This window comes from Comamonas sp. JNW, assembly GCF_003105075.1.
Classification (GTDB): domain Bacteria; phylum Pseudomonadota; class Gammaproteobacteria; order Burkholderiales; family Burkholderiaceae_C; genus Comamonas; species Comamonas squillarum.
On sequence record NZ_QETI01000002.1, the window covers coordinates 229588 to 287258 of the forward strand.

Sequence of the window (57671 nt, forward strand, 5' to 3'; positions counted from 1 at the left end):
CAGGCCCCCGAGTCGCTGCAGCCCCATGACAGCGCGCTGGACTTTGTCTCGATGGATGCCGGCCTGGAGTTTGTGGCCGAGGACGAGGCAGCCAAGCTCGATCCCGCACCGACCCGCTTGCCGCTGGAGCTGCCTTCGCTGGATTTGACGGAGCTGCCCCTTGCCCCTGAGTCATCTGCGCCCTCCGCGCAGCCTGCCGCCACCGCTTTCGACTCCATAGAGTTTGCAGACACCATGCTGCCCGAGCTGGAAGCGCTGCCCGAAGAACCTGTGGCCGAGCCCCAGACCTGGCTGGAAGTGCCCGCCGACCTGGTGCTGCCTGCAGTGGCCACGGGCGCGGTGGAAACCCCGCTCGTTGCACAGCCCGAGCAAGCGCAGCACGTGGACACCGCGGCAGAAAGCCTGGGCGAAGCGCTGGCCCCTGCCGCTGTGCCGGAGCCTGAGGCGGTGCTGCAGCCCGAAGCCGTCGCCGAGCTGGAAGCACCCGCCGAACCGGAAGCCCCTGCCGAAGTGCCTGCAGCGCAGGAAGCACCCGAAGTGCCTGTGCAGCCAGAGGCTTTGGTAGAAGCGCTGGCGCCGGATGCCGCTCCGACAGCCCCGGCCGTGGCGGACAACGAGGAGCCTGCCGAGGTGGCCAATGTGCTGGGTGTCAGTACCGCGCTCTTCAATGTCTACCTGGCAGAGGCGGAGAACTGGTCGCACAACCTGGAGAAGGTGCTGTACGCCTGGGCCCAGGCGCCCAACCGCAACTTCCCCGAAGATGCGATTGCCTATGCCCATTCGCTGGCGGGCAGCTCGTCCACGGTGGGCTTTGGCTCGCTGTCCGAGCTGGCACGCGCGCTCGAGCATGCGCTCTCCCATATCCACAACTTCTCCAACCCGGAGGTCTCCTGGCTCAATACCTGTCAGGCGGCGGGCTCGGAGATTCGCAAGCTGCTGCACCAACTGGCAGCCGGTTTTGTCAAACCTGCCAGCGAGATCGTCGTGCAGGACCTGGTCGATATCGCCAACCAGGAAGTCAACTCGCAGCTGCATCCTCCTTACGGCATGGCCGAGTTCGACGCCGAGCCCTCGGGCCTGGCCGAGCTGCGCGAGCACGCACCTGCGGCGGCCGAGCCGGTGCGCACGTTTGCGCCTGCAGCGGTATCCTCAGCCGCCTTGCCCGATATGCTGGAGCTGCGCAACGACGATGCGATCGAAGTGGTCGACGTCATCGACCCGGACCTGTTCCTGATCTTCGAGGAAGAAGCGCAGGAGTTGCTGCCCAAGCTAGGCGCGGCCTTGCGGGAATGGTCGGCCGACGCGCAGTACCTGCCCCCGCGCGGCGAAGTGCTGCGTCATCTGCACACCCTCAAGGGCAGTGCACGGCTGGCGGGCGCGATGCGCCTGGGCGAGATGTCGCACCGCATGGAGTCCGAGGTCGAGGACATTGGCACGGAAAACCTGACCAGCCAGGACATCGAGATTCTGTTGGCGCGCTATGACGGCCTGCAGCACGAGTTTGTCGGCCTGCAAGAGCGTGGCAACCAGGTGCTGGCAGAAGGCGCCTTGCCCCAGCAGGTACCACCCGCGACCGAGATGGGCGAAGTGGTGGCCGAAGTGGCCGCCAGCACGCCAGCCGCCCAGGAAAGCGCTGGTGCCGAGCAGGCTGCGCACGCGGCAGATACGGCCGACGCAGGCGCTGGTGTCCAGCACAAGCCGCTGATGCTGCGCATGGCGCCGGTGCGCGCCGCGGCCGGCCAGTCGGTGCGTGTGCGCTCGCAGCTGCTCGACCGCCTGGTCAACGAGGCAGGCGAGGTGCTGATTGCACGCTCGCGCCTCGATATGCGCCTGAGCAACATCCGCTCGTCCATCAAGGACATGTCGAGCAACCTGGAGCGCTTGCGCACCTTGCTGCGCGATGTGGAGATGCAGGCCGAGTCGCAGATGCAGTCGCGCATGGCGCTGGCAAAGGATTCGGACTCGGGCTTTGACCCGCTGGAGTTCGACCGCTTCACCCGCGTGCAGGAACTCACCCGCATGATGGCCGAGTCGGTCAACGACGTGGGCACCGTGCAGCGCAATCTGCAGCGTACGGCCGAAGGCGCCGAAGACGATCTGATTGCCCAGGGCCGCCAAGCCCGTGAGCTGCAGCGCGACCTGCTGCGCACGCGCATGGTGGAGTTCGACTCCATCTCCGAGCGCCTGTATGCGATCGTGCGCCAGATCTCCAAGGAGCTGGGCAAGCAGGTCAAGCTCGACATCACCGGCGCCTCGATCGAGATCGACCGGGGCGTTCTGGACCGGGTGACCCCGGCGTTCGAGCACTTGCTGCGCAACAGCGTGGCGCACGGTATTGAGTCGCCCGAGGAGCGCAAGGCCCAGGGCAAGCAGCCGGTGGGCACCATCGCCATCGATGTGCGCCAGGAAGGCAACGATATCGCCGTGTCCATCCACGACGACGGCGCCGGCCTGCAGCTCGATGCCATTCGCCGCAAGGCGGTGCAGTCGGGCCTGATCACGGCCGACGAGCCGCTCGATGTGGACCAGGCCGCGCAGCTGATTTTTGCGCCCGGCTTCTCCACCGCCTCCGAGGTGTCCGAGCTGTCGGGCCGGGGTATCGGCATGGACGTGGTGCGCACCGAGATCCAGTCGCTGGGTGGCCACATCGTGACCACCTCGGAGACGGGCAAGGGCACGCGCTTCCAGATGGTGATGCCGCTGACCACCGCCGTCACCCAGGTGGTGATGATGCGAGCGGGCGACATCAAGTTCGGCGTGCCGGCCAACCTGGTGGAGTATGTGCGACGCGTGCCCAAGGCCCTGATCGAGCAGGCCCATGCCAACAGTATCTACACCGACAACGAGCAGGAGCTGCCGTTCTACTTTGCCGGCGCGCTGCTGCAGGGCAACCTGCGCAGCAACGAGGAGCCGGAGAAGACCAGTGCGGTGGTGATCCTGCGCTCAGCGACCAAGCGGGTGGCGGTCCACGTCGATGAAGTGCTGGGCAACCAGGAAGTCGTGGTCAAGAACCTGGGCCCGCAGCTTGCGCGTTTGCCAGGCCTGGCAGGCATGTCGGTGCTGGCATCGGGCGCGATTGTGCTGATCTACAACCCGGTGGCTTTGTACACCGTCTATGGCGATCAGATCGCCGAGCGCATTGCCCAGGCGGCCGTGCACCCCGAGGTGGCCAAGGCACCGGTGCGCGAGCTGGCCGAGCAAGTGGTGCAGACGCCGTTGGTGCTGGTGGTCGACGACTCCATCACCGTGCGCCGCGTGACGCAGCGCCTGCTGCAGCGCGAAGGCTACCGGGTGGCACTGGCTGCCGATGGCCTGCAGGCACTGGACCGTCTGCGCGAAGAGCGCCCGGTCATGGTGCTGTCGGACATCGAGATGCCGCGCATGGACGGCTTCGAGCTGGTGCGCGAGATCCGTGCCGATGCGGCGATGAAGGACCTGCCGGTGGTGATGATCACCTCGCGCATTGCCGACAAGCACCGCGAGCATGCCGCCAGCCTGGGCGTGGACCACTACCTGGGCAAGCCCTATGCCGATGAGGTGCTGCTGTCGCTGGTACGCCAGTGCGTGCTGGACGATGAGATCAAGGCGGCCGACGCCGGTTCGCTGCACTGATCGGTTGCATGGCTCCGGCCAAAAGGGCTGCCTGCGGGCAGCCCTTTTTTATGGCACGTCCCGCAGCCCATGCAGACAGCCGTGCCGGTAAAAGGTCGGCAGCCTGCCCGTACAATGGTTCCCATGAGCGCTGAGATCGACACTTCCGGGACCATGAACCTCACCCACCACTTTCTGATTGCGATGCCTGGCATGCAAGACGAGATGTTTGGCCGCAGCGTGGTCTATGTGTGTGAGCACAGCGAAAAAGGCGCGCTGGGCATCATCATCAACAAGCCCTCGGACATCACGATGGGCAAGCTGTTTGACAAGGTCGACCTGCCGCTGCGCCGTGAGGACCTGGAGCTCGAGCCCGTGTTCCAGGGCGGCCCGGTGCACACCGAGCGCGGCTTTGTGCTGCACGACCGGATCGTGATCGAGTCGGGCGCCGCCGATGAGTCGGCGTACTCGGCCACCCTGACCATTCCTGGCGGGCTGGAGATGACCACCTCGCGCGATGTGCTCGAAGCGCTGTCCACCGGCGCCGGCCCGCACCGGGTGCTGGTCTCGCTGGGCTATTCGACCTGGGGCGAAGGCCAGCTGGAGTCGGAGATCACCGAAAACGCCTGGCTCACGGTGCATGCCGATGCCGGCGTGATTTTTGACACGCCCGTGGCCGAGCGCTATGACACCGCGCTGGCGCTTTTGGGCGTGCAGCCCTGGGCGCTGTCTGCCGCCGCAGGCCGCGCATGACGGACGCGGCCACCAAGCCTTTGCTCGCCGAGGCGGCGCGCATGCAAAGCTTTATCGCCTTTGACTTTGGCATGAAGCGCACCGGCGCTGCCTTTGGCACCCGCATGCTGGGCACGGCCCGGCCGCTACCGACGATCCATGCCGAAGGAAAAGCCCGCTTCACCCCGATGGAGAGCCTGATTGCGCAGTGGCAGCCCGATGCGCTGGTGGTCGGCATTCCCTTTCACCCCGATGGCGCCGCCCATGAGAACACGGCGCTGGCGCTGCGTTTTGCGCGCCAGCTGCGGGGGCGCTTTGGCCTGCTGGTGTTCGAGGTGGACGAGCGCTACAGCACCACCGAAGCGCTGGCCAACGGCGCGCGCGACGCCGATGCGGCCTCGGCCTGCATCATTCTTGAACAGTTCATGCGCAGTCTGGATGTGCCTGACGTGGGCCACCCGAACTGAGCCGCTATAGACCCTCCATGCCCGTACTGACTCGCTCCCTCATCGGCCTGTGGCGTCTTGCGCGCATGGGCGGGCATATCACCACCGGGGTCATCACGATCTGGCTGAAATTTGGCCGCATGGGCCATGAGGAGCGCAACCGCGCGGTGGAGCGCTGGGCCGGCAAGCTCATGCAGCTTTGCGGCATCGAGCTGCGCGTGCTGGGCGCCGTGCCCCAGCAGGGCCCCTTGCTGATTGTTGCCAACCACCTGTCCTGGCTCGATATTCCGGCCATCCATGCGGCCCGGCACTGCCGCTTTGTCTCCAAGTCCGACGTCAAGGCCTGGCCGGTGATTGGCGGGCTCGCCAGCGCTGCGGGCACCTTGTTCATCGAGCGCAACTCCCGGCGCGATGCGATGCGCACCGTCAGCCGCATGGAAGAGACCATGCGCAACGGCGATATGGTCGCCGTGTTTCCCGAAGGCACGACCGGTGATGGCCAGCAGCTGCTACCCTTCCATGCGAACCTGCTGCAATCGGCGATTGCGGCCGAAGCTCCAGTGCTGCCCTTGGGCCTGTGCTTTTACGACAAGCACAGCGGCCGCATGAGCAGCGCCCCCAGCTATGTCGGCGATGAGAGCCTGCTGGGCTCCATCTGGCGCACGGTGACGGCCCCGCCGTTGGTGGCCCAGCTCAACTATGGCGAGCCGCAAAGCAGCGCAGGCCGTAACCGGCGCGACTGGTCGGCCGAGCTGCAGGAGGCGGTGGACCAGTTGCGCCAGGTGCAGCGCTGATACGGACGAGATTTGTTGGGCTTGAGACCCGCGCGTAACGGGGCTTGAGTCATTGAACAGGTTCTCAGTGCTCGGGCGCAAAGCAGACCAGGTGCTCGGGCTGGGCGCGCAGGCCAATGCTCTCGCCCACTTTGTGCTGCAGCTGGCTGGAGACCTGGGCGTAGACCAGCTGCTGGCTGGGCAACTGCAAGGTGTACAAAAACTGTGATCCCCGAAACGACTTGCGCAGCAGGGTTGCCCGGTAGGGCGACGCCGCGTCAAACACCACCTCGCTGGCGCGCAGCAGCACATCGCAGGCCTCTGGGGCCCCAGGCGTGGCAATGGCACCGAGGGGGGTGTCCAGCTGCCAGCCCTGTGCAGAAGGCAGCGGGCTGGCCGGCAGCAGGCTGCCATGGCCAATAAAGTTGGCCACAAAGCGGCTCGCCGGCTTTTGGAACAGGGTCGTGGCATCGGCCCATTGGTGCAGATGGCCGCTTTCCATCACGCCGATCTGGTCGCCAATGGCAAAGGCTTCGAGCTGGTCATGGGTGACGAAGAGGGCGGTCGCCCGTGCGGCCTTGAGGATGTCGCGCAGCTCATGGGCCAGGCGCTCGCGCAGATCCACATCGAGGTTGGAGAAGGGTTCATCGAGCAGCATCAGCTGCGGCTCGGGTGCCAGCGCCCGGGCCAGCGCCACGCGTTGCTGCTGGCCGCCCGAGAGCTCATGCGGGTAGCGCGCAGCGCTGTTCTCCAGCCCCACCAGGCGCAGCACCTCTTGCACGCGCGCTTGTTGCTCGGCCTTGGGCCGCTGGTGGATGCCAAAGGCCACATTCTTGCCGACGCTCAAATGCGGGAAGAGGGCGTAGTCCTGGAACACCATGCCGATGCGGCGCTTCTCAGGCGGCAGGCTGGTGCTGGTGCTGCTGACCACCTGGCCTTGCAGCCGGATCTCGCCGCCGCTGATGGGCTCCAGCCCGGCCACGGCGCGCAGCAAGGTGGTCTTGCCGCAGCCCGAGGGACCAATCAGCACCCCGATATCGCCAGCTTGCAGCTGCAAGGACACCTGCGCCACGGCAGGCTGGGGGCGCCCGGCGTAGCGCACATTCAGTTGGGAGACCTCAAGAAACATGGCGGCATTGTAGAGGGCCGCCCAATGGCAAGGGCATAAGGATGCTTTGCATAACCCTCGCCCGATGGAATGGACGCGGATCGGGATGAGCCGCAAGGCGTCTTTCGCAGTGAATAGCCGTAGATATTGACAAGGGAGACAACGCAGCGGATCGCCCGAGACCGCGTTCAGGCCATGGCAGGGATTTATGCAGAGGATCCTTCGCAAGGGCGCAGGTAGAATCGCCAGCTTTTGGCCCGTCAGTGATTCGCATTTGCAAAACCTTGCCCGCTTCCGTCGTCAGCTGCTGCTCGTAGCCATTGCCCTGGTGTTGGTGTTGCCAGTGCTCACGGTCTTTAGCGCCTGGCTGCCCGGGGCGGGCAATGACGCCGATGCCTTTGCCGTGGTGCGGGAGATGTTTGCCACGGTGCTGCCCGGCTATATCCGCACAACGGTGGCGCTGGGCCTGATGGTGGCGCTGGGCGCGGCGGTGCTGGGCAGCTTGTGCGCGGCGGCTGTGACCTTGTTCGATTTTCGCGGCCGCAAGACCCTGGAGTGGCTGCTGCTGCTGCCGCTGGCGATGCCGGCCTACGTGACGGCCTATGCCTATACCGACTTTCTGCAGTTCAGCGGGCCGCTGCAGGTGTGGATGCGTGCCAGCTTTGGCTGGGAAGGGCGCTTGCTGCCGGAGGTGCGGTCGCTGGGCGGCGCCGTGCTGGTGTTTGTGGTCTCGCTCTACCCCTATGTCTACCTGCTGGCGCGCACGGCGCTGAGCGAGCGCGCCGCGCACCTGATGGAGGCCGCGCGCCTGCTGGGCGCGTCGATGCCGCGCCGCATCTGGACGGTGGCCTTGCCGATGGCGCGACCTGCCGTGGTGGCCGGGGTGGCGCTGGTGATGATGGAGACCCTGGCCGATTTTGGCGTGGTGAGCTACTTTGGCATCCAGACCTTTACCACCGGCATCTACAAGGCCTGGTTGGCGATGGAAAACCGCAGTGCTGCCGCCCAGCTGGCCACGATGCTGCTGGTCCTGGTGCTGGTGGTGCTGCAGCTGGAGCTGCGCGCGCAGCGGCGCATGCGCTTTGTCACCAGCGGGGTGGGGCGCGCCTCATCGGCCGAGGCCCAGCCCTACCGCCTGCAAGGCGCGCGCTGCCTGGCTGCCTGGCTGGTCTGTGGTCTGCCGGTGCTGCTGGGCTTTGTGCTGCCGGTCCTGTTCATGCTGCGGCCTCTGGCGGCCGATTGGTCGGTGATTCCGCTGGACCGCTTTGTGCAGTGGGCGGGCAACAGCATCCGCTTTGGCGCCATCACCGCCGTGCTGGCGGTGGCCATTGCGATGCTGGCCGCCTACGCTGCACGCCGCAGCCAGGACTGGGTCACACGCAGCACCGTGGGCCTTATCAGCCTGGGCTATGCGGTGCCTGGCGCGGTGATTGTGGTGGGCTTGCTGCTGCCCGTTGGCTGGGTGCAGCAGGCGTTTCCGCAATGGGGCTTTCCGGCGCTGATCACCGCCACCTCGACCGGCATCATCTGGGCCTACCTGGTGCGCTTTACCGCCATTGCGCTGCAGGCCTTGCAAAGCGGCTACACCCGCATTCCCAAGAGCCTCGATGAATCGGCGCGCATGCTGGGCGTGGGCAGCGCCGGCCTGCTGGCCCGCGTGCATGGTCCGCTGCTGCGCCGCTCGGCCTTGACCGCTGCCTTGCTGGTGTTTGTCGATGTGATGAAGGAGCTGCCCGCGACGATGGTGCTGCGGCCCTTCAACAGCGACACCTTGGCCGTCGTCGCCTACCAGCTGGCACGCGATGAGCGCCTGGGAGAGGCGGCGCTGCCATCGCTGGCACTGGTGCTGGTGGGGCTGGTGCCGGTCATCTTGCTGATCCGCACCATGCGCAGCTCGGCTGCGCGCTGAGAGTCCTCGGCTCCTGGGTCTTTGCCTGTCTGTTGACGCAGCGGGCAGGTCCGGCTATACGCTTGCCATGTGCTGTCGACCCACAGCGCGCTGTGGCCGCAATAATTGGCAATTCTGTGGTGTTCTCGCCGGATCCATAGCGGACCTATATCGCATTTGATCTGGATCAAACAATCACTTCGGGTTTCCCCCTAAACTGCATTTTTGAAACATTAATTGACTATTGGTGTTTCGTTTTTTGAATCACCGGGATGGTCACCATCCGCTCGGTCGGATGGCAGGCGCGCTGAGGTCGTGCCCGGCTTGGCTCCCTGTCCACCTCCCACTGCCGCCCAGCGGCTCCCATCGCGTGCAAACACCAACACCCGTTCTGGAAACAGACAACTGGGGCGTGGCCTATGGCGACAAGGTCATCCTCTCCGGCTTGCAACTGCAGATTGCGCCCTGCGCCGTGACAGCCCTTATGGGGCCGGTGGGCGGGGGCAAGTCCACCGCGCTGCGCAGCCTGGCCGGTCTCAATGACGAGAACCCGCGCTTTGTGCAATGGGGGCAGCTGCGCTATGCCGGCCAGCCGCTGGCAGGCACGCACCGGCCCCAGCTGGTGCGCCAGCATGTGCGCCTGATGCAATCGAGCGTGCTCGATTCGCTGACCGAACTGCTGCAACACAGCCATCCGCGCTCCGGCCTGGACCGGCGTGCCTGGTGCGAGGCCTATCTGGAGCGCATGGGCTTTGCCGATATCCAGCCGCTGCTGGCGCGCACGACGATCGAGCTGTCGGCAATGCACCAGCGCGCCATTGCCATCTTGCGCGAGGCCGCGGCCGAGCCTGCGCTGCTGATGTGTGACGAGCCCACCGCCGACCTGCAGGACTACGACAGCTACCTGCTGCTGGAGCTGCTCAAGCGCATTTCCCAGGAGCGCGCCGTGCTGCTGGTGACCCACAACCAGCGCCACGCCCAGCGCGTGGCCGACCATGTGCTGCTGCTGGCCGGCGGCGCGGTGCAGGAGACGAGCCGCGCCGAGCGCTTTTTCTCTGCGCCTTATTCACCCGCCGGCCAGCAGTTTGTGCGCAGCGGCAGCTGCGCGGTGGTGGCCCCGCAGCGAACGGTGCAAGAGGCCATGCAGGCCGAGCCAGCCCCTGTCACTGTTGCCGCGCCGGCGCCCACCGCTGCGCAGGCCGCACGCCAAAGCCAGCGCGCGGTATTGCCCGATCTGGTGCTGGCCAATCCGGTGCTGGCGGCCGAACATTTTGTGCCTGGCGCACGCGGGCCGCGCGGCTTTGCCTGGCTGGTGCCCGGCAAACTGGCGGGCACGCCGCTGCCAGGGGTGGTCAACGACACCGATGTGGACATGCAGGCCTTGAAGCGCTGCGGCATCACCGTGCTGGTGTCGCTCACCGAAAACGACATCGACCAGGCGGCGCTGGCGCGCAACGGCCTGCGCAATGTGCATCTGCCCGTGCATGACCGCGAGCCGCCCTCGGTGTCGCAGCTGCAGATGCTGATGCTCAAGATGAAACGCCTGCTGCTGGCCGGTGACGTGCTGGCCGTGCACTGCCTGGCAGGCCTGGGCCGCACCGGCACCGTGCTGGCCGCCTGGCTGGTATTTGAAGGCGTCACCGCCGAAGAAGCGCTGCGCCGTGTGCGCGAGATCGAGCCGCAGTACGTGCAGTCCGAGCAGCAGGAGAGAGCGCTGCTGGCGTACGAGGAAATGCTGCTGGAAAAAATGGGCTGATCGCCGTTTGGCGTCGGCCCTTGACCTACCCACTTTGAAGGAACACAACTCATGTCCATGGATACCGTTTTACAGAAAGTCGCCACCTTTGTGCCCGAATGCCTGGCTGCCGGCTATGTCGACGTGGCCACCGGCATGCTGCTGGCCATTCGCACGGTGGATTCGCACCCGCGCGAGGTGATCGACCTGGTGGCCGCTGCAACGGCCGACCTTTTCAACGGCCCCAATGTCTCGATGATCGAGCGCATGTTCAAGAAGTCGCGTGGCCTGCAGGACGACGGCCACCACTACTTCCAGGAGATCATCGTCAACAGCGACAACCTGATCCACATCTTCATGCGCGGCAAGACCAACCCCGAGTATGTGGCCGTGCTGGTCTGCCGACGCACTGCCAATCTGGGCATGGCGCTGACCAAGGCGCGCATCATCATGCCCGAGCTCGAAGCCTCTCTGTAATAAGATCGGGGCCATGGCCCCAGAAGACACGATCACCATCTACCACAACCCGCGCTGCAGCAATTCGCGCGGCGCGCTGGCGCTGATTGAGGCGCGCGGCATCCAGCCCCGGGTTGTTGACTACCTCCATGCCCAGCTCGATGCCGCCCATCTGGCGGCGCTGATCGCCCAACTGGGTTTGCCAGTGCGCGAGGTGATGCGTAGCAAGGAAGCCATTTACCAGGAACTGGACCTGGGCCTCGAAGGCCTGAGCGATGCCGAGCTGATCGCGCAGATTGCCGCCCACCCCGAGCTCCTCAACCGGCCGATTGTGGTGAGCGCCAAGGGCGCCCGTTTGTGCCGCCCGCCCGAGCGGGTGCTCGATCTGCTCTGATGGGCCCGGCCACCTGCCTGCCAAGCCGCAGCCCTGCACCAGCAGACGGGGGCTAGCAGATGCTGCGCGTGACCGTCCTGTCCGGCCTGGGCCACACGATTGCGGTGATGGTGGCGCTTTTGGTCTACACGCTGGTCACACGCGCCGGCCACCAGCGCCGCCACCCGGCATCGGCCATTGGCTGGGTGCTGGGCATGGTCACCTTTCCCTATCTCTTTTTGCCGCTGTTTCTGGTGTTCGGGCCGCGCAAGGCGGTGCGGCCCCCGGCGCATGCGGTCATCCCCAACAGCGGGCAGCGCCGCAGCAGCGTGCCCAAGCAGGTGCCGGCCTGGGCCGGCCAGCTGCTGGCGAGCATGGAGCTCGATGCCGCCCAGCCCAATGCCAAGGTGGTGTTTCACCAGGATGGTTTGCAGGCCCTGCAGCAGTTGCTGCGGCTGATCGAGCATGCCCAGCGCAATCTGGACCTGTGCACCTATGTGTTTGCCGACGATGTGGTGGGGCGCCAGATTGGCACGGCGCTGCAGCAGGCAGCGGCGCGCGGCGTCAAGGTGCGCTTGCTGCTCGATGGCGTGGGCTGCTGGCGCCTGCTGCCGTCGCGGCTGCGCCAGTTGCGGCGCTCGGGCGTGCTGGTGCGCCGTTTCATGGTGCCGATGCTCCAGCCCATTCGCGGCGGCAGCAACCTGCGCAACCACCGCAAGCTGGCCGTGGCCGATGGCGTGCATGTCTGGAGCGGTGGGCGCAATCTGGCCGATGAGTATTTTTTGCCCAGCAGCGCCGGGCACCCGGCCTGGGTGGACCTGAGCTTCAACGTGCAAGGGGCCTTGGCCGGTGTGGTGACGGCGCAGTTCGAGGCGGACTGGCGTGCAGCCCGAGGGCGGCGCCGCCCGGTGTGGCTGTCGCCGGCGATGGCGCTGGGTGGCGGGGACCAGGCCTGGGCGCAGTGGCTGCCCAGCGGGCCCGACCATGCCGACGACACCTTGCATGCGCTCTACCTGGCCAGCGCCTTCCATGCGCAGACCTCCATCACCTTGGTGAGCCCGTATTTTGTGCCCGATGACGCGCTGCTCGAAGCCTGGTGCCTGGCCTGCCGGCGCGGCGTGCACCTGCGCGTGGTGGTGCCCCAGCGCTCCAACCACCGCCTGGCCGACTGGGCGCGCGAGCGCGCGTTGCGCGCCTTGGTGCTGGCGGGGGCCGAGGTATTTTGCTCCCCCCACATGGTGCATGCCAAGGTGGTGGTGGTGGACGACCGCATGGGGCTGTGCGGATCGGCCAACCTCGACGGGCGCAGCCTGTTCTTGAACTACGAGGCGATGACCGCCTTCTACAGCGCCCCCGACATCGCCTGGCTGCAGCAGTGGTCTGAGCAGCAGATGGCGCAAAGCTCCCCCTACGCCTACCGCGCCCCTGGCTGGTGGCGCGATGTAGGGGAGGGGCTGGTGCGCGCAGTCGCCTTTCAGCTCTGAGGCGCAACGCAGCGCCAGCGCCACCACAAAGCCACCCGCAGGTGGCTGGCATCAGGCCTGCGGTCGTTTGCGTGCACGCGCCAGGCCCCATCCGGCAACCAGGCCCGACAGACCGAGCAAGGCCCAGATATCGAGCAGCGGAACTGCCTTGGGCGTGGCCGGTTGCGGCGGCGTCGTGGTCTTGATCGGCCCAAAGGCGGCACTGCAGACCTCGGCACCCACCAGGGTGCCACGCTGGGCCACGGGGGTGACGCAGTAGTACAGATAGGCCTTGTCGTCGGCCGCTTGCGTGGTGTAGGTCACCGTGCCCGATGCGCCCATCGTGTTGCCTGACTGCAGCACCGTACCCTGGGCCGCCTGGGTCAGGTCGGCATTGGCACTGCGCACCCATTGGTAGCGCGTACCTGCCGTGCTGCCATCTTCAGGGTCGGTTTCGGTGTCGGCATAGCTGTAGCTGCCGGTCAGCGTCTGGCCGACCTCGGGCTGGCCATTGACGGCAGGGATGGCGCTGGGCGCCTCATTGGCGGTACAGGCATTGGCCCCTGCGATGGCGGCGGCAAAGCCCATGGCGGGGTTGCCACTTTTGACATAGACCGTGATGGTGTTGGCCCCTGCCTGCCAATCGGGCGAGGCCATCGCAATGGTGAGCCAGCGAGAGCTGCCAAAGCCGTTGTAGCCAAACTGGTTGGCGCTGCCCGCTTGGGGCAGACCCCAGGTTCCCGCACCGCGTGCCAGCTGCGATTGGCCGTTGATGAAGATATCCACCACCGAGTTGTCGGCGCTGTAGGTCATCGAGGGCTGAAAGCTACCCAGAGACACGCTGGGGTCGAGGTTGAACTGCACCTGGAACAGCCCATCGATATTGCCAAAGTTGGCGCCATCGATGTAGGGCTGGCCGCCCCAGGCATTGAGGCCAATCCACTGCGCGGTGCTGCTGTTGGCTGGCGTGCTGGTCCAGCTCGCGTTGCGGCTGGTGACGATGGCTGCATCACCAAAACTGCCCCAGTTGGCAGGCGAGCTGCCCGCGTAGGCCGCCAGGTACTGGAAGCGCCAACGTCCGTCGATGGCTGGGTTGGATGCACTGGGCTGGCCGGTGTTGAGCTGCGCCAGCGAGTTGGGGCTGCAGTCGATGGTGACGGGGCTCTGGGCTTGCGCCGGCAGGGCACAGACGGCCATGGCTGTCGCCAGCAGCGAGCTGGCAAGCCAGGCTTGGGGCTGTGGTGTGGACCGGAAAAACATCGTAAATGGCATCCAAGAATTCAATTGATTTTTTATTATTCCAAATCGAATTGTCCGCGTCTGTTACCAACGCTGCCCAGGGATGCCTTTTGATAATTGTCCACAGAGTTGTGGCATTTTGCTGCTGCTCCGGTGCGGGCAGGCTGCCTGCAGTGGCCTTGTCAACGGTGGAGGGTGGGGTGGGCGTGGCTTGCGGCTGCACCGAAGGTGTGGTCTGCGATGCAGGCAGCCATTGACAAGTAAACCTGACATTTGCTAAAGTCAGGTTTACTTTACATCTCGCTTTATCCTGACCATGCATAACGCTCTTCCTCCCCCTTACCCCAGCCCCAGCATGCGCGCCTACTTCCTCCGCACAGCGCTGTGGATGGGCCTGTACTGCGCCCTCCATGCGCTGGTCATCGTGGGCGTTTTTGATGCCATCCTTGGCACGCCCGCGGCCTGGCTGCTGGCGCTGGCCGTTGCGCTGCCGATTGCCGCGCAGCTGCGTGCGTCCTTGCAGTGGATACAGGCAGCGGACGAGTACCAGCGCGCGCAGGCCGTCCGCAGCGTGGTGATCGCCTGCGGCCTGGTGCTGATACTGTGCAGCGTCTGGGGCTTTGGCGAGAGCTATGCCGCAGCGCCCCATGCACCGGCCTGGCTGGTGGTGCCGCTGTTCTGGCTGGTCTGGGGGCTCGTCACTGGCGTGATGCGGCTGCGCAGCTGAGATGGACAACCATCTGCGTACGCTGCGCGCCCAGGCCCAATGGACCCAGGCCGATCTGGCGCAGCGCCTGGGGGTATCGCGCCAGGCCGTCAACGCGCTGGAGACGGGCAAGCACGACCCGTCGCTGGACCTGGCCTACCGCATCAGCGTGGTGTTTGAGCTGCCGGTCGAGGCGATCTTTCAGAACCCTTACCGCAGCGCGCCGGGCTTCGATCGCTGATCTGTGTCAAGCATGGGCGTGCATAGCCCCCTATCGTCGGCATTGGCTGACAGGGTTTTCTCTGCTTTGGTATGAAGCTAGTGGCTCTCTGAATAAGAGAGCTGAACAACATGCGCGCCGCCATCTGGCTGCCATCATCGGGCCAGATACTGGCCGCTGGCGCCACTCGCTCTCGCTTCGTTTGTCTTCAATGCTTGTTTGAAAGGTACACCATGGCCAAATCTGAACGCAGCACGAAAACGGATATTAAAGCCCGCCGCAAGGCCCCGCTGGCAACGCCCAGCGATCTGGATGCCGGGGCCACCAAGGACATCAGCGCGGCCCTCAACGGCATCCTGGCCGATGTGTTTGCGCTCTACCTGAAGACCAAGAATTTCCACTGGCACATGAGCGGCCCGCACTTCCGTGACTACCACCTGCTGCTCGATGAACAGGCCGACCAGCTCTATGCGATGACCGACGCGATTGCCGAGCGCATCCGCAAAGTGGGCGGCACGACCTTGCGCTCCATTGGCCACATCGCGCGACTGCAGCGCATCAGCGACAACGATGCCGACTATGTCGATCCGCTCGATATGCTGGCCGAGCTGCGTGAGGACAACCAGCAGCTCGCCGCCCGCCTGCGCGAAGCCCACAACGTGACCGACGCGCACCGCGACATTGCCTCGTCCAGCCTGCTGGAAAACTGGATTGACGAGACCGAGCGCCGCACCTGGTTCCTGTTTGAATCCAGCCGCAACGCCGGCTAAGCGCCCCAGGCTATCCCCGTTGCAGTAGCCGGGGACCGTGCCTGGCTCAGCGCCGCGCTGGCTTTGCCACTGCGCGTTGGCGGCGTTGCTGCATCCAGGCGATGGGTGCCAGCACCAGCGACAGCAAGGCCAGGCTCCATGGGGCCAGGGTGGGCACCGGGGTGGGAGCCACGGCAGGCACTACCACCGCACGACCGACCACCTCACCCGAGGCGATAAATCGCATGGCGCCTGGGCCTGAACAGGTGGCATCGGGGCAGAAGGTGGAAAAGGCCTTGTTCCGTAGTGCCACCGTGACTGCCGCTTCTGCTTCAGGCGGCTTGATCGCAATCGTGCCACCGGCATCCGTCATCGGGCTTTGCAGGTCCAGCAAAATGACTTGCTTGCCCGTCAGATCGCTGGTGTCAGCAGGCACAAAGATCATGTTTTGTGCCGGGTCGGGCAGGTAGGCGTCGCAGTTGGAGCCATCGCAGGTATTGCTGAAGCTGGCAGCCGGTATGCCCTCCGTGCCCGTGGCGGTCACATTGATGGCGCTAAAGGTCTGGGTGGTGGCATCAAACACATAGGAGCCAGAGGCGGTGCCGCCATCGACAAACTTCACGTCTGTCAGGGTCCACTGCACCAACGCCGCATTCGCGGCCGAGGCAAAGCCCCCGACGGCCAGGGCCAGGGCGCCGGCGCACAGCAATGTTTTCATCGCAATCTCCATGTGTGTGGAATGCAAACAAATGTATCGCATTTGCAAGTATTTACTATCCCGTATTCTGGGGATTTCATGGGCGTTGAAGCTGTGTTAGACGCTATTGTCAGACGCCACGCCTTTTTGCTGAGAGTTGGCCTGGCGAGGGCACAAGTGCACGTAAAGATTGCTACAGTTTGAGCCTGCATCAATTTTTGTGGTGGATCTATGGATAACCAAGAAACAGTCACCATCCATACACCTTTTGCGATCTCGCCCCGGGGGGCTGAGGTTCTGGCAACGGGTTGGAGCGTCAGGAAAGAGTTCATCGGCGAGCCGGTGCACGATACCAACGGCCAGGAAATTGGTACCGTGGATGATGTGATCGTCGGCAAGGAAGACAATCTTATTTTTGCCATTGTCGGCATTGGCGGCTTTATGGGCCTGGGCACCTACGATGTCGCCATTGAGTTCTCGCGTTTCAAAGTGGGCAAGTACGGCTTGCTGCTCCCCGATGCGAGCAAGGAGACCTTGCAGGGCCTGCCCCAGTTTGTGTATCCGAAGGCCACTGCTTAAGGTCGATCATGTCGCGCAGAGCGCCGTGTGCTGTGCAACACAGCTCCGGCGCTTTTGCCTTGGTGGTCTTTGGGTCAAGGTGCCTGCACCCGACCATAAACTACCCGCAAAGGAACATGCGGGCTGAGCCAGCCGCCGGCACATCTGCCCAGCATGCGTGGACATGAAAAAGCCACCTTGCGGTGGCTATCCGTGATCGGCGATGGTATTTAGCCGATGTGCTTGCGCTGGCGCCGGATCCCCAGCAGGGCGATCAGCGGTGTCAAGCCCATGAGCGCCCAGGGGCCCAAGCCTGGCACCGGTGTAGGCGCCTGCTGCACCACGCGGGTGGTGACCGGCCCTACAGGGCTGGTGCACACCTCCAGCCCAGGGCTTGCACCGGTTTGCGCGGCAGGCTTGACGCAGAAGAAGACATATTGGTTCAGGTCTGCGGCTTGCAGGGTATAGGTAGGCGTCTGGCCTGCCCCCCCGGTGGTGCCGCTCGCTACTACTGTGCCGTCGCTGGAGCTGCTGATGCTGGGGTTGGGGCTGGTCACAAACTGGTAGGTGGTGCCGCTGGGGTTTTCAACGTCGCTGTTGTTGTCCGCATAGGTGTAGCTGCCGGTCACGGTGGAGCCGACCTGGGGTGTGCCGGTGATCGACGGGACGGCCGTGGGCACCACATTGGGTGGCAGCTCGGTCACCGGGCCCAGCGCGGTAGTGCAGACCTCCAGCCCGGGGGTTGCGCCGGTTTGTGCATCTGGCCTGACGCAGAAAAAGATATTTTTATCCTGGTCCGCTGGCTGCAAGGTGTAGGTGGGCGTCTGGCTTGCACCTCCGGTTGTTCCGCTCGCCACTACCGTGCCGTCGCTGGAGCTGCTGATGCTGGGACTGGCGCTGGTCACAAACTGGTAGGTGGTACCGCTGGGGTTTTCAACGTCGTTGTTGTTGTCCGCATAGGTGTAGCTGCCGGTCACGGTGGAGCCGACCTGCGAGGTGCCGGTGATCGTCGGCTCGGCAATCGGTACGGTGTTCGGTGGTGCGCGTTCGATCAAGGCCACCATGTGCTGGTAGGCAGGATCGCGATTGCGAAACAGGTCCATCGTGTAGGTGCCGGACCGGTAGGAGGTACGCAGCGTCGGCAGACTGGCCTTCATGGCGTCGTACAAGGAGTTGTACGCGCTTACAAATGCGGCTTGGTCCGAGCCGCCATACTCAATGACGTTCTCTGAAGCAGGACGGGATGCGCCTGCACTGATGTTGATGCTGGCGGCGCTTCCGTCGTAGTCGTTGCCAAGCTCCCACAGTGCATACTGGAGGGCTCGCCGCTGCTCCACGCTCCCATTCTTGTAATAGCTGAGGTAGTACTGGTCGAGCAGCCAGTAAATCGCTGCCTCACCCGCCGCTCCTGAGGCGCCCTTGATGGCGCTGGCGCCCGCTTCCGTGTCAAATTGGGCTTGGGGGACGGGTGTGGCGGCGTTGGCAAAAGGCGGTTGTGTGGAATGGTCAATGCAAATCAGCAGTACTGGCTCATCGCTATACAGCGCCCCATTGGCATCGTATCTGAGCTCTTCCGAGGTCCCGGAATAGATCGAACTGAAGTTGTAATTCACCGCACCAGAAACGAACGCGGCGCTGGACAAGCCAGGCACCGCCATCGCAAGCGCTGCAGCAAGGGTCTGCATTTGTTGTCGCATGATTCAATTCCATTCTCTAGGGGAGGCGAAAATATGCCTCGGTTGAGAAAAATACCCACCATTCATTCAATGCGGCAGGGTATGGGGCTGCCTCTATGGCCGCACAACCAGATAACCCGGGTGGAGATAATTGCCTGATAACTGCTGGCTAATAGGTCAAGATCCATATATTTGACATGAATGTGCAGAAAGTTATGGGTTCATGTCTCTTAAGGGCTTGGCGGCAAAACAAAAACTTACAGTTGGAACTGTACAACGCAATACCATACAGGCATCTTTGGTTTTATTTAAAGAAGTTTGTTATTTGTATTTTTTGGCGGGCGAAGGGGTAAATAGCGATGGAAATTAATATTGTTCACAATCAACGCAGCTTTTATTCAATGGCAAGATAAACCAAAACAATTAATAATGGTTGTTTAATAATTGTCTGACCGTGGGTATGAATAAGGTCCTGAACCGGTTGCCCATCGATAGAGCCCGCGCGTGCTCACTGAGGATGCTGCTTGAGCAGGTGGCCATCACGAAGATGGCCGTAGGTGTGACCTTGGGGCTGCGCCGTCCGTCCCATTGTTTGGCAGGCCGCCAGCCCGCTCTAGCGGTGTCAGCCGCTGATCGGGCCAAAGCGATGTGCGGCCATCGTGGCTGTGCGCAGCCCATAACCCCAGGCGCTCGCGCAATACAAAGCGCAGCTGGCACCTGTGCATGACCTGGCGCGGGTCACAGTGACGCTGGAGCGCGGCAGTGGCAATGGCGCCACCGGGATGGACAGCGCTACCTACGGGCCTGGGCCAGGGCGATCTGGATGATCAGGATGAAGCGGCTGGCTTTTGCACGGCCTGCTCCGCTGGCGTGGGCGCTGCGCTCTGCACCTGGCTGAGCATGTAGTTGGCCAGCGTCTCATACAGCGGCCTGGCGATCATGCGTGAGACCAGGCTGGCCAGCATCGCGGCGGCCATCAGACTCAGCACCATCGAGTGCCCATCGACCATCTCCATCACGATGATGAAGGCCGTGAGCGGGGCTTGTGTGACGGCGGCCAGGAAAGCGGCCATGCCCATCGCAATCAACGCGGGGGCGATGTCGCTGCCCAGCATCAGCGAGACGTTGTGGCCCACACCTGCGCCAATCGACAGCGAGGGCGCGAAGATCCCGCCAGGCACGCCCACCCAGGCAGACAGCCAGGTGGCGATGAATTTGAGCGTCACATACAGCGCAGGCAACTCGGCCTCTCCCGCCAGCATGTGCTTGACTTCTTCCGAACCGGCGCCAAAGGTGGCGCCGCTGGTGGACAGGCCGATGACGGCAATCAGCAAGCCGCCAGCAGCTGCAAAGCGGATGGGATACTGCGCGCGCAGGCGGTTGAGGCGCTCTGGCGCGCCGGTCAGGGACGCAGCCATGAGCTTGGCAAACAGGCCCCCCAATACGCCGCAGCTCAAGGCCACACAGATGCCGGGCAGCAGTGCGTGCCAGTTGAGGCTGGGCACCTGGATGCGCCCAAAATAGTTCAGGTTGCCAAATGCGGAAACGCCCATCAGACCGGCCAGCACGATGGCGGCAATGATCAGGCCGCTGGCGCGAGATTCCAGCTTGCGGGACAGCTCCTCAATGGCGAAAACGATCCCTGCCAGCGGCGCATTGAAGGCGGCTGCAATGCCCGCTGCACCGCCTGCCACCAGCAGCGCATGGCTGGTAATGCCTGAGCGCGGACCAAACCAGCGCTTGGCATGGTGCATGACGCCGGCGGCCACCTGCACGGACGGCCCCTCGCGGCCAATCGACAGCCCCGCCAGAAACCCGAGTCCGGCCAGTGCAATCTTGCAGGCAGACAACCACAGCGAGACAAAGCGGCTGCGCTGCGGGTCGTTGAGCGCCGTCTCTTGCGCGGCCATGACCTGTGGAATGCCCGAGCCCGCAGCGCCAGGCGCCCAGCGGCGTGTGGCCCACACAATGGCTGCTGTCAGGCACGGAGTCCAGACCAGCACCGCCCAGCCACCTTGCCAGTGGTAGATGTGCATGAACCAGTCAAAGGCCTTCTCGGCCACCATCGTGAAACCGACCACGCACAGGCCCGCTGCCGCAGCGTAGGCCAGCACAATGCAACGCTCCACCCAGCGCCATCCATCCCCGAATTCTTGCCTCAGGTTCTGTACGAAATCGGGTTCTTGCTGCATTGCGCCCTCATGGAGTGAGGGTGCCAGTCTAGTCAATTCGACTGTGGCCAGTCAGGCCGCCTTCCAACCCGTGACCATAACGCTCAGGTTTTTGGGGCGAAAACGGATGTGTATGTAAAGGAAGCCTGACATGCGTCATTCAGTCCCTGACTCCCATCGCGCTTCGGATGCGCTGGTCGGCACAACGCGCCGCGATCCAGGCATGAAGTGGGGCGCAATGTACGCCACCGCGGTTGCAGGCGCGCTGAGCGTGCAGCGAACAAACCTTTGGGGAGGCGGCAGCGGCAGCCCGCGCGCTGAACTGCAGCAAAGGTGCCTGTCGCTCTGTGGCTGTTTAACAGCAACTATTAAAAGTATTTCCACATAGCTTGTTTTTTGTTACATTGCGGGTGCTCATTACAGAGAAACATTTATGTACATAAAACGCCTTCTGTTTCCTTTGGTCATTGCGGCAGTAGCCGCCACCAGCAGCTTCGCCCAAACAGGCATTTTTACCAATGGCACGCTGAGCTCTGACCTGTCATTCAAAGACGAACTGGCCAGCACCTCGATGACGCTGGCGTATGACGGTAGCCATTACTGGTCTTCTTCAGGCGGCAGCGCAAGTGGCGAACGGCTGGCGCAGTACAGCAGTGCCGGTGCACTGGTCGCCAAGTTTGCCTCCGGACTGGACTTTCGGTCGGTGTTCACGCAAGGCGCAAACCTGTACGCGAGGCAATTCAACGACGCGACTATTTACCAGCAGGCGGCTGCCGGCACATTTGCACCACTTGTCACTCTGACGGATCTGACGGAGCAGCAGGTGGGGGTGGTGCTGAACGGCGCCGGCAACGAATACATTGCACTGGTAGAAGGAAACGTCTATCGTTGGAGCCTCGCGGGTAGTCCGTTGGGCAGCGTTGCCTTGGTTGGCTTTGGCACCCAACCGGGCGAGAACGACTATCCCCAGAATCGAGGCATCAGTGCATCGGGGAGTTACTGGTTTACCTATTCCCAGGGCGTTGTATCGGCTTGGGATGCTGCGGGGCAGCGGGTTGGCCAGACTTCCCTGGCTGGTGCGGGCACCTCTTTTGATTCCCATTTCAGCTTTAGTTTTGCCAATGGTCGCTTCTGGGTCGTAGACCAAGCCGGTGCGGCCTGGCGTGGCTATCCCCTGGTGGTGTTGGCGATTTCACCGGCGAGTTTGCCCGCCGGCAAGATCGGCGTGGCCTATAGCAGCACGATGACTGCAGGTGGGGGGACTGCTCCTTATACCTGGTCGGCCAGCGGATTGCCGGCAGGGTTGAGCATCGGCGCCGAGACGGGAGTTATCAATGGTGTGCCGTCGGAGGCGACCACTGCGGAGGTCACCATTTCGGTGGTTGACAGTGAGAACCGGGACAAGAGCACAAATATCACGCTCGTCATTGATCCACTGGATCTGACCGTCAACCCCAGCTTGCCCAATGGTCAAGTCGGCAAGACGTACACCGCCAGTATTGGGGTTTCAGGGGGCGTGGCGCCCTACCACCTGGTGCTCGATGGTGAACTGCCAGAGGGCTTGAGCCTGGATCTGACAACGGGAGCGATCACAGGCACACCCACAAAGACCCAGATCAGTACCTTTAGTGTCACGGTGTCGGATAGCACGGCCATCAGCTTGGCTAGCGCGACCAAGGCTGCCGTCAACAGCGTGACGCAGAGCTATACGATCACCATTTCCGCGCAGGCTGCCCCTGCTCCGGTGCCAACACTGGGCGCATGGGGCTTGGTGTGCCTGTCGTTGCTCTTAGGGGTGGTGGGCAGGGGCCGAAGCAGCAAGCGCACCGCGTAGGTTAACGGCAAGCTGGGAGCTTCCAAGGTCCGCAAGACCGAGTGGCGGCTCTTTTCGCATTCTGCATTGCGCGGGCCTACAACATGGCTCGCTGCAGGCGCCCATGCAGCAAGATATGGCCCGTACCGGGGCACAAACCGCGTCCACCGAGCGGAAAGCTATGAACTTCAGGTCGTGTCTGCGTTAGCGCCTTTTCGCGATCTCGGCGCCCATGTACTCGTTCAAGTCCCGCAAATCCTTCACCCGCCAGGCAAAGGCTGGCAGCTTGACGCCGTTCTCGCGCAAGGTTTTCGGAATCAGATCGCCGTTGGGCCGGAGCACCACCGGTGAGACGATGACACCTGGGTAATCGTGCAGGCGCTTTTTGAAAGCTGCCGTGGTGAGATCGGGTGTGGGCGGGTTGCTTTTGCGCGCCAGCGGCCCGCTGCCTTGGAGGTCAGCGCCATGGCACATGGCGCAGCGCTGCACAAAGATATTTTTGCCATTGCTGTTGTCTGCCTGTGAGCAGGTGGCGTGTGCCAGGAGCAGAAGGCCGAGCGAGGCGAGGACGGTTTTATTCATGGGGTGTTATCGAATTTGTAGCCCGCGATATTGTGTCGCAGGCCGCAGGCGTTCTGCTGTCACTGGGCGGTGCCCGGCGGATTTTCGTTGCCAGATGACGCGGCCCGCATAAAGCCACTGGGCACCCTCCCCAAGCGCTTGCGAAACATGGTCGAGAAGGCGCTGGGGCTGTCATAGCCCAGATCAAGCGCGACCTGGGTGACCGACTGACCGCCCGCCAGGCGGGGCAGGGCCGCGAGCAAGCAGGCTTGCTGCCGCCAGGCGCCAAAACTCATGCCGGTCTGCTGCCGAAAATGCCGGTTAAAGCTGCGCAGGCTTTTGTGCAACTGAGCAGCCCATGCCTCAGGCGCGGCCTGGATCTGTGGCGCCTTCAAGAAGGCCTTGCACCGCGCAGCCAGCAGCGGGTCCTGCGGGATCGGCGCGAACAAGGGCATGGTGGGCGCCTGGCGCACTTCGTGCATCAGCAGCTGGGCCAAGGCGCCATCACGCCCTTGTTCGTCATACAGCGCCTCCATCGTGATCGAGGCCAGCAGCAGCTGGTGCAGCAGTGCGCTGACCACCAGCGCTTCGCAATGCCGGCCCTGGCGGGGCGCAGCAGCGGGCTCGATATACAGGCTGCGTGTGCTCACGCCCTGCATGCGCACCCGGTGGGGCTTGCCAGCGGGGATCCAGACACCGCTAAAGGGCGGGATCACCCAGGCGCCATCGTCCGTTTCCACTTCCATCAGGCCGCTCATGCCGTACAGCACCTGCGCGCGCCGGTGGCTGTGCGTGTCCAGCAGGGTGCCGGGTGCATAGTCGGTGCTGATGGCCAGGAGCGGCCGGGCCACGGCATCTACCGATGCAAGAGGGATGTTGTGCATCGGCCGATTTTGGCCTAAATGCAAGGATGCTTGGCTTTTTATCGAAAGCCAGCCGCAGCTTGGCGCTCTATCGTGGCGTTTTGCAACCGTTGATGGTCCCTGTCCATGTATTTGCTGCTGCTGTGTTTTGGGGTTCTGGCTGGTGTGACCACCGTGCTGTTTGGTTTTGGCGGCGGCTTTGTCGTCGTTCCGGTGCTGTATGCGGTGCTGGTGGGGGTGTATGGCGCAGACAGTGCGCAGGGGCTTGCCGCCATGCACATCGCGGTGGCCACATCCACCTGTGTGATGGTCTTTGGCGCCGGGCTGGCCAGCTGGCGGCACCACCAGGCCGGCACGGTGCCCTGGGGCCAGGTGCGGCCGCTGCTGGGCTATGTGGCGCTCGGGGCCATCCCTGGGGCGATGGCTGCGCTGGTGCTGAGCGGCGGCTGGATCCGCTGGGCGTTCGTCGGCTATCTCGCGTTGACGATTCTCGACAGCCTGCTGCGGCCCGGTTTTACCCAAGAGCGCGGCAGCCGGATGCGCCCTCTGGCCAAGCCAGCGGCCGCTGCGCTGGGGCTTTTTATCGGCGCAATCGCCGCCTGCCTGGGAGTCGGCGGCAGTGTCATGACCGTCCCGCTGATGCGCCGGCGCGGCGCCAGCATGACGGCCGCTACCGCTGCAGCCAATCCGCTGTCATTGCCGATGGCCATCGTGGGCACCGCCACCTACGCGCTGCTGGCGTCCAACACGGCCCCGTTGGGCCCATGGCATCTGGGCTACATCGATGTGCGCGCCTGCCTGGTGCTGGTGGCGGGCTCCTGGTTGGGTATCCGGGTCGCGTCGCGCTGGATCGGCAAGATCCCCGACCGTATCCATGCCAAGGTCTATATCGCCTTGCTGTGTGCGGTGCTCTTGGCCATGGTGGTGCATTGACGGCCGCTGGATGATGGGCGCCGGGGGAGGGGTTGCTCAGCCATGGGGCTGCGCAAACCAGCGTAAAAAGCCAGCGGGAAAGCTCTTCATACCTTGGGATCCTTTGCCTCACCCGCGCCTGCGTTTAGACCACAGCAGACTGTGTTGCAAAGGGTTCCTAGACCTTGCGGCGCCTCGAGAATCCCAAGAAGCCAGCCAGACCCATGATGGGCGAGAGCGCGAGCAGGCCCCAGGCTGTCATCGTGGGCACGGGGGTGGGCTCCACGGGCGTTGTCGGTGGATCCGGCTCCACGACAAAAGTCATGCGGACCATACCGGCCTGCCCCGGTTGCCCACCGTCGCCGCCAGCGCCGGCCCCGACGTTGACTCCTCCGGCAGCGCCGCCGCTTGCCCCCGATCCATTGGCGCCTGCGATGCTTTCTCCTTCGCATGCTGCCACGGCCAATGGGCCTGTCAGGATCAGGCCGTCTGCTCCCGGCATGCCGGGCACTCCAGGTACGCCATTGGTACCTATGTTTCCGTACCCATAGCCGGGAGAGCCCGAGCCACCGTTTCCACCATGGCCTTCGTAGCCCGCCTGTCCGCCAGCGCCGCCTATCCCAGCTATGGCACCGTCGCCGCCGTTACCGCCATCCCCGCCATTGCCGCCGTCCGTCCCATTTCCTCCGGGTATGCCGGGCCCTTCCCAGCTGCCATCCCAATCAGGTGCGCTACTTCCGTCCACTCCATTGGCGCCATTGCCACCTGCGCCACCCGAGCCTCCGATGGAGCCAGCGCCTCCGCCTCCGCCCAGTCCGCCAGGGCGCCCCAGGAAATTGGCACCTCCAGCACCACCGGTGCCGCCACGGATTGCGGTCGCACCTTCCCCCGGTAAGCCGCGTGCGCCATCGTAATAGTTGAGGTCCACGGTGCTGCCGCCGCCACCGCCGCCGCCATTGGCAGTCACACCGACCACACCGGGCCCCGTCACTGCAGAGAACCCGCCTCCTGTGCTGTGCGTTCCGGTGGCTGTCCAATCTGCGCTGTTGACCAAGCCAGGCGTGCCGCCGGCAGCGATGATGACCAGCAGCTCGTTGCCTGCAGTCACTGCAAGACGGGCTTTGCAATAAGCCCCGCCGCCGCCGCCGCTGCCGCCCCCTGCGATGCCGTTCCAGCCCTGGTCATTCGAGCCCCCGCCACCGCCGCCACCCCAGGCCTCAAAGCTGATGTGGGTTACCCCTGCAGGCACCGTGCAGGTGCCCGCCGCATTGACGCCATTGACGCAATCTGCGGCTATGGCGTGGCCTGCAACCCCGAAGCAGGCCACGGTTGCTAACTTTGCGAGTATTGGATTTTTCATTTTTTTCCAGTGAAAGCATGGGAGAGGGCTGGCCCATTGAGCGAGGGTGATGCAGAGAATCCCTCAGGGGTGTTGCTGCGTGATCGAAGGCCTTGAAGCTTTCCGCTGCACGAGCTCCAAAAAAAAGAGCCTCGCTGGGGCCAATAAGGCACTTACGAAGCTCTTTTGTCGCAGCTGGGCTCAGCGTGTACGTCCGTATGCGGAGGTCAGACCTTGCGGCGACGAGACATGCCCATCAAGCCCGCCAAACCCATCAATGGAGACAGCACGAGCAGGCCCAGCGCGGTCATCGTGGGTACCGGGGTAGGTGCCGCAACGGGGGGAACGGTGGCAGGGGTATCGGTGTCCGTTGCCGTGTCGTTGGAGGGGTCCGGGTCGGGATTGGTATTGACTGCGCTGGCGCTGGAGCCATCGGCTTCGACTGTGGCGGTGTTCACCAGATTGCCCGTGAAACTGGCTGGGATGGCCATCGTCAGCGTATAGGTCGCGGTCGCATTCACCGCCAGATTGATGGTGTCATCAATGCCGCCTGCGCCACTGGCGGTGCAGCTTCCACCGGCCGAAGCGCTGCAGGACCAGTTGGCGGTGCTGATGCCGCTGGGCAATACATCCGTCACCTTGGCGCCGACGGCGGTGAACGGACCGTTGTTGCGCACGGTAATGGTGTAGACGACATTGGTGCCCGGCACATAGGTGGTTTGGCCGTTGGTTTTGGTGATGCTCAAATCCGCAGGAAACCGGATGGGCGCATTCGGGCAGTTGGCGCCATCGTTGGTGCCCGATCCGGGCGAGCCGGCAATGAGCGTTTTGACGCCGGTGAGCAGGTTGATCTGGTAAAAACCGCTGCCATTGTTGGCCGAGCCAAACATGCCGTTGGTGGCACCGAATTGCGCGCCAAGCACACCACCGGTGCCGTCTGGCGTACCCATGGCCGAGACGGCTCCAGTACCCACATCGATGGCATAGAGCTGGCCTGCGTCAGACACTGAATATAAGCCCCCGGAAGCGCCACCGACCCAGGCGATGTCCGAGGCCGTGAATGCCGTATCCAAGGTGATGGTGGTAGCCGTCAGTGCGCTCGTATCAATGGCATAAATCACCGAGGTGTTGCCAAAGGGTTTGACATAGTAGGTGCCATCGCTGCCCACCGTGCCCGAGTTGTAAGCGGGACTCGCTGGCAGCCCCGTCACAGCGCCCACAACGGTGACAGCGCCAGTGCTCTGGTTGACGCTCAGCAGATTATTGCCATTGGCATCGGTGCGCATGGCATAGATTTGGCCATCGGTGGGGGAATAGCCCAAGGCATTGTAGGAAACCGCAGAAGCCCCCCCAATGCCGGTAAACACCATCGGATTGGTATCCGTAGACACGCTGTTTAACGAGGTCGGTGCGTTTTGCGACAGAAAAAGCCGGCTATCGCAGGCGACTTGTGCCATCGATACGGCTGGTAATAGCAAAGCGGCCGAGATAAGCAGCTGCTTGAATGTCTTTTTAAGGTCGGGAGAATTCGTCAGTGGCGACGAAAATGCTGGAAAGGCTGAGCCAGGCGGCATTTTTTTAGAATCGGTCATATTCACCCTTTACTGAATTGAAGCGAATGCAGTAATAAAACAAAAATGCAAGTTCTCTTGGCTTTGAATGATGGAAGGATCACGATAGCGGAATCCTATGCCCTTCTATTCACTCGGTCACGCTGTTTACAATGCCACACACCTAAATCATGGTCAAGGCGCAGGTGGACATGGGTAGCATTTTTTTTGTGAGCTGTTTCAAATCGGATGGTGTGCAAATTCAAAACCTTTGCTTTTTATCCATTTTCTTTGTTTTTATTTAATTCCCTTTGATTTTTTGATTTTTGTAGATAACTTGGGATTGGCCATTGTCAATACCCCTTTTCAACCAAGCGGGTGCGAATGATGGGGCGGTACGGTTTAACAGTGCAGCGGGAATGGGGTTATCCAGCTATTTTTTGAGGCAGATGGATGGTCCGCTGCGTGATGCGTGCCGAATACCGGTTCACGGCAGGGATGTGATATAGGCTGTGAGCCTTGGGAACTTCTGCACAACTCCCCGCCATGGTCTGAACGTGCTCTCGGACGATCCAATCCCATGTCTTTCTCGGCAATACCTCCGGTTCGCCTTTAAGGGGCGCGTTGAGCGTTTTAACCCGATCGGTGTCCGTCGCGCTTGGTGAGGCTTGTGCAGAGGCAGCCCAAAGAGGGCGGTGTCTTGTCTGGCTAAAGCGCTTGGTCAATGTCTTGGCAAATGCCGCTCGTCATACCGGTTTGTGGGGGCGGCCTGTCAGCAATGGCCGAGTCGGCTGTTGGTATTGCATTGTCGAAAGGTCTTGGAATAAAAAAATCGCCTCCAGCTGGAGGCGATCAGTAGTAACTCGCTCAGTCTTCAGGCCCTGAGACTTCTAGCCCTCACTGGCTGCGTTGGCGGCGGCGCAGTGCCAAGGCACCGATACCGACACTCAATCCGCCCAGCAGTGCCAAGCCAGCCAGGTCCAATGCGGGGACTGGGGTGGCAGAGCCAGGGGTGGCGATAACGCTGTTGGCGGTTGCACTGTTGTTGGCCGGAGTGGGGTCATCCATGCCCGCTGGAGCCGCGATGCTTGCCGTACTGGCCAGCGAACCGGTGGCATTTGCAGCGACCTTGGCGGTGACGGTGTAGGTCACGCTGGCGCCGACGGGCAGGTTGACCGTGTCGCTGATATTGCCGCTGCCCGATGCACTGCAGGTGCCGCCGCCTGCGCCCACACAGGTCCAGGCGGCATCTGTCAATGCGGCAGGCAGGGTGTTGGTGACCGTGGCGCCCGTGGCTTCCACCGGGCCGGCATTGCTGGCGGTGACAGTGTAGGTCACCGTTGCACCAGGTGCTACGCTGGTCGCGGCACTGGCGTTGGTGATGGACAGGTCGGCACTTGGAGGCTCACCCGTGCAGGCTGCGGTGACATAGAAGTCAGCAATGGCACCCAACGCACAAGTGCCGCCGGCGCAATCGTTGGTTTTTTGACCGCCATCCAGGCGGAAGCCCACGGTGTTATTGCCGCGTGCAAAACCAAGCGCTGCGGACGTTGTATAGGTCGAGAATGCACCGTAGCCATTGGGCAGATACACGGGTCCCGCAGCAGATTCCGCACCAGCTGCAGGCTTCACATAGACGGAGCTTCCATAGTCATCAAAGGCAAACCGCCCGGTGAGCTTGATGCTGGCCAAATCGACATTGCTGCCAATATTGACAGGCTGGTTCATCACGAACGTGGAGCCGTCCTGGATGCCCCGAGACTGGCCGGTAGCCACTGGGTAAGGCACACCAGGAATGTCGCTGCTCGCAGGGTTTGTCGTTCCCGGGCTGATCCAGCGGGCGTCGGTAGCCGTTGCCAGCGATGCTGGATCGAAATAGCTGCGATACCGGTAGCTGTCAAACAAAGGCTGCTCGACGTTCTCCAGGGCGGTTCCTGCCGCATTCATGCGCTGCGTCCATTTCCAGTCTCTGGCGTTGGTGGTGAATGGGCCAACACGGACTTCATCACCAGCTTGGCTGCCGGCGGGGCAAGCCAGAATGGTGGCGGGCTGGGCGGGAGGCTCATCCTGGCAATCGGCCGTGATTTCAAAATCTGCAATGAGGCCAGTTGGATTTCCAGAACTGGCGGTGGTCGATGCAGTGTTATACACCACAAAACCGATGGTGTTGTCTCCATAATAGAAACCCAGACCGTTGTCATTACCGTCCAGATTAATAGTTCCTGGAGAACCATAACTCATTCCCAGATTCTGCATCTGCAACCAGGTCGTGCTGCCAGAAGGCGGGCTAGCGGGGCGAACAACAAATTCCGAGCTGTCATCTACTCCGCCACTACCGATGATCTTGATACTGGAAAGCTTGATATTGCTGGGAATGGTGATAGGCTCGTTGTAGTAGAAAGTAATTCTGTTTTCAACCCAGGCACCATTTGCCACCACACCGCGCGCATTCACTTCCGGATAGGGGCCGACACCCGTTGTCGCACCTGCGCCCGTTGGGTATTGGGCATCGCCAAAAGAAATCCAATCCCCTTGGAGCGGAGTGCCGGCAAGATCGCCTGCTCCGCTGGTATGCACCGCAGTCGTTTTATCAAACCAGCCGCGCCATTTGTAGTCGTCCACAATGGCTGCTGCACCTGTGGCGGTGCCGCTTGGAGGAGGTACGTATTGGGCATCCGTTGACCAGGTCGCCTTAGCGGTGTGAATGCGTAAGGGCGCACCACAAGCCAATGTCGCAGCCTGTACGCCAGCAGCAGCCGTCAGCCCTGCAAGCGACACTGCAAAAAGAGCAGCCTGTCTGTGAATTAGTCTCATCTTGAAAACTCCATCCCAATTGAAAAATATCCCATATGCACCTGCAAGATAAACTAAATCAATTGAATATTATCTAGCATAACTTACATCTATCGTGTATATGCGAGCCGCAAAACAGGGAGAAATCTAGCAGATGGTTTCAAACTGCATCTTTGCTTAATTTAAATATTTTTTGGATTTATTGAGATTTCTTTAAATCCTCCATTATTTCGTTTGATAGCTTTGTGTTTCTGATTGTAATTTTTAAAAATTAACATATCCCGATGGCGAACCCACTACATTGCATGTAGATTTTCTTGATTCATTTTTCGTTGTTGAAGAATGAATATCAAAAGTTCGTTGAGGGGTTCAATATGTTGCATCGAAGAATAAGCGTCACCGTCCTGGGTTTGCTTGGCGCCTTGTTCATGGGCAGCGCCACTGCCGCGCCGGTGGAATGGGACTACACCGTCTCGGCCCGGTTTGTGACGACTACGGGTGCCACCACATTCAATGGCGCGGGCCCAGGTTCCGCCAATGGCTGCGAACTGGTCTTACCCACTGATATCACCTGGGGAGCATGTCCCAGCGGGCCTGCTGGGACCGGGCGCAGTGGTATCGGTGTCTCAGCCAGTGAGCAGACGGGTACCTTGGTGGCCAATGGCGCCGCGCAATATGCCAATGTCTACACCCATACCAACAATATCGTGGCTTCAAGCTATGCCACCTTGGCCAGTGCCACGATCAGTACCACGCTCGGTCTGAGAGCCAAAGGCAGCAGTGATCCCTACACCTATGAGAACTTCATCTACACCATCAAGTTCTCTGAAACTCCTAACGGCAGCGACCCGACCCTCTGTGTGGTGCCAGGCGGCGTGCCCTGCAGCGACATCTGGGTGCTCGACGGTTCGGTCAACCGCACCGTGGTGATGAACGGCCAGGAGTTTACTTTCAGCTTTTTCCCTGAGCCTGCAGCCATTCCGCTGGATCCGGAGATTTGCGAGGCGGCAGGCGCGGAGGTCGGCTGCATCGGCTTTACCACGCAGGAGAACATGGTCAACGCGATCCCCTTCATGATGAACCTGACCCAGGTGGCCAATGTCTCGGGCCGGGTATATGCAGAGGGTAGCGACCCCGCCAACACGCAAGACGATGGCAACGGCCTGGATGCCGGTATGGCCGTGGCCGTGTCTTTGCTGTGCACCGGGCCGGATTACAGCGCAGGCCCGGTGGATGCGGCAGCCGATGGCAGCTTCAGTTTTGAGAATGTACCGACCGGTGCAGACTGCGCCATCACGACGACGCCGCCCGCTGGTTACCAGATGGCCTATACCCAACAGGGCACGACCGGAGAGAGTGGCGCGCCAGGCGCGCTCAACACCAGCGTGGCGGGTAGCACGGGTGTGCAAAGCATTGCGATCAGCGTGCCGCCCGATGGATCGAGTGGCAATCTGTTTGCGCTGCGCGCTGTGACCGATATGCTCAGCACCACGGTATGCACCCCGGGCACGGCAGCGGCCGGTGCCGCTGTCAGCTGCACAACCACCTGTACCAATGCCGGCAGCGCCGCTGCACTGCAGGCTTTTTGCGCCATCCCCAACGCCGCCAGCTTGCCCGGCAGCCCCACGCCTGTCTGCAGTGCGCCCGCTGATCTGCCGCCCAATGGCACGCTCAGCTGCACCCTGAGCTTTACAATGGCCGGCAACGCCAGCATCACGGTCGTGGGCGGGGCTGGTGCGGACAATGACAGCAATGGCGGGGGCGATGCAGCGGCGGGCAACAATGCATCGAGCGCGGCGGTTGCCCCGCAGGTCACGACGCCGACCAACCCTACGAATCCCAGCAACCCCACCCCCGTGCCTGGTCTCGGAGGGTTTGCGCTGGCGGTGCTGGCGGCCTTGATGGGGCTTGTGGTGTGGCGCCGACCACGGCTTGTGGCAGGCGGCCGCATGCGATGAGCGCGGCAGGGCAGTGCGCGAGGCTGCCTCCGTGCTATGCGCTCGCGGTTCGGGCCCTGATGATGGGTCTAGAGCCATGGCAATGGGTCTGTCTACGACAGTCGCCGGTTGGCCAGGAGCAGTCGCTGGATGAACGCTGTCCAGACCGATTCACCAACCCCAATGGCAGTTCAAATGGACGATGTGCAGCGCAGCACTTGAGGGTTGCTTTTGCGGGCCCTAACCGGCTTATTTCGATGAAGTCTGACGCCATTTGAGCCATGACTTGGCTGGGTAGACCGAAGCAGGTGTTCTATCGCTGTCTATGGATGCGTTGCATTCTCGACACCCCGCGATGCCAGCGTATGTATGCCGGAAAAATCGAAATTCTCCAGCATGTCTTTGACGAGGACCGTCATGGCTCCTGGCGAACCTCAAGACAGGCGTTGATTTTGATGAGCGTGCTAGGCTTGCGCGTGCTGAGCGCCTGCACCGCAACACCGACAGTCGAGCCGCCACTTATCGCGCGCAAGCCCAAGCCGACGCCGCTGCCCGCGGCGATCTTGCAGATAAAGCCGCAGCCCTCGACCGACAGCTTGCAGAAGGCCTCGGTGTGGTCGCAAGCCTCGGAGGCGACCTTAAGCGACGAGACGCCGAAGTAGCCGCGCTGTGCGACCAGGTGCAGTTTCTGCCTCGTACAAGCGCATCAAGAGCGAGGCACTCTTGGCACAAACCATCGCTGAAATGGAGCGAGCAACGTTGTCGCCAGGATAGCAAGCGTGGCCGTGGAAGGTCCAAAATCTAGACCTGGTGCCGTGTCGCCAGGAGAGTCGTCCTGCCAATCATCTGCTGTCACCCGATATATTTGGCCCACAGTCAACCCAGACATGTTGCGGCGCATCTCACCTCTGGCGCGAGACGTAGCCGTAACACTGTCAAAAGAGGCTTCATTTAGCCAAGCCGCTTTAATGCGCCACCTGGAAACACAGTGGCTCCATGTGGTGTGACAAGGTAGGAAGCGCCATCGAACGCCCAGGTGCCTCCGCATGTCGGCTGTCCATACTCTGCCGCTGGCTCAGCACGAGGGTAGAACATGTTCGCGGGGCCGATACCAGTTGCCATGGGAGATGCGCGGTTCAATCCCACAGTGCAGAATTGCAGCTGATCTAAGAAGGCGAGCGTTTGCGCTTTGACTGGCTGGATGGAACCGATTGCTGCAAAAAACATAACACACAGCAGCTGGCGCATTGGCCGAAGAAATCTTGAGGGCATAAATCACTAACTTTGTTCTTACGCGTTTACGCACAATCAACACGAAATCATCAATCTTAAACAACTGATCTTTTACGTAAATTTGGAGGATTGTGTTCCCTCAACTGAGTGTTCCAATTTGTATTATTCATTCGCCTGCAGTTGCATTAGAGGTTACACCTTCCAACCTACTTATGTAGCCTCCTACTAACCAGGTTTTGAGCAAAGTCAGCCTGTTGCAATAGCACCCGTGATCTGCTTATAGCGTGGTTGAACGGTGGCTGCGGCAACCAGGCCTGCAGCCAAAAATAGAAATAGCCTCCCCGGCGCCACTACGGCACTGGCGAGGCTATTTTTTTGTTTGGGAGCCATTGCACCTTGGCTAAACTGTATTTTATCCAGTGATAAGGATGACCCTATGCAGATCGATCCGGTTGCCATCGCGGTGCTAGGTACAAGTGCCGCTTGGCTGTCGCAAGCCCGCGCTGAGAGCTTCCCGCGCTGGGCGTGCATCTTCGCATGCCGGGCCAGCCGTTCTGGTTCTACGGCTCTTGGAAGTCCGAGCAATAGGGAATTTTCGCAGTCAGTGTGCTCTATGCGCTGGCCTGGATGAAGGGGCTGTGGATCCATTGGATTTGGCCTACAGCCAGCACCGTGGCGGTGGAGAAAATAAGCTCCGTTGATCCAATCCGGAGTAACAAATGATCCAGAGCCTGCACATCGAAAAAAGCGCGCCCGGTCAGTATCTGGCCAGGGTCATGAATGAGTATTCAGAGGCCTTGAGTTTCACCGCCAGCTCAATCGCTGGAGCGATAAGGGACACCGCTCAGATGCTGCCCAAGGCCCGCGCCTTCCACATTTGGTATGAGCATGTGAGCATTGGCACAACCCCTGTGCTGCACATGCAGCATGATCCCGAAACGCTGGCCTCCCGGCTGAAGCTGTTGCATGTGCAGTTCTGGGGCTGAACATTGACAAACCCGCATTCTAGATTGACAAAGCCCTGTTCTGGGTTGACACACTGAGGTTCGTACAGGGTTGTCCTCAACCGGTGGTTTGCACAGAATCGCAAACCGGCACTATCGAGCCTGACTCGACACCCCCATGTTGCTTTTTCCCGCCTACACTGGAGGTCAAGGAAATCAATATCCGGCTGCAAACGGACAACACCAGTTCTTGAATGCAACCTTTCCTGAGGTTCCATTTCAGCACCCTTGCTGACTGATAATTGAAAGGCCTAGCACTTCGACGACCGCTTTGCGCGTAGCTCGTTCATCTCGATAGAGCCGGTCGAGGCTTGAGCAATGGCAGTCTGGATGACCAGGGCTTTAAATTGCAGATGCGCTATGGCTGTCTTTGAGTGCATTCCTGGACTCGCAATGCCAGCGTATGTATACCGGAGAAATCGAAATTTTCCAACATTCCTCTGAGCTGGGTTATTAATGGGGCGCAGCTAGGATCTTGGCTATGGAATTCGACCCAGTTTTCAATATCCGTTAGACGGCCATGCAATGCTAGGCTGGCGAGCTCATCCAGGGCTGCATCCTCCGGTAGAGCCTGCTTGGACCAGTCCATATCTTGCAGCACGTCGCTATAGCCTGTCTTGCTTGGTGGGACAACAGACCAACTCGATTCAGTGTCTTCTATCTCAAGCATGGGCAATGCAAATGAAAACGTGGAACCTTTACCAACGCGGCTGGACACACGCAAGGTACTGCCCATGGCCGAAAGAATGCGCTGCGCAATGAACAAGCCCAACCCTGTGCTTCCGCTTGCTGCTTGGATCTGCTGAAAAGCCCCAAATATATCGATGTTTGAAGTCAAATCAATCCCAATTCCTGTGTCGCTTACCGCGAAATGCAGATAGCGACCTCCTTCATTAGAATCCAGAGTTACCGATAGCGTTACGACCCCATCATGCGTAAATTTCGCTGAGTTAGAAAGTAAATTAAGGAGTACTTGACGCAGTCGATTGCCGTCCACATCAATCAATGTCGGAACTCTTGATGGAAGTTGACAATGGAAGCAGTTCTTCTGTCTTAAACATAAAGCAGTAGCATATTCTGAAATATCTTCCAACAAAGGAAGTAAATAGGTTAATTCGGATATCAGGGCTAGTGGCTGCAATTCAAGCTTCGAGTAGTCCTGTAGCTCATTGATCAAACTTAATTGATATTTAATATTATTTTGAATAGATATCAGAGATTTTCTTTGTGCATCGGTAGCATCATTGAGTAGTAGCTCGGTATATCCAGAAATAGTAGCCAGGGGCGCACGAAGATCGTGACTGATAAAACCTAAAGTTTCTGTTTTTTGTTGATTTTTAACTTTGGCATCAACAATAGTTTTTTGCTGAAGTAAATAGTTCCCGTTGATCATCAAGCAGATGGCGGTGATTGGCATCACTGCGCAAAAAACAAAAACGTAAACAATTTGAATATAAGAAGATTCCCTTGGATTAGAGGGTATTAGGTCAGGTATAAATAAAGTGACAAATCGAATCAAATAAACCAAGCTTTCGATGGCAAGCGAGGTGGTAAGTAAGCGGTTAACGAAAGACTTTTCACCATATCTAATAACGGTGAGGAATTGAATGAAAACAAATACAAACAAAAAAGAAGTAAAGCTCATCAGTCTATACTGATAATTTGCATTACCCCACATAAACCAAAGAACCAAGACCTCGGAAATTAGCATGCAGGGTATGATAAAATACCCTATCAAAGGCCGGTCATAAAACCTCCTGATACCAAGGGTTTGCACGGCCACACCTAGCGTCAACAAGCCATTTCCAGCAGAAGAGTAAATTGTTGGATTATCACCAAACCAGCCGACATACAAGCACACTGCTAAAGTAGCAATTAAAAAACCAAGTGTGTATAGTCCAATTCTCTTAACACCAATTTGGCGAGTATGGTTGGACAAAACCAGAGGAATAAGTGCGAGCCCTGAAACGAAGGCGGACGTGGCAAAGAATAAATTGTAGTTAATCGCGATCATCTTGAGCTCGTTATCAGACCACCCTCAACACAACTTAATAATGCCAATAGTCATCAACGGGCGCATGGAGTCCATGCCAAGTATGAAATTGACACCGACTATGCGTCGTCACCAGACATGCACAGGGGCTGCCACACATCGGCTTTGGATGCTCTCATCAAGACTTCTGATGGAAACAATAGGAATCCTTGCCATTGGTGCAGTTGGATGGATGGCTGCTTAGCGATCACGAGGGTCACAACTGTTCTTATTGCTAGCAGCATCACATTGTGGCTTGGACGATGCAGCCTGCATAAATGGGCATTCCCTTACTGAGCTTGTAGTGACAGACATACAACGCGGGTGGGTATCGCTAAGCCCGCTGATGAAGGCTCCGTGGTGGCGTGTCATGCCATGACTATGGAACGGTCACGCGTCAGGGAAGTGAGATGTGAGTTACATCTAGAAGGCGACCGTTCAACGCAAGTCATGTCCCTGATAGCCGTAGGGGCTATGCATCAAGGATGCATTCAGGAATCGACTGCCACTTGCAGGTAACGATGCAAAGCAAGCATTGACTAGCGAGCCGCGAACGATAGCAACGTTTCGGTAGCGCCTGCACGGCGATAGCGGCATCTAGCAGACACTTGGAGTGCCCTGATGGCCAGCGTCGGCTACTTCGCTGAAAGCAGTCACTGGTTCGGCTCGAACCTCGGTACTCGGATGACCGCTATGAGTTTATGACCGAACGCACACGATGCGGCCATGGGAGGCAGCAACCGCTGCGCATCAGACATTGGCATCAAAGGTGTGAACGAGAGCAGCGGGTCGATAGCCGTCATCCTTAACTTCAGTGGCTCGGTCCAAGATACAAAAAATCCGCAAAAAGCCGGATAACGCAGGTCAGATCTTTCAAGCAATTTGGCCCAGGTCAGCCAATCAATGCAAAGGGTGGGGGCTCGCCGGGTTTGGGCAACAGGCGCGCCTCGCTCTAGAGCCGCGCCGGAGCGACTATAGCCTTGCGCTGGAGCCAGTAGTGGGTGGCAGCGAACAATGGTCTGCGCCGGCCGGCTTTCGCCGCCACAGACAAAGACGAGCGCAGGAATGCAGTACGCACCAATGAAAAAAACCAGCTAACGACCTGCCGAAATAGGTCTAATTAGTCTGGTTTTGTCCCGGTCTTGTCCCGTTGGTGTTTTTATAGCACTTCTGTGCTTGATTCCATTGCAGAATCTTGGTCCCCCCGACAGGAATCGAACCTGTATCTAGCGCTTAGGAGGCACTCGTTCTATCCATTGAACTACGGAGAGGGACAGCGGTGTATTGTAGAGGACTTGCAAAGCTCCCAAGCCAATCTGCGACGTCCCGACGCTGGTGCCTTCCGTTTCGACATGGTTGGGGCGCAGGGGCTCAGCGCCGCCTGCCGCGAGAGCGTCTCTGCACCGCTGGCCATTCCCAGCATGGGAAGCGCAAAATGGCAGCGCATGTTCCCCGTTCATCCCATCCCACTTCCCTCCTTGGCCGACCTCCAAGACAGCTGGCAGCCCATGGGTACGCTGCAGGCGCTCTACGTCAGAGTGGCCCAGGAGCCTGAACCCCGTTCAGTGGCCGAAGTCCAGGCCCTGGGAGGTTATGGGCTGGCGGGAGACCGGCATGCTTCCTCGTTATCCCCCCGGCAGTTGCTCGTCGCCGGCACCGATGCCTACCAGCGCTGGGGCTTGGCGGAAGGCTCGCTCCGAGAGAATATACGGGTGGATTTCTCCACCAGCGAGCTGGCCTCCGGTGATCTGTTGCGCATGGGCAGCGAGGTCGTCATCGCGATCACCTTCCTCTGTGAACCTTGCCGGTTGCTGGAGCGCAGGTGCTCGGGGACGCTGGCTTCGATCGGCCGAGACAGAGGCATGCTCGCTCGCGTGTTGAGAGGCGGAACCATTCGCCGTGGTGCCGGGGTATCGCTGTGCCGAGCCAAGGGGCCAGCCTTTAGCGACCAGTGGCAGGAGAGGGTTCAACACGTGGCCTGCGCGGTGCCGGAGGGTTCCTGGATCAGCTATCGGCAGCTCGCTGAGATGGCAGGCGTGCAAACGGCCTACTGCAGAGCTTTCCCCAAGGTACTGTCCCAGCTCCCAGAGCGCATGGCCGCCAGAGTGAGGAGCCAGCGCGATGCGCCGGGCGTTGCGCCGTGGTCCGGTGCTGGATTCTTCGATATGGGCATGGATTGATGCCTACGCTGCCAGCGCAACGCTGAGCCTAACGTCTGCGGAACCCCTGGCAAACAGGCCCCCGCCGTTTGGCAACTGCAGGGGCCTGTCATAGGTCACATCGCGCATGGCACGCGCTCATGGGCTCCATCAGTCATAGCGCAAGGTATAGATCAGGTCCAGCGCGCTGGTCGTACCGGCTGAGCCGCGCAGCTGCAGGTTGCGTGTGAAGTCGTAGAAGATGTACAGCGCACCCAAGGTCCCGGCCAGGCCCGCTTCGTAGGTCACGTACAGGTCTTGCGACAGGCGCTTGCCGACGGACAGGCTGGCGGAATCGCGGTCGGTGCCGCCAATGCCGATCTCGTCAAAGCCCAGGCTCTTGGCGATATTGCCGGTCACGCTCTCGCCCGAGCCTCCGCTCAGCAAAGCCAGTGCGGCCTGCTGTATCAGCGCACTGCTGGCGCCACCTTGGCCAGGATCACGGCCCATGACCACCCAAGAGATCTTTTCCGCATCGGGCATCTCCGGGTTGGAATACAGGCTCACGCGCGGCGCCTGCGCCGAGCCGCTGACCTGCACGCCGGCCTTGACGGCGATATTGGGGCGCAGCGCCAGAATATCGAGTGAGGGGTTGTTGTAGGGGCCGTTGAAGCGGATCAGGCCGGTTTCCACATTCAGCACCTGGCCCCAGGCGCGGTAGCGGCCTTCTTCGGTGCTGATGACGCCGGTGATGCGCGGCATGCCGATGCCGGCGCTGCCGCTGCTTTGCACATTGAGTGTGCCAGTGAGGCGCGTGGTGATGCCATAGCCTTGCAGCGCAAAGTCACGGCCCATGTCCAGCTTGATATTCAGGATCAGCGGCTTGGCGGGCTCGACCCGGCCGGCGGGGGCATCGAGCTTGGCCTGTGCGGCCTTGGCCGCTTCTTGCTTGGCTTTTTCTGCGGCGGCTGCGCGGCTGGCCTTGGTGCTGACCACCACATCGCTGCCCAGCTTGGGCGAGGATTCATCGGCCAGCATGATGCTGGCGCGGTCCACCTTCAGGTCGCCAGTGATGCTGAGCTGGCCCTGCTGCAGCTGGCTGCGCACCTGGCCCGAGACGCTGACCTGGCGGTCGGCGCGCACCAGCACCTGCAGCGCCTTGGCCTGGGTGCGGATGTCCATGCGGATATCGGGCGCGGCGCCGTTTTGCGGCATGGTCCAGCTGATGGTGCCGGTGGCATCGAGCGTGCCGCCGCTGGTGGGCGCGGCCGTCAGGTTGCCGCTGTAGCCGGCAATGCGCGCGCGGCTGCCTTCGCCGCCGTCAAAGTGCAGGCTTTGCAGCTCCAGCGTATTGCCGTTAAGCTGGGCGCGCAGGCTTCCGTTGCGCAGGTCCACGCCATCCAGTTGCGACTGGATATGCATCTTGTCTGCGGTGATGGTGCCGCTCCAGCGTGGGTCTTGCAGGTTGCCCGCCAGCTGCACATTGGCCGCCAGGCTGCCGGCCACGCGCCAGCCCGGTGGGGCAAAGCTGGCCCAGATGCCCAGGTCAGGCATTTGGGCCTGCACGTTGCCGGACAGCGGTGCATCGGGGGCCACGGTGGCGCCCAGGTAGTTCTTGCCTTCGTACTGCAGCGCGGTTTGCACATCGGCCGTGAGCTGGCCGGCGTTGACCGAATCCCATTGCACGCGGCTGCGCACCTGGCGGTCCTGCACGGTTAGCTCGACCTTGGCGGTGCGGATGCGGGCGATGATCGTCTGGCCTTCGGCCGAGAAGGCCTTGGAGACCGCGCCTTCCTTGCCGCTCGAGTGGAAGGTGACGTTTGTGGGCGCGCTGCCCTGGGTGTGCAGCTGCAGATCGCCGCTGGCGCGCTCGATCTCGACCTTGGCGTTGAGGCCGTTTTGTGTGTTGACATCCCAGCGGCCCTGGACCACCAGGTCAGAGTCAAAAGGGCTGTGCTTTTGCGCCTGGCTGGGATCGGGCTTTTGGAAAGCACGGATCCAGCGCAGGGGCAGGCCTTGCAGGCTGCCGGTGCTTTGCAGTTGTACCGCTTTGTCTGCCCCTTGGCTGAACTGCAGGGGGTTCCATTGCAGGGTGACCGTGCCGGGCTCGGGCCCGGTCAGCTGCAACTGGCTGGCGCCGGTGCTGGCGCGCAGTGGCTGGTTGCCGGCGGGCAGCTGCAGTTTGAAGTCCAGCGGCTGCTGCAGCTGCACCTGCCACGGCGCCTTATTGGGCGGCAGCGTGGCGCGCGCCTGCAGCTTGCTCAAGGCGCCGCTCCACTGTTTGGCCGCCGTGCTGTTGGCGGCCATGCTGACCTGGGCGGCCATCTGCTGCTCGCCATGCTGGGCTTGGGCACGCAGATCAAGCTGCACTTTTTTGAGGTTGCCGACCAGCGCCAGCTCGGTATCGCGCAGCTGCCACAGGTCCGCGGCATCGGCGCTGGTGCGCACGCTTAGCTGCGGGGTGGTGATGTTGGCATCGAGCGCAAAGGGCTGGCCGCCGGTGGGAATGCCCGCAGGCAGCTGGGCCAGCAGCCCCGCTTGCTGCAGCTGGCGCAGCGCATCGCCATAGCCGCCGCTAAAGCGCAGCTTGGCGTCGAGGCTGCCCTGGGCCAGCATGCCCTCGGGCAGCGTCTGGGCCATGCCGGGCAGCTTGCGCAGCCATTGCAGCAGTTGCTCGGCACTGCTCAGACGCAGTGCGATGGTGCCCTGGCCTTGCTGGGGCGCGGCCTGGGCCTTGGCGTCCAGGTTGGCACCGGGCGCCTGCACCGACAGCTCGCCCGCGCCACTGCGCTGGTCGATGTTGGCGGTCAGCTGCTTGGCGCTAATATGCGCGCCCATCGCATCGATCTGCGCGCTTTGCAGCTGCAGCTCGGGCGCTTTCCACTGGCCCTTGGCGATCACGCGGTCGATCGGCAAGCTGGTGCTCGCTGCTGTGGCCTTGGCCGGTGTGCGGCGGTCGGACGTGATGTTGGCGTCAAACACAATGGCGTCATTCTGTGACTGGGCCGACAGGCTGCCAGACAGCGGTGCACTGTCGATGCGGGTGTCGACCAGCGCCGGGTTGATCGCGCGCAGCGCCGCCTGGATGCCGGCATGGTGGTCCGCCAGGCGGTAGTGGCCTTGGGCACTCAGGCTGCCGCTGCCCAGTTGCACCTGGCTGCCGCCTAGCACATCAACACGCTGGCCATCAAACAGCGCATGGGTCTGCACGGCGCTAACGGGCAGGTGCTGGTGGTTGATAGGGCCGGGCAGGGCGTTGCTGAGGTCGATCTGGATATCGAGCGGCACCGGCAGCAGCGCAGGGGGCGCGGCGGGCTTGGTATCTGAGGTGTCTGAACCTGCTGGTGCAGCGCTGCTGGTGGCCATGGGGTCCACCGGCACATCCAACAGTGCGGGCGCTGGATGGGCGGCATGGGTGCTGCTGAGCAGATCAGCGGCCGCCTCCGTCACAGTCAGCTGGCCATTGAGCAAGGTGGTGGGCAGGCTGGGCAAAAAGGCAGCCAGGTTGACGCTTTGCAGCTGGGCTTGCGCGGGGCCCAGCGGCCAGGGGCGCCAGGGGTAGACGGTGGCATCGACGTTGGCCTGCATCGGCGCGGCGCCCGCCAGCGCCTGGGCGGAACGGGCGGCCTGGGCCTTGGCGGCTTTCTCTTGTGCCGACGGCGCCTTGGCGGCCGTATTTTTGCGGGCGGCGGTGGACGCTGGTGCATCGGCCGCTGTGGTCTTGGGGGCCGCTGCCTCAAACTGCGGCTTGACCTGGGCCTGCACGCGCAAGGCGGCATCCAGGCCGGACAAGGTGCCGGTCACCTGCACACCGGCATCGGCCAGGATGGCGGGCAGGGTGTCGGTGGCCGGCTGGTCCAGCTGGGCTTTCAGATCGGCAGCGATCTGCATGGGCGCCAATGCATCCACATCGGCTTTGAGCTGCAGGCGGCTGTTGAAGGCCTCGACCTTGTCGATCTGCAGCTGGTGCTTGTCAGCGGCATAGCGGTAGTGGCCCTGCAGTTGCGTGACGGTGATGGGTTTGGGCGCAGCCCAGACGATTTCGTCCACGGTAAAAGGCACCTCCAGCACGCGCAGAGGCAGGGGCAACTGCTCCAGAGGCTGGCTGGGTTCCTTGGGCTTGTCGATGCCCGAAGGGGTGATGGTGACCTTGGCGATATGGAAGGGCGCCAGGCGCAGCTCGCGGTCCCAGATCTTGTCCAGGCTCCAGCCGATGGTGGCTTGGTCCACCTGTACGCTGATCGACGGGTTGCTCCACTGCAGCTGGCCAATGCTGCCGCCGCCGCGCAGGCTGCCTTGTACATCCTGGGCTTGCAGCTGCATGTCGGCCGGCAAAAAGCGCTGGGCCAGGGTGATAGTGCGGGCGAGCGAGTCGTTCTGCCCGCTCCACCACCAGGCGCCGCCCACGAGGGCGGCCAGCAGCACGATGAGGGCAATGAGCAACCACAGCAGTGCGCGCGCGGCGCGCCGCAGGGCGCTGCGCTTTTTCGGAGAGGAAGGGCCGCTGGGAGGCGACGCCGCCGGCTGCGCTGCGCTGGCGGTGGGTGCGGTTGCGTGTGTATCTGCCATGTTTTAGAAGCTGTATCCCAGACGCAAATGCAAGCGGAAGCGTTCGTCTTTCAAGCCATAGGCCACATCGGCCTGCAGCGCGCCCACGGGGCTGCGCCAGCGCAGGCCCGTGCCAATGCCCCAGTAGGGCGACAGATCACCGGCCTTGTCGGCGACCGAGCCCACATCGGCAAACACGGCCGATTCCCAGGCGCTGATCTCGCCATTGCGCACCAGGGGGCGCTGGTACTCGACACTGCCCACATACATGTAGCGGCCGCCATAGACCTGGTCATCGGCCACGCGGGTGCCGATCTTCTTGTAGCCGTAGCCGCGCACGGTGGTGTCACCACCGGTGATGAACAGCTGGGTGGCCGGGATCACCGCCGAGTCCTTGGCGAGGATGGCGCCGCCTTCGGCCCGCAGCGCAATGCGGGCGCTGCGCGAGCTGCCGTTGGGCGCGGTGACCTTGCCCGCTGGCACAAAGCCTTGCCAGCGCAGCAAGCTGCGCACAAAGGGGTCGCGGTCCGGCGTGATGGTGTAGCCCGCGCCCAGCTCGGCGGCAATGCCGTAGCCGCGCGTGGGGTCGGTGTTGTTGTTGAAATAGCGGCCCGTCCAGCCGTAGTTGACGCTCAGGGCGCTACTGGACGGAATCTTTTCCTGGCCCTGCACCGACGAGAAGTCGTACTGCAAGAACGCGCTGCGGTCGATATGGTCGCTGCTTTTTTTGTGGCCGCCGCGCAGCTGCATGGAGTTGACGGTGAAGTCGCCATTGAGCTCGCGCTTGACCTCGCCCGCGCCAAAGTAGGCCCAGCCACTTTCCTTGGGCAGATCGGTCCATTCGGTGGACAGCAGCTTCTTGTCACGCTCGAAAGAGAACTTGCTCACCGCCCGCCAGCCCAGTCCGGGCATCTTGTTGTGCGTGTGGTCCAGACTCAGGCGCGGCCCGGTGTCGGTAGACATACCGATACCGAACACCACCTTTTGCATCTTGGCCTCGCGCACCTGGGCGATCACCGGTGCTTCCTTGGGGTTGGCGGTGTCCGTGTCCAGCGTCAAAAACACCGAGTCGTAGTAGCCGCTGCCCGCCAGCCGGGTCTGGGCGTCGAGCATGTCGGCCTCACTGTAGTTCTGGCCGCTGGGCAGGCGCGCAATGCGGGCTATGCCTTGGGCGTCGTAGCGCTCGGCGCCTTCGATGCGCAGCGGACCAAACTTGTAGAGCGGGCCGCTGTCGTAGCCCACCGAGAGCTTGGCCTCGTTGGTATCACCATCGATATTGGCCTGGCTGTTGCTGATCTTGGCCGTGGGGTAGCGGTTGCGCTGCAGGCTGCGCAGGCCCTCGGACTTGGCGCTGCTCCATTCTTTCTGGGTAAAGCCCTCGCCGGGCTGCAGATCCCAGTTGCGCTCAAAGCGCGCGCGGCGCGCGGGAAAGTTCTTCTCCTGGGTCACTTCGCCGCTGTAGTCCAGTTCCACCTCGGTCACCTTGGTCTGCGGGCCGGGTTCGACCTCGATGACCAGCTGCGGGCGCGCCTGGCTGTTTTCTGCCGATATGCCGCTGTCGGCGGGAGCCGCTCCGGTGTCATAGGCATCGATCTTGATCTCGGGGCTGAAGTAGCCCAAGGTGCCCATCAGCTCTCGCACATCTTCATCGGCGCCGCCCAGCAGGCGCGTCATCTCCGTCATTTGCAGGCCGGGAAAGTTGCGGTAGCGCTTGAGCTCCACATACTGCTCCAGGTACTCGCGCACCTTCTTGGGGGCCTTGACGGTGATATCAAACGCGGGCTCGCTGCTGGCATGCGTCGCGGAGTCGTCCGCGTCATCGGCCTTGGGAGTGCTGCTGCAGCCTGCGAGCAGGGCAGCAGTAAGAATAAAAAACGCCGGCAGAACCGGCGTTGTCAGACGGTGTCGCATGGTCACTTTGACAGCAAGCGCATGGTGTCCTCCAGCCCTTTGAGTGACAGAGGGAACATACGATCGCCTACGAGTTGTTGTATCAGGCTGATGCTTTGGCGATATTGCCACACGCCTTGCGGCTCCGGATTGATCCAGGCGTGTTTCGGAAAGGCATGGGTCAATCGCTTCAGCCACTCGGCCCCAGGTTCCTCATTGTTGTACTCAACAGAGCCCCCGGCTTGTAGGACTTCGTATGGACTCATTGTGGCATCGCCCACAAAGATGAGTTTGTAATCTTTGTTATATTTTCTGATGATGTCCCAGGTGGGGAATTTCTCAGCGTAGCGGCGTTTATTGTTCTTCCACATATAGTCGTAGACGCAATTGTGAAAATAATAAAACTCGAGGTGCTTGAACTCGCTTTTGACGGCGCTGAATAATTCCTCGACGCGTTGAATATGGTCGTCCATGGTGCCGCCCACATCCATCAGCAGCAGTACCTTCACATGGTTATGGCGCTCGGGCACCATCTTGATATCGAGGTAGCCGGCATTGGCGGCGGTCGCGCGGATGGTGTCTGGCAGGTCCAGCTCCAGTTCATTACCTTCACGGGCAAAGCGGCGCAGGCGGCGCAGTGCCACCTTGATATTGCGGGTGCCCAGCTCCTGGGTGTCGTCGTAATCGCGGTAGGCGCGCTGCTCCCAGACCTTGACGGCGCTGCGGCTCTTGCCCGGGCCGCCAATGCGCACGCCTGCCGGGTTATAGCCACCATGGCCAAAGGGGCTGGTGCCGTTGGTGCCAATCCATTTGTTGCCGCCTTCGTGCCGGCCTTTTTGCTCTTCCAGGCGTTTTTTGAGCGTCTCCATCAGCTCGTCCCAGCCCATCGCCTCGATGGCAGCCTTTTGCTCGGCGCTGAGCTCTTTTTCCAGCACCTGCTTGAGCCAGTCCTCGGGCAGCTCCTTCTTCCAGTCGGTGAGCATCTCCATGCCCTTGAAGTAGGCGCCAAAGGCCTGGTCGAACTTGTCGAACAGCTTTTCATCCTTGACCAGGCATAGCCGGGCCAGAAAATAAAAATCGTCCAGGCTCCAGGCGTCCTCGGAGCGGGGCCCGGCCAGGCCCTTGTCCAGGGCTTCGAGCAAGGTGAGCAGCTCCTTGACCGACACTGGCAACTTGGCCGCGCGCAAGGTGTAGAAAAAGTCTATCAACATGGTCTTGTAAACAATCCGTAACAGTTTGGCGCTAGCCTCTCCAGTCTAACGGGTACTCAAAAGGCAAGCTGTCATGGTGATGATCAAAACGGACAAGGCACGCCAGGCGTTGCGTGACCGCGGCAGCCTGTCCGTGCAGGAGCGCCAGATTCTGATCTTGTGCGATGGCAACCGCTCGCGTCAAGAGATCGCGCGTTGGGTCGGGGACAGCGCTGGCAGCGTGCTCGATGCCTTGGTCACGGCAGGTTATCTGGCGATGCAGCAGCCACCCGCTCCACCACCTCCGGCTCCCGCACCGCCACCACCTCCGGCTCCCGCACCGCCACCGCCACCGTCTCCCGTCGCAGCACCTGCGCCCGTGCCTGCGCCAGTGCAGGTGGCACCCAGCCCGGCCGCCGCGCCCGTGTATGTCGAGCAAACGCGAGCCAGCCAGGGCAGCAAACGCTCGCTGGCGGGCTGCAAGATGTATGCGGTGGGGATTTTGCAGATGCAGCGCAGTGCCGATGCAATGGCGCTTGCCGTGCGGGTGCAGCAGGCCAGCGACGAGACAGAGCTGCTCCTGGGCCTGGTGGACATGGTCACCTTCCTCGAGCAGATGACCAACACCGGCTATGCCGACAATGTCAAAACCCATCTGCGCCAGATTCTGCCGGAGCAGTACCTGGGCGTGCTGAACCTGCAGACGGCTTAAATCAGCCGTTTCTTTAATCTCAGCGCGGCTGGTTCAGCAGGTACAGCAGCTGCGCCTTGGCCTCGGGCCATTCACCGGCGAGCATGCTGTAGAGCACGGTGTCGCGCACGGTGCCATCGCGGCGCGGTGCATGGTGGCGGATGACGCCGTCCTTCTTGGCGCCCAGGCGCTCAATCGCCCGCTGGCTGGCAAAGTTGTAGTTGTCGGTGCGCCAGCCCACGACGGCGGCGCCCAGCGTCTCAAAGGCATGGGTCAGCAGCAGCAGCTTGCAGGTGGTGTTGACATGGCTGCGCTGCACGCTGCGGGCGTACCAGGTGTAGCCAATCTCCACGCGTTTGAGCGCCGGCACGATGTCGTGGTAGCTGCTGGTGCCCAGCAGCTGGCCGCTGGCCTCGTCCACCACCGCAAAGGGCATGCGGCTGCCCGCTTCGCGCATCGCCAGTGCCTGCTCGATGTAGGCGCGGGTGTTCTCGGGCTCGGGCACCGAGGTGACGCGGATGTTCCACAGCTCACCGTCTTGCGCGGCGGCGCGCAGGCCCGCCTCATGCGCCAAGGTCAGCGGGGTCAGCAGCACGCCACGGGCGCGCAGTTCGGTGGGTTCTACAAAGGCCATTGCCTCGTCCTATTCAGTGTGGTTGTTGCGGCGGATGCGCCAGCGCCGGGCCAGTTGCAGGCCGGCGCCGCCGCCCAGGCCCACCAGCGCAATGGCGGCGATGCTGCTGGCGCCATAGCCTTCGGAGAACAGCTGCCAGCCCAGCAGCGTGCCAATGCCCCAGCCCAGCAGTGCGCCGGCGAGAAAACCCGCCGCGTCGCTCAGCCCTTCGATCAGCAGTTGCTGTGGCGTTGCCATGGCGGCTTTAGCGGTTGCGCTGGTTCATGAACACCAGCTTTTCAAACAGGCTCACATCCTGCTCGTTTTTCAGCAATGCGCCCACCAGCGGCGGGATGGCGATTTTCTGGTCGGCCGTCTGCAGCACTTCGGGCGGAATGTCCTCGGCCAGCAGCAGTTTGAGCCAGTCGATCAGCTCGCTGGTGGAGGGCTTTTTCTTCAGGCCCGGCAGGTTGCGGATGTCAAAGAACACCTTCATCGCCGCCGACAGCAGCTCCTGCTTGAGCGCAGGAAAGTGCACGGCCACGATCTGCTGCATGGTCTCGGCATCGGGGAACTTGATGTAGTGGAAAAAGCAGCGGCGCAGGAAAGCGTCCGGCAGCTCCTTTTCGTTGTTCGAGGTGATGACCACCAGCGGGCGGTGCTTGGCGCGGATCATCTGGCGCGTCTCGTAGCAGTAGAACTCCATGCGATCGATTTCGCGCAAGAGGTCATTGGGGAATTCGATATCCGCCTTGTCGATCTCGTCGATCAGCAGCGCCACCGGCGCGTCGGCCGTGAAGGCCTGCCACAGCACGCCTTTGAGGATGTAGTTGTTGATGTCCTTGACGCGGGCTGCGCTCTGGGGGTCGGCGAGCTGGCTGTCACGCAGACGACTGACCGCATCGTACTCATACAAACCCTGCTGGGCCTTGGTGGTGGACTTGATATGCCACTGCAGCAGCGGCATGCCTAGCGCCTGTGCAACCTCCTCCGCCAGCATGGTTTTCCCTGTCCCTGGTTCCCCCTTGACGAGAAGCGGTCTTTGAAGGGTAATTGCCGCATTGACCGCCAGCATGAGGTCATTGGTCGCGACGTAGTTCTGTGTGCCTTGGAATTTCATGGAAGTGGATGCAGAATCGTGATGACGGGGCCAGTACAGCGTTGACTATAAACCCAGATCTCCGCATCACTGCGGCGGCCTGAACCACACGATTGTGCGCACAATGAATAAAAGATGGACCACGATATTTGCCTTGCTTGTCGCGTCAGCGACGGGCGCAGTCTGCGCGCAGGAGATCAAGGGCAATGCCAAGGCGGCTGAGGGCAAGGTGGCGATGTGCATCGGCTGCCACGGCATTGTGGGCTACAAGGCCAGCTTCCCCGAGGTCTACCAGGTGCCCAAGATTTCGGGACAGAGCGAAAAATACATCGACGCGGCCCTGCATGCCTACAAGAAGGGCGACCGCAAACACCCGACGATGCGCGCCATTGCCGATTCGCTGAGCGAGCAAGATATTGCCGATCTGGCCGCCTACTACGCGCAGCACACGGTGGGCGCGACCCAGCTGGCGGATAAACCGTCCAAGGTGCCCAGCGCCGAGGTGGCCGAATTGCTGAAAAAAGGCACCTGCGTGAGCTGCCATGGCGACAACTTCTCCAAGCCGCTCGATCCTTCGTACGCCAAGCTCGGCGGCCAGCATCCCGACTACCTCTACGCGGCGCTCAAGTCCTACACCATCGAGAAAAACGCCCGCATCGGCCGCAACCACCCGATCATGGTGGGCATGGCCAAGCAGCTGACCCACGCCGAGATGAAGGCGCTGGCCAACTACATTGGCAGCCTGGATGGTCCGCTGCAAATCGTGCCCGAGTCGCGTTTTCGCAGCAAGCAGGCCTCCAACTGACACCTGAGTCTGGCCAGTGGTTGGCCGCTCAGTCTTTGGTGGCCTGGCGCTGCACGGCCGCCACATAGGCATTGCCGTCCGGTGGGCGGCCCGAGCGCTGGCTCTCCCACAGCATCGTGCCCAGGCATTCCATGGCCACATGGTGGGCGTCGTGCAACGAACCCAGGCGCTTGGCCAGCAGCTCCACCGCCTGGCGAATGCCGCGCGGCTGGTCAATGCTGCACTGCTCGCTGATCGACAGGTGCATCGACAGGTGCAGGAAGGGATTGGTCTTTTCCGGCGTGAGGTCGTAGTTGCGGGCAATGGCCGCGTCCACATCGCTCAGGTCTTCGCGGTATTCCGGGTGCTCATCGATCCACAGGCTGGCCAGGGTTTCGATGGCCTCCATCGGCTGGCCCGCCTGGTGCTTGGCATAGGCGGCGCAGAAAAATCGCCGGACATCGGCTTGGGAGGGGTTGAACATAGGGCGCACAGCGTAGCATGCGCTTGGCAGCGACGCTGGGCTGTGGTTAAGGCGGTGGAGGGATGGCCGGCGCTCAGATCTGGCTGTGCGGGTCTTCGGGCGGCGGCGGGTAGGGGCTGCTCGGTGCGTCCTTGGCTTCCTGCACCTGCTCTTGCCTTTCCTGCCGCTCGCGCGCCATTTGCTCGACCAGTTGTTCACGTCCCTGCTTGGCAACGGCGAGCATGGTTTCGCGGTCATGGTGGTGTTCGTACATCTTGTCCGACAGCTCGATGTTGTGCGCGCGGAACACCGTCACCACGTACTGGGCGTCTTCGGCGCTGTAGCCCATCAGCTCCAGCGCCTTCTCGGCCGTCTGCAGGCTGGAGTCAAACACCTCGCGGTCGACATGGTGCACGCCCATGTCGCGCAGCGCATACCAGTGCGCCACATCCTTGGCCCGGGCGACGATCTTGAGGTGCGGAAAATGCTGCTGCACCAGGCGCACGATCTGGTTGGTCTGCAGCTCGTCATCCACGGCAATCACCATGACTTCGGCCTTCTCGGCGCCGGCAATACGCAGCAGGTCCTGGCGCGTGGCATCGCCGTAGAACACCCGGTAGCCAAAGTTCTGCGCCACTTCCAGCATCTCCACGCTGTGGTCGAGGATCACCGCCTTGATGCCCTGGCTCAGCAGCACGCGGGTGACGATCTGGCCGTAGCGGCCAAAACCGGCGATCAGCACGGTGGCCTCCTGCTGCTCACTCAGCTCAGGCGGCACATCGTCGCCCTTGGCCAGGTTGGCAAAGCGGGGCATCAGCCAGCGGTCCATCGCCGCCACGATCAGCGGCGTGGCCACCATCGAGATGGCGACTGAGCCGATCAGCAGGGACGACTGCTGGGGCGTCAGGATGCGTTGCGCCTGGGCGGCGCTGAACACCACAAAGGCAAACTCCCCGCCTTGGGCCAGCAGCAGGGTAAACAGCGGGCGCTCCTGCACCGGCATGCGCAAGAGCTTGGCCAGGCCATAGATGACCACCGATTTGATGAGCAGAAACAGCAGCACCAGCACCAGCATGGTGAGCGGCGCCTGCACGATGACCGTGAAATCGATGCTCATGCCCACGGCGATGAAGAACAGGCCCAGAAGCAGTCCCTTGAAGGGCTCGATATCGGTCTCGAGCTCGGCGCGGAACTCGCTGTCGGCCAGCAGCACACCGGCGAGAAAGGCGCCCAGCGCCATCGACAGGCCAATTTGCAACATCAAAAAGGCAATGCCCACGACCAGTAGCAAGGCGGTGGCGGTCGATATCTCGCGCGACTCGCTTTGCGCAATCCAGCGCAGCACCGGGCGCAGCAGGTAGCGGCCCACCAGAATCACGGCCACGATGATGGCCAGGGTCTTGCCGATCTCCAGCAGGATGTTGCCGTCGTTCTGCGCGGCCTGGTGGCCCACGGCCAGCAGCGGAATCATGGCCAGGATCGGGATGGCGGCGACGTCCTGGAACAGCAAAATCGCAAAGCTGGTCTTGCCGCTAGTGGTGGACATCAGGTTGCGCTCGGCAATGCTTTGCAGTGCGATCGCGGTCGATGACAGCGCCAGGCCCAGCGCGGCAATCAGCGCCAGATGCCAGTCATAGCCAAAAGCCAGGCCCGCAGCAAAGAGCCCGGCGGTGCACAGCAGCACCTGGGCGGTGCCCACGCCGAAGATGGGCCGGCGCATGCTCCACAAGCGGCTGGGCTGCAGCTCCAGCCCGATCAGGAACAGCATCAGCACGACGCCGAATTCGGAGAAATGCAGGATGTCCTGCACATTGCTGACCAGCTGCAGGCCGCTGGGGCCGATGATGATGCCCGCGACCAGGTAGCCGATGATGGTGCCCAGGCCCAGCGCGCGGGAGATCGGCACCGCGATGACGGCTGCGGCCAGGTAGAGAAAGGTATAGGTAAGCCAGGCGGGAGCGTGTTCCATGCTTGCGTTTTGTTATCGGTGTTTTGTCGTTGCGGTGCACAGATTACTTTTATTTGCCGGGTCACGGTAATTTATTGCAATGTTTTGCGGTTGGCGCAGGTGGGTATTGCCGCCTTAGTTATCAAAAAGAGATGTGCGGATGCTCGGCAATGGCAGCGGCGCCCACGGGCCTGGCCAGGCCGCGCGATAATCGCCGCTTTGCCCCGCAGGGGCTGCGTTGGTGGCAGACGGCTCTGCTGCCTCAGGATGGACCATGGATTTGCATACTTGGATGGCGTATCTCGTTGCGGCTTGCATCATTGCCGTATCTCCCGGATCGGGCGCCGTGTTGTCAATGAGCCACGGGCTCTCTTACGGCGTGCGCAAGACCAGCGCCACCATCCTGGGCCTGCAATTGGGCCTGCTCCTGATCCTGCTGATTGCCGGGGCCGGTGTCGGCTCGCTGTTGATTGCTTCGGAGACGGCTTTCAATGTCGTCAAGATCGTCGGGGCCTGCTACCTGATCTATATCGGCTTTTCCCAGTGGCGCGCCAAGGGCGGCATCATGGACACCCAGGCCGAGCAGCCCGCCAGCGGCAGCTGGCAAAAACGGGCGCTGAGCGGCTTTTTGACCAATGCCACCAACCCCAAGGGCATCATCTTCATGGTGGCGGTGCTGCCCCAGTTCATGACCTCCGAGCGGCCGCTGTGGTTGCAGTTGCTGATTCTGGCGGCCACCACCTTGGCCGTCGACACCGTGGTGATGCATGGCTACGCGGGCAGCGCCAGCGTGCTGCGCCGCCTGCTGCGCGACAGCCGCGCCATGCGTATCCAGAATAAGGTGTTTGGCGGCCTGCTGATGCTGGTGGGCATGGGCCTGTTTTTCGTCAAGCGCTCGCAAAGCGCGGCTTGAGCCTAAGAACCTGTTTAAAGTCTCCTCGCGCCGCGACAGTGTCTTTGCGAGATGGGATGCGAGGCACAGCGCGCAGCCAATAGCCAGCTATTGGCAAGCGCTGCAACGAAGCAGACCGCTCGCAAAGCCACTGTCCCTACGGGTTGGAGTGAAATCGGGCGATTTCTGCGCGCTGGCCCTTGCTTGCACCCCGGTGCAAGCTGCGTTCCATCCCTTCGAACTCATCCCGATTGCACTCCAACGCGGCTGCGTAGAGACTTTGAACAGGTTCTCAGACATGCCCCGCTGAGGTTGTGGGGCAGGTGGGTAGTTAGTGCGCTGGCGTGCCGTCCGGCATCGCAAAGCCATTCTGGCGCCAGGCCTCGAACACCGTCACCGCCACCGCATTGGACAAGTTCAGGCTGCGCTGGCCCGCCACCATCGGCAGGCGCACGCGCTGGCTGGTGGGAAAACCCTCGCGCAGCGCCACCGGCAAGCCCCGGGTTTCACAGCCAAACACCAGCCAGTCGCCGGGCTGAAAGCGCACATCAAACGCCGGGCTGCTGCCATGGGTGGTCATCGCAAACATGCGGTCGGCGGCAGGCTGCATGCGCTCGATAAAGGCGTCCCAATGGGCATGGCGCTGGGTGGCGGCGTACTCGTGGTAGTCCAGGCCGGCGCGGCGCATCAAGCGGTCTTCCATCGAAAAGCCCAGCGGCTCGATCAGGTGCAAGCGGCTGCCGGTATTGGCACACAGGCGGATCACATTACCGGTGTTGGGAGGGATTTCGGGTTCGACCAGGACGACGTTGAACATGGCAAATGCGCAAAAACAAGGGCGCCAGTGTAGCGGCCCCGCCAAACAAGGGTGGACCGCTGCGCTATTGGCCGGGCGCCGGCGTTCTGGCAAACACCAGCGCCTGCACCGCTGGCGCGCCTTGCGCCTGCAGCAGCTGCGCCACCGCGCCCAAGGTGGCGCCGGTGGTCATCACATCATCGATCAGCAATGGGCACGCACCCAGATCCTGCGCTTGCAGGCCCGGGCGCAGCGCAAAGGCATGGCGCAGGTTGCGCAGCCGGGCAGCGCGCCCCAGGCCGGCCTGGGCGGGCGTGTCCACCAGCCGCTGCAGGTAGCGCGGCTGCACGGTTGCCAGTCGCAGCGAGACAGGGGCCTGGCGGCGCAGTGCCTTGGCCAGCAGCAGTGCCTGGTTGTAGCCGCGCTCGCGCATGCGGGCAGCAGACAGCGGCACGGGCAGGATGACGCTGGCGTGCTGCAGACTGGCCAGCACCCCCGGCGTGTGCAGCAGCAACTGCGCCATGCGGTTTGCCCATGCCAGCTGCTGGTGAAATTTGAGCCGCAGCACCAGGGCATCCCAAGGCGGGCTATAGTCCACGGCGGCATGGCAGCGCTGCAACAGCGGCGCATCGCGCAGGCAGCCGGCGCAGACCTCGGTGCTGGCCGGCAGCGGCAGTGCGCAGCGGCTGCAGCGGCGCAGACCCGGCTGCCAGCAGACGCTGGCGCAGGCCGTGCAGATCCAGTCACTGGGCCAGCTGCGGCAGACTAGGCACTGGCTGGGCCAGTGGCCCAGCACCTGGGCCGCACGCTGCCACAGGCTGGGCCGGTGTTTCTCGGGTGTGGCTGCTGTCATCGCTTTAATACCAATCAATAATCTGCGCGCCAAAGCGCAGGTGTTCCCCCATGGCTGAATTTACCGCACCTCCGTCGATCGACCCCAACGCCGCCCATGCCTGGCAGCGGCGCGCGCCTGCGCACAGCCCCTGGCTGCACGAAGAGGTGGGCCGTCGCATGCAGGACCGGCTGCAGTGGATCGTGCAAAAGCCCGAGGCCTGGTGCAGCTGGGAGCCCGTATACGGCGGGCTGGAGGCGCACCAGCAGGTGGCAGAGCGCTACCCGGCGGCCGATATCCATATCGTGGAAAGCCGCCCGGCCCATGCCGCGCTGCTGCGCAGCCAGCTGGACAAGCCCTGGTGGGCGCTGAGCCGCTGGCGTCAGGCCAAGCTGCACTGGGGCCTGCCGGCGCCCGGAAGTGTGCAGATGCTCTGGGCCAATATGGCGCTGCACCAGCATCCCAACCCCCAGCAGCTGCTGCAGACCTGGCACCAGAGCCTGGCGGTCAACGGTTTTGTGATGTTTTCCTGCTTCGGGCCCGATACGCTCAAGGAGCTGCGTGCGGCCTATGCCAGCCAGGGCTGGCCCGCTGCCAGCCATGAGTTTACCGATATGCACGACTGGGGCGATATGCTGGTGCAGGCCGGCTTTGCCGAGCCGGTGATGGACATGGAGCGCATCACCCTGTCGTACTCAGGCGCCGCCCAGTTGCGCGCCGAGCTGCGCGAGCTGGGCCGCAACCTGCACCCGGCCCGCTTTGGCGGCCTGCGTGGCCGCCAGTGGCGCAACGAGCTCGATGCCCTGCTGACGGCCAAGCTGGCCGATGCCCAGGAGCAGGGGCGCCTGGTGGTCTCGTTCGAGATCATCTACGGCCATGCCTTCAAGCCCACGCCACGCATGAAAGTGCAGGGCGAAAGCAGCATCAGCGTACAGGACATGCAGCAGATGCTGCGCCAGGGGCGCCCAGGTGGCGCCTGATGGCTGTGGCCGCTGCCGGCTCTGCTGATGTGTTGTGCGCAGGCGATTGGGTGATTCAGCAAACCACCTAACATATGGGCGCGCTGTCCAGTGGTGGACAGCTGCTGTTGTCAATCTCCTATGATCCCGGGATTGCATGGGTTGCAATCTTGCGCGGTTGCGGCCATGCTCGCTGTAATGACCAAGTGGCATGGGTGCAAGCGGAGATGCACCCGGCGGTGTCTGCACCACGCGGCTGGATGTCTTCCCCCCACAGGACACCCCAGCCTGCCCTACATAACGATGAGAAGATGAGAAGTAAGTGACAACTATGAAAAGTGATTCTCATAAGCTGGCTTCTTGGCTGCTGCTGGTGGCATCTGGCCTCACCTCGGCAGCACATGCGGTGCAAAGTCTTCCCGGCGGCCCGGCCGTTGGGCAGATGAACCTGGCGCCCCCCGTCACCCGAATTGCCCAGGAGCAGCACACGCTGCACTGGATGATGCTCTGGATCTGCACCATCATCTTTGTCGGTGTGTTCGCGGTGATGTTCTATTCCATCTGGAAGCACCGCAAATCCAAGGGGGCGGTGCCCGCCACCTTCCATGAATCGGTCACGGTCGAGGTCACCTGGACGGTGCTGCCCTTCATCATAGTGATCCTGATGGCCTTGCCGGCGACCAAGGTGCTGGTCGCACAAAAGGACACCACCAATGCCGACCTGACGGTGAAGGTGACTGGCTACCAGTGGAAATGGGGCTACGACTACCTGACCGGCGAAGGCGAGGGCCTGAGCTTTATCTCTACGCTGGACAGCGGCCAGCGCGCGATGTCCAACAGCGGCGATGTCTCCAAGGCGCCCAATGACTACCTGCTGCGCGTCGACAAACCTTTGGTCGTGCCCGTTGACAAGAAGGTGCGCATCATCACCACCGCTGCCGATGTGATCCACTCCTTCATGGTGCCGGCCTTTGGCATCAAGCAGGATGCGATCCCCGGCTTTGTGCGCGACACCTGGTTCCGCGCCGAGAAAACCGGCGACTACTATGGCCAGTGCGCCGAGCTGTGCGGCAAGGAGCATGCCTACATGCCCATCCATGTGAAGGTGCTGTCGGCCAGCGATTACTCCGCATGGGTCGCCGAGCAAAAGAAACTGCTGGCCGCGCAGGCCGATGACCCCAACAAGGTCTGGGAGCTGGCCGCACTGGTGGCCCGGGGCGAGAAGGTCTATGCCGCCAACTGCGCCGCCTGCCACCAGGCCAATGGCAAGGGGGCCGGCCCCATCAAGGCCTTGGATGGCAGCCCGGTGGTGCTGGGCCCCACGGCCGACATGATGCACACGGTGCTCGAAGGCCGCGCCAATGGCGCCATGCCGTCCTGGAAACAGCTGAGCGATACCGACCTGGCAGCGGTCGTCACCTTTACCAAGAACCACTGGAGCAACAAGACCGGCACCATGGTGCAGCCAGCCCAGTTTGTCGCGGCACGTACCGGAAAATTCCCGGAAGGCGGAGGCTTAGCAGGTGCTGCGCCGGCTGCAGCCCCCGCCGCGGCCCCTGCGGCGTCTGATGCCGGCGCTGCTGCAACCGCTGCGCCTGCTGCGCCTGCTGCGGCATCGGCATCGGCCACCGCAGAGGAGCCGATCTCCCAGGTGCTGTTTGCCAGTGGCAAGAGTGAGCTCGACAGCCAGGCCCAGGAGGCCGTGAAGAAAGCCGCCACCACGCTGGCCGGCCAAAGCGGCAAGGTGGCGTTGTCCGGTTTTGTCGATGGCACCGGCAATGCCGACCAGAATGCCGAGCTGGCCAAGAAGCGCGCGCAGGCCGTGGCCGAGCTGCTGGTGGCCCAAGGCGTGGCAGAGGCGCGTATCGAGATGCGCAAGCCGCAGACCATAACCGCAGGTGAGGGCGCTGACAGCCAGGCGCGCCGTGTCGATATTGTTGCTGCACCCTAAGGCGTGCAAGCCCTAGAAGAGCCATCGGAGTCAAGATTTATGAGCGCTGTTCTCCCCACAGACCCCAGCCATAGCGACCACGGCCACGCCGACCATGCCCACGACGACCACCACCATGGTGCGCCCACGGGCTGGCGGCGCTGGGTGTTTGCCACCAACCACAAGGACATCGGTACGCTCTACCTGCTGTTCTCGTTCACCATGCTGATGGTGGGTGGCGTGCTGGCGCTGCTGATCCGTGCCGAGCTGTTCCAGCCTG

General features: G+C 62.1%; 46 protein-coding genes and 1 tRNA gene (2 of these 47 only partly in view). 25 read left to right on the forward strand and 22 right to left on the reverse strand.

Annotated elements, in window-relative coordinates; all coding sequences use genetic code 11:
* The 4 genes from DCO45_RS04080 to DCO45_RS04095 form a co-directional block, all read left to right on the forward strand.
* Positions 1-3612: the 3' portion of an Hpt domain-containing protein gene (locus DCO45_RS04080; protein ID WP_243419237.1), read on the forward strand. Its footprint begins 2730 nt before the window's first position; the window shows 3612 of its 6342 coding nt (coding positions 2731-6342); its start codon lies off the left edge, out of view; its stop codon occupies positions 3610-3612.
* Between the two features lie 123 nt (positions 3613-3735).
* Complete coding sequence (locus DCO45_RS04085; protein ID WP_116924639.1) at positions 3736-4344, forward strand: YqgE/AlgH family protein; 609 nt, start codon at positions 3736-3738, stop codon at positions 4342-4344.
* Positions 4341-4790 carry a Holliday junction resolvase RuvX gene (gene ruvX, locus DCO45_RS04090; protein ID WP_116924640.1) on the forward strand — a complete coding sequence of 150 codons (450 nt, stop codon included), beginning with the start codon at positions 4341-4343 and terminating at the stop codon, positions 4788-4790. The genes DCO45_RS04085 and ruvX overlap by 4 nt, the downstream gene beginning before the upstream one ends.
* 17 nt (positions 4791-4807) lie before the next feature.
* On the forward strand, positions 4808-5563 hold the full coding sequence (locus DCO45_RS04095) for a lysophospholipid acyltransferase family protein (protein WP_116924641.1): 756 nt from the start codon (positions 4808-4810) through the stop codon (positions 5561-5563).
* A gap of 64 nt (positions 5564-5627) precedes the next feature.
* On the opposite strand, the gene DCO45_RS04100 is transcribed toward DCO45_RS04095, so the two are convergent.
* Positions 5628-6671, reverse strand: a complete 1044-nt coding sequence (locus DCO45_RS04100; RefSeq protein WP_116924642.1) for an ABC transporter ATP-binding protein — start codon at positions 6669-6671, stop codon at positions 5628-5630.
* A 253-nt stretch (positions 6672-6924) separates the two neighbouring features.
* Here DCO45_RS04100 and DCO45_RS04105 point away from each other — a divergent pair, with 253 nt between their 5' ends.
* The 5 genes from DCO45_RS04105 (at position 6925) to DCO45_RS04125 (ending at position 12586) form a co-directional block, all read left to right on the forward strand.
* Positions 6925-8559 (forward strand): iron ABC transporter permease, encoded by a 1635-nt coding sequence (locus tag DCO45_RS04105; RefSeq protein WP_116924643.1) that lies wholly within the window; start codon positions 6925-6927, stop codon positions 8557-8559.
* A gap of 349 nt (positions 8560-8908) precedes the next feature.
* Complete coding sequence (locus tag DCO45_RS04110) at positions 8909-10294, forward strand: ATP-binding cassette domain-containing protein (protein WP_243419238.1); 1386 nt, start codon at positions 8909-8911, stop codon at positions 10292-10294.
* Positions 10295-10345: 51 nt separating this feature from the next.
* Complete coding sequence (locus DCO45_RS04115; protein ID WP_116924645.1) at positions 10346-10750, forward strand: hypothetical protein; 405 nt, start codon at positions 10346-10348, stop codon at positions 10748-10750.
* A gap of 13 nt (positions 10751-10763) precedes the next feature.
* Positions 10764-11123 carry an arsenate reductase (glutaredoxin) gene (arsC, locus tag DCO45_RS04120; protein ID WP_116924646.1) on the forward strand — a complete coding sequence of 120 codons (360 nt, stop codon included), beginning with the start codon at positions 10764-10766 and terminating at the stop codon, positions 11121-11123.
* Between the two features lie 59 nt (positions 11124-11182).
* The gene (locus DCO45_RS04125) at positions 11183-12586 is read left to right on the forward strand and encodes a phospholipase D-like domain-containing protein (RefSeq protein WP_116924647.1); all 1404 of its coding nucleotides are present in this window, start codon (positions 11183-11185) and stop codon (positions 12584-12586) included.
* 51 nt (positions 12587-12637) lie between these two features.
* Here DCO45_RS04125 and DCO45_RS04130 read toward each other — a convergent pair whose 3' ends face one another.
* Positions 12638-13762 carry an IPTL-CTERM sorting domain-containing protein gene (locus DCO45_RS04130; RefSeq protein ID WP_133248062.1) on the reverse strand — a complete coding sequence of 375 codons (1125 nt, stop codon included), beginning with the start codon at positions 13760-13762 and terminating at the stop codon, positions 12638-12640.
* 358 nt (positions 13763-14120) lie between these two features.
* Between DCO45_RS04130 and DCO45_RS04135 the strand changes: the two genes are divergently transcribed.
* From DCO45_RS04135 to DCO45_RS04145, 3 genes are all read left to right on the forward strand, one after another.
* Complete coding sequence (locus tag DCO45_RS04135; RefSeq protein WP_133248063.1) at positions 14121-14531, forward strand: hypothetical protein; 411 nt, start codon at positions 14121-14123, stop codon at positions 14529-14531.
* A 1-nt stretch (position 14532) separates the two neighbouring features.
* Complete coding sequence (locus tag DCO45_RS04140; protein ID WP_116924650.1) at positions 14533-14751, forward strand: helix-turn-helix transcriptional regulator; 219 nt, start codon at positions 14533-14535, stop codon at positions 14749-14751.
* 212 nt (positions 14752-14963) lie between these two features.
* Positions 14964-15500, forward strand: a complete 537-nt coding sequence (locus tag DCO45_RS04145) for a DNA starvation/stationary phase protection protein (protein ID WP_116924651.1) — start codon at positions 14964-14966, stop codon at positions 15498-15500.
* A 46-nt stretch (positions 15501-15546) separates the two neighbouring features.
* On the opposite strand, the gene DCO45_RS04150 is transcribed toward DCO45_RS04145, so the two are convergent.
* Positions 15547-16197 carry an IPTL-CTERM sorting domain-containing protein gene (locus DCO45_RS04150; protein WP_165841116.1) on the reverse strand — a complete coding sequence of 217 codons (651 nt, stop codon included), beginning with the start codon at positions 16195-16197 and terminating at the stop codon, positions 15547-15549.
* Positions 16198-16407: 210 nt separating this feature from the next.
* On the opposite strand from DCO45_RS04150, the gene DCO45_RS04155 reads away from it, so the two are divergent.
* The gene (locus tag DCO45_RS04155) at positions 16408-16755 is read left to right on the forward strand and encodes a PRC-barrel domain-containing protein (protein WP_116924653.1); all 348 of its coding nucleotides are present in this window, start codon (positions 16408-16410) and stop codon (positions 16753-16755) included.
* Positions 16756-16964: 209 nt separating this feature from the next.
* On the opposite strand, the gene DCO45_RS04160 is transcribed toward DCO45_RS04155, so the two are convergent.
* Positions 16965-18431: an IPTL-CTERM sorting domain-containing protein gene (locus DCO45_RS04160; RefSeq protein ID WP_116924654.1), complete on the reverse strand. Its 1467-nt coding sequence runs from the start codon at positions 18429-18431 to the stop codon at positions 16965-16967.
* Between the two features lie 806 nt (positions 18432-19237).
* On the reverse strand, positions 19238-20602 hold the full coding sequence (locus DCO45_RS04165; protein WP_116924655.1) for a chloride channel protein: 1365 nt from the start codon (positions 20600-20602) through the stop codon (positions 19238-19240).
* A 412-nt stretch (positions 20603-21014) separates the two neighbouring features.
* Here DCO45_RS04165 and DCO45_RS04170 point away from each other — a divergent pair, with 412 nt between their 5' ends.
* Positions 21015-22415 (forward strand): IPTL-CTERM sorting domain-containing protein, encoded by a 1401-nt coding sequence (locus DCO45_RS04170; RefSeq protein WP_116924656.1) that lies wholly within the window; start codon positions 21015-21017, stop codon positions 22413-22415.
* Between the two features lie 183 nt (positions 22416-22598).
* Here the strand turns inward: DCO45_RS04170 and DCO45_RS04175 are convergent, their stop codons facing one another.
* Entirely contained in the window at positions 22599-22976 is a 378-nt protein-coding gene (locus tag DCO45_RS04175; RefSeq protein WP_116924657.1) for a cytochrome c, read from the reverse strand.
* Between the two features lie 59 nt (positions 22977-23035).
* A complete protein-coding gene (locus DCO45_RS04180) occupies positions 23036-23839 on the reverse strand; it encodes a helix-turn-helix transcriptional regulator (protein WP_116924658.1) in 804 nt (267 codons plus the stop codon).
* Between the two features lie 105 nt (positions 23840-23944).
* Here DCO45_RS04180 and DCO45_RS04185 point away from each other — a divergent pair, with 105 nt between their 5' ends.
* Positions 23945-24751 (forward strand): sulfite exporter TauE/SafE family protein, encoded by an 807-nt coding sequence (locus DCO45_RS04185; protein ID WP_116924659.1) that lies wholly within the window; start codon positions 23945-23947, stop codon positions 24749-24751.
* 157 nt (positions 24752-24908) lie between these two features.
* On the opposite strand, the gene DCO45_RS23335 is transcribed toward DCO45_RS04185, so the two are convergent.
* The 3 genes from DCO45_RS23335 to DCO45_RS04205 all read right to left on the reverse strand — a co-directional run bounded on the left by DCO45_RS23335 (position 24909) and on the right by DCO45_RS04205 (position 30433).
* Positions 24909-26057, reverse strand: coding sequence for a hypothetical protein (locus DCO45_RS23335; RefSeq protein WP_133248064.1), 1149 nt, complete (start codon positions 26055-26057; stop codon positions 24909-24911).
* A gap of 239 nt (positions 26058-26296) precedes the next feature.
* Positions 26297-27460: a DUF11 domain-containing protein gene (locus DCO45_RS04200; protein WP_165841117.1), complete on the reverse strand. Its 1164-nt coding sequence runs from the start codon at positions 27458-27460 to the stop codon at positions 26297-26299.
* A 1056-nt stretch (positions 27461-28516) separates the two neighbouring features.
* On the reverse strand, positions 28517-30433 hold the full coding sequence (locus DCO45_RS04205) for a DUF11 domain-containing protein (protein WP_116924663.1): 1917 nt from the start codon (positions 30431-30433) through the stop codon (positions 28517-28519).
* A gap of 353 nt (positions 30434-30786) precedes the next feature.
* On the opposite strand from DCO45_RS04205, the gene DCO45_RS04210 reads away from it, so the two are divergent.
* The 3 genes from DCO45_RS04210 (at position 30787) to DCO45_RS04225 (ending at position 34568) form a co-directional block, all read left to right on the forward strand.
* Positions 30787-32370: a THxN family PEP-CTERM protein gene (locus DCO45_RS04210; RefSeq protein ID WP_279324798.1), complete on the forward strand. Its 1584-nt coding sequence runs from the start codon at positions 30787-30789 to the stop codon at positions 32368-32370.
* Positions 32371-32630: 260 nt separating this feature from the next.
* Complete coding sequence (locus DCO45_RS04215; protein WP_133248066.1) at positions 32631-33011, forward strand: hypothetical protein; 381 nt, start codon at positions 32631-32633, stop codon at positions 33009-33011.
* 1290 nt (positions 33012-34301) lie between these two features.
* The gene (locus tag DCO45_RS04225) at positions 34302-34568 is read left to right on the forward strand and encodes a hypothetical protein (RefSeq protein ID WP_116924666.1); all 267 of its coding nucleotides are present in this window, start codon (positions 34302-34304) and stop codon (positions 34566-34568) included.
* 376 nt (positions 34569-34944) lie between these two features.
* Here DCO45_RS04225 and DCO45_RS04230 read toward each other — a convergent pair whose 3' ends face one another.
* Together DCO45_RS04230 and DCO45_RS04235 are read right to left on the reverse strand one after the other, a co-directional pair.
* On the reverse strand, positions 34945-36600 hold the full coding sequence (locus DCO45_RS04230) for a HAMP domain-containing sensor histidine kinase (protein WP_116924667.1): 1656 nt from the start codon (positions 36598-36600) through the stop codon (positions 34945-34947).
* Between the two features lie 1214 nt (positions 36601-37814).
* Positions 37815-37889: transfer RNA gene (locus tag DCO45_RS04235), tRNA-Arg, on the reverse strand.
* 24 nt (positions 37890-37913) lie between these two features.
* Between DCO45_RS04235 and DCO45_RS04240 the strand changes: the two genes are divergently transcribed.
* Complete coding sequence (locus DCO45_RS04240; RefSeq protein ID WP_133248067.1) at positions 37914-38798, forward strand: MOSC domain-containing protein; 885 nt, start codon at positions 37914-37916, stop codon at positions 38796-38798.
* Positions 38799-38927: 129 nt separating this feature from the next.
* On the opposite strand, the gene DCO45_RS04245 is transcribed toward DCO45_RS04240, so the two are convergent.
* Genes DCO45_RS04245 through DCO45_RS04255 form a run of 3 tightly spaced genes read right to left on the reverse strand, consistent with a single transcriptional unit; the run spans position 38928 to position 46405 of the window.
* A complete protein-coding gene (locus DCO45_RS04245) occupies positions 38928-43325 on the reverse strand; it encodes a translocation/assembly module TamB domain-containing protein (RefSeq protein ID WP_116924669.1) in 4398 nt (1465 codons plus the stop codon).
* A gap of 3 nt (positions 43326-43328) precedes the next feature.
* The gene (locus DCO45_RS04250) at positions 43329-45215 is read right to left on the reverse strand and encodes an autotransporter assembly complex family protein (protein WP_116924670.1); all 1887 of its coding nucleotides are present in this window, start codon (positions 45213-45215) and stop codon (positions 43329-43331) included.
* A 2-nt stretch (positions 45216-45217) separates the two neighbouring features.
* On the reverse strand, positions 45218-46405 hold the full coding sequence (locus tag DCO45_RS04255) for a VWA domain-containing protein (RefSeq protein WP_021025348.1): 1188 nt from the start codon (positions 46403-46405) through the stop codon (positions 45218-45220).
* A gap of 73 nt (positions 46406-46478) precedes the next feature.
* Here DCO45_RS04255 and DCO45_RS22885 point away from each other — a divergent pair, with 73 nt between their 5' ends.
* Positions 46479-47096: a hypothetical protein gene (locus DCO45_RS22885; protein WP_165841118.1), complete on the forward strand. Its 618-nt coding sequence runs from the start codon at positions 46479-46481 to the stop codon at positions 47094-47096.
* 19 nt (positions 47097-47115) lie between these two features.
* Here DCO45_RS22885 and DCO45_RS04270 read toward each other — a convergent pair whose 3' ends face one another.
* From DCO45_RS04270 to DCO45_RS04280, 3 genes are read right to left on the reverse strand one after another with little or no spacing between them, the layout of a single operon-like run.
* The gene (locus DCO45_RS04270) at positions 47116-47709 is read right to left on the reverse strand and encodes a GNAT family protein (RefSeq protein ID WP_116924673.1); all 594 of its coding nucleotides are present in this window, start codon (positions 47707-47709) and stop codon (positions 47116-47118) included.
* A gap of 9 nt (positions 47710-47718) precedes the next feature.
* A complete protein-coding gene (locus DCO45_RS04275) occupies positions 47719-47946 on the reverse strand; it encodes a hypothetical protein (protein ID WP_116924674.1) in 228 nt (75 codons plus the stop codon).
* A gap of 7 nt (positions 47947-47953) precedes the next feature.
* Positions 47954-48808, reverse strand: coding sequence for a MoxR family ATPase (locus tag DCO45_RS04280; RefSeq protein WP_116924675.1), 855 nt, complete (start codon positions 48806-48808; stop codon positions 47954-47956).
* Positions 48809-48911: 103 nt separating this feature from the next.
* Here DCO45_RS04280 and DCO45_RS04285 point away from each other — a divergent pair, with 103 nt between their 5' ends.
* Positions 48912-49592 carry a c-type cytochrome gene (locus tag DCO45_RS04285; protein WP_116924676.1) on the forward strand — a complete coding sequence of 227 codons (681 nt, stop codon included), beginning with the start codon at positions 48912-48914 and terminating at the stop codon, positions 49590-49592.
* A 28-nt stretch (positions 49593-49620) separates the two neighbouring features.
* On the opposite strand, the gene DCO45_RS04290 is transcribed toward DCO45_RS04285, so the two are convergent.
* Positions 49621-50055, reverse strand: coding sequence for a DUF1841 family protein (locus DCO45_RS04290; protein WP_021025342.1), 435 nt, complete (start codon positions 50053-50055; stop codon positions 49621-49623).
* 73 nt (positions 50056-50128) lie between these two features.
* A complete protein-coding gene (kefC, locus tag DCO45_RS04295) occupies positions 50129-52003 on the reverse strand; it encodes a glutathione-regulated potassium-efflux system protein KefC (protein ID WP_116924677.1) in 1875 nt (624 codons plus the stop codon).
* A gap of 253 nt (positions 52004-52256) precedes the next feature.
* Between kefC and DCO45_RS04300 the strand changes: the two genes are divergently transcribed.
* Complete coding sequence (locus DCO45_RS04300; RefSeq protein ID WP_116924678.1) at positions 52257-52895, forward strand: LysE family transporter; 639 nt, start codon at positions 52257-52259, stop codon at positions 52893-52895.
* Between the two features lie 310 nt (positions 52896-53205).
* Here DCO45_RS04300 and trmL read toward each other — a convergent pair whose 3' ends face one another.
* Complete coding sequence (gene trmL / locus DCO45_RS04305) at positions 53206-53691, reverse strand: tRNA (uridine(34)/cytosine(34)/5-carboxymethylaminomethyluridine(34)-2'-O)-methyltransferase TrmL (protein WP_116924679.1); 486 nt, start codon at positions 53689-53691, stop codon at positions 53206-53208.
* Between the two features lie 64 nt (positions 53692-53755).
* Positions 53756-54523 (reverse strand): ComF family protein, encoded by a 768-nt coding sequence (locus DCO45_RS04310; RefSeq protein WP_243419239.1) that lies wholly within the window; start codon positions 54521-54523, stop codon positions 53756-53758.
* Between the two features lie 50 nt (positions 54524-54573).
* On the opposite strand from DCO45_RS04310, the gene DCO45_RS04315 reads away from it, so the two are divergent.
* The 3 genes from DCO45_RS04315 to ctaD all read left to right on the forward strand — a co-directional run.
* Positions 54574-55482, forward strand: a complete 909-nt coding sequence (locus tag DCO45_RS04315) for a biotin synthase (protein ID WP_116924680.1) — start codon at positions 54574-54576, stop codon at positions 55480-55482.
* A gap of 310 nt (positions 55483-55792) precedes the next feature.
* Entirely contained in the window at positions 55793-57412 is a 1620-nt protein-coding gene (gene coxB / locus DCO45_RS04320) for a cytochrome c oxidase subunit II (RefSeq protein WP_116924681.1), read from the forward strand.
* Between the two features lie 39 nt (positions 57413-57451).
* A protein-coding gene (gene ctaD / locus DCO45_RS04325; protein WP_116924682.1) for a cytochrome c oxidase subunit I crosses the window boundary here: on the forward strand, positions 57452-57671 show its 5' end (the start). The gene runs 1427 nt beyond the window's last position; the window shows 220 of its 1647 coding nt (coding positions 1-220); the start codon lies at positions 57452-57454; its stop codon lies beyond the right edge, outside the window.

Excerpts from the sequence above, each read along its gene's own strand:
- DCO45_RS04280 (WP_116924675.1), bottom strand. The coding sequence starts at position 48,808 with ATGAAATTCCAAGGCACACAGAACTACGTCGCGACCAATGACCTCATG.
- DCO45_RS04315 (WP_116924680.1), top strand. The coding sequence starts at position 54,574 with ATGGCTGAATTTACCGCACCTCCGTCGATCGACCCCAACGCCGCCCAT.
- DCO45_RS04150 (WP_165841116.1), bottom strand. The coding sequence starts at position 16,197 with ATGAAAACATTGCTGTGCGCCGGCGCCCTGGCCCTGGCCGTCGGGGGC.
- trmL (WP_116924679.1), bottom strand. The coding sequence starts at position 53,691 with ATGTTCAACGTCGTCCTGGTCGAACCCGAAATCCCTCCCAACACCGGT.
- DCO45_RS04115 (WP_116924645.1), top strand. The coding sequence starts at position 10,346 with ATGTCCATGGATACCGTTTTACAGAAAGTCGCCACCTTTGTGCCCGAA.
- DCO45_RS04095 (WP_116924641.1), top strand. The coding sequence starts at position 4,808 with ATGCCCGTACTGACTCGCTCCCTCATCGGCCTGTGGCGTCTTGCGCGC.
- DCO45_RS04185 (WP_116924659.1), top strand. The coding sequence starts at position 23,945 with ATGTATTTGCTGCTGCTGTGTTTTGGGGTTCTGGCTGGTGTGACCACC.
- DCO45_RS04160 (WP_116924654.1), bottom strand. The coding sequence starts at position 18,431 with ATGCGACAACAAATGCAGACCCTTGCTGCAGCGCTTGCGATGGCGGTG.
- DCO45_RS04125 (WP_116924647.1), top strand. The coding sequence starts at position 11,183 with ATGCTGCGCGTGACCGTCCTGTCCGGCCTGGGCCACACGATTGCGGTG.
- DCO45_RS04310 (WP_243419239.1), bottom strand. The coding sequence starts at position 54,523 with ATGACAGCAGCCACACCCGAGAAACACCGGCCCAGCCTGTGGCAGCGT.
- DCO45_RS04205 (WP_116924663.1), bottom strand. The coding sequence starts at position 30,433 with ATGAGACTAATTCACAGACAGGCTGCTCTTTTTGCAGTGTCGCTTGCA.
- DCO45_RS04290 (WP_021025342.1), bottom strand. The coding sequence starts at position 50,055 with ATGTTCAACCCCTCCCAAGCCGATGTCCGGCGATTTTTCTGCGCCGCC.
- DCO45_RS04230 (WP_116924667.1), bottom strand. The coding sequence starts at position 36,600 with ATGATCGCGATTAACTACAATTTATTCTTTGCCACGTCCGCCTTCGTT.
- DCO45_RS04175 (WP_116924657.1), bottom strand. The coding sequence starts at position 22,976 with ATGAATAAAACCGTCCTCGCCTCGCTCGGCCTTCTGCTCCTGGCACAC.
- DCO45_RS04140 (WP_116924650.1), top strand. The coding sequence starts at position 14,533 with ATGGACAACCATCTGCGTACGCTGCGCGCCCAGGCCCAATGGACCCAG.
- DCO45_RS04145 (WP_116924651.1), top strand. The coding sequence starts at position 14,964 with ATGGCCAAATCTGAACGCAGCACGAAAACGGATATTAAAGCCCGCCGC.
- DCO45_RS04170 (WP_116924656.1), top strand. The coding sequence starts at position 21,015 with ATGTACATAAAACGCCTTCTGTTTCCTTTGGTCATTGCGGCAGTAGCC.
- kefC (WP_116924677.1), bottom strand. The coding sequence starts at position 52,003 with ATGGAACACGCTCCCGCCTGGCTTACCTATACCTTTCTCTACCTGGCC.
- DCO45_RS04250 (WP_116924670.1), bottom strand. The coding sequence starts at position 45,215 with ATGCGACACCGTCTGACAACGCCGGTTCTGCCGGCGTTTTTTATTCTT.
- DCO45_RS22885 (WP_165841118.1), top strand. The coding sequence starts at position 46,479 with ATGGTGATGATCAAAACGGACAAGGCACGCCAGGCGTTGCGTGACCGC.
- DCO45_RS04225 (WP_116924666.1), top strand. The coding sequence starts at position 34,302 with ATGATCCAGAGCCTGCACATCGAAAAAAGCGCGCCCGGTCAGTATCTG.
- DCO45_RS04135 (WP_133248063.1), top strand. The coding sequence starts at position 14,121 with ATGCATAACGCTCTTCCTCCCCCTTACCCCAGCCCCAGCATGCGCGCC.
- arsC (WP_116924646.1), top strand. The coding sequence starts at position 10,764 with ATGGCCCCAGAAGACACGATCACCATCTACCACAACCCGCGCTGCAGC.
- DCO45_RS04275 (WP_116924674.1), bottom strand. The coding sequence starts at position 47,946 with ATGGCAACGCCACAGCAACTGCTGATCGAAGGGCTGAGCGACGCGGCG.
- DCO45_RS04180 (WP_116924658.1), bottom strand. The coding sequence starts at position 23,839 with ATGCACAACATCCCTCTTGCATCGGTAGATGCCGTGGCCCGGCCGCTC.
- DCO45_RS04255 (WP_021025348.1), bottom strand. The coding sequence starts at position 46,405 with ATGTTGATAGACTTTTTCTACACCTTGCGCGCGGCCAAGTTGCCAGTG.
- DCO45_RS04215 (WP_133248066.1), top strand. The coding sequence starts at position 32,631 with ATGACTTGGCTGGGTAGACCGAAGCAGGTGTTCTATCGCTGTCTATGG.
- DCO45_RS04165 (WP_116924655.1), bottom strand. The coding sequence starts at position 20,602 with ATGCAGCAAGAACCCGATTTCGTACAGAACCTGAGGCAAGAATTCGGG.
- DCO45_RS04100 (WP_116924642.1), bottom strand. The coding sequence starts at position 6,671 with ATGTTTCTTGAGGTCTCCCAACTGAATGTGCGCTACGCCGGGCGCCCC.
- DCO45_RS04085 (WP_116924639.1), top strand. The coding sequence starts at position 3,736 with ATGAGCGCTGAGATCGACACTTCCGGGACCATGAACCTCACCCACCAC.
- DCO45_RS04270 (WP_116924673.1), bottom strand. The coding sequence starts at position 47,709 with ATGGCCTTTGTAGAACCCACCGAACTGCGCGCCCGTGGCGTGCTGCTG.
- DCO45_RS04245 (WP_116924669.1), bottom strand. The coding sequence starts at position 43,325 with ATGGCAGATACACACGCAACCGCACCCACCGCCAGCGCAGCGCAGCCG.
- DCO45_RS04210 (WP_279324798.1), top strand. The coding sequence starts at position 30,787 with ATGTTGCATCGAAGAATAAGCGTCACCGTCCTGGGTTTGCTTGGCGCC.
- DCO45_RS04130 (WP_133248062.1), bottom strand. The coding sequence starts at position 13,762 with ATGGCCGTCTGTGCCCTGCCGGCGCAAGCCCAGAGCCCCGTCACCATC.
- ruvX (WP_116924640.1), top strand. The coding sequence starts at position 4,341 with ATGACGGACGCGGCCACCAAGCCTTTGCTCGCCGAGGCGGCGCGCATG.
- DCO45_RS04285 (WP_116924676.1), top strand. The coding sequence starts at position 48,912 with ATGAATAAAAGATGGACCACGATATTTGCCTTGCTTGTCGCGTCAGCG.
- coxB (WP_116924681.1), top strand. The coding sequence starts at position 55,793 with ATGAAAAGTGATTCTCATAAGCTGGCTTCTTGGCTGCTGCTGGTGGCA.
- DCO45_RS04300 (WP_116924678.1), top strand. The coding sequence starts at position 52,257 with ATGGATTTGCATACTTGGATGGCGTATCTCGTTGCGGCTTGCATCATT.
- DCO45_RS04155 (WP_116924653.1), top strand. The coding sequence starts at position 16,408 with ATGGATAACCAAGAAACAGTCACCATCCATACACCTTTTGCGATCTCG.